Origin of the sequence: Halomonas sp. 113 (assembly GCF_904067645.1) — a bacterium.
Taxonomy (GTDB): Bacteria; Pseudomonadota; Gammaproteobacteria; order Pseudomonadales; family Halomonadaceae; genus Vreelandella; species Vreelandella titanicae.
The window spans coordinates 2,569,551-2,623,210 of sequence record NZ_LR881453.1 but is presented as its reverse complement, the minus strand read 5'-3'; the positions used below and the strand labels follow the sequence as shown (position 1 = coordinate 2,623,210).

The window sequence follows — 53,660 nt, the reverse complement described above, 5'->3', positions numbered from 1 at the left end:
AACCCCTCTTATCTATTAAAAAAAGGTCTACCCGCATGTTTGCATTGAGTGAGACTCAACACCGCCGTTGCCTAATGGTGATGGTGGCTTTCCATATCGGCATTATTGCCGCCAGTAACTATCTCGTTCAGCTGCCGTTTACGCTGTTTGGCTTTCATACCACCTGGGGCGCGTTTAGCTTCCCGTTTATTTTTCTAGCCACCGACCTAACGGTACGTCTGTTTGGCAAAGGGCCGGCGCGATCGATTATTCTGCGCGTTATGCTTCCCGCACTGCTGGTCTCCTATGTGGTATCCGTGGTATTTCCCCGCGGCAGCTTTGCCGGGATTGAGGCACTTTCGGAGTGGAACCTGTTTGTCGCCCGTATCGCCCTCGCCAGCTTCCTGGCCTATGTGATTGGCCAGTTGCTGGATGTACAAGTGTTTGACCGCTTGCGCCAGTGGGCATGGTGGGTGGCACCCGTTTGCTCAACGGTGTTGGGTAACCTGGCCGACACCTTTGCATTCTTCTCGGCGGCGTTCTATAACAGCCCAGACCCGTTTATGGCCGCCAATTGGATAGAAATTGCCGCCGTCGACTATGCCATTAAGCTCGCTATCAGCCTGCTGTTTTTCCTTCCGCTGTATGGCTTGCTGCTTGCCTGGCTAACGCGCCGCTTGGTGGTTTGGACAGGCCAGGTGGATGCCGAGCCCCGTACGGCGTAATCGCGTAAACACACAGAGTCCGCAAGGCTGAGGAGCTAGCATGACTGACGTTGCCACCGTTGATCTCCACTTTATCGATATGCCCGCCGACGAAGCCGCCGCGGATACACCTCCGCTGGTGGTGATTCATGGTTTGCTGGGGAGTGCCGATAATTGGCGTTCGCACTTAAAAGTGTGGCAGGGCAGCCGCCGGGTGATTGCGCTGGATCTGCGTAACCATGGCCGCTCACCCCATGCAGAGGGAATGCGTTACGCCACCATGGCGGATGACGTGATAGCGCTATTGGACAAGCTCTCGATCGAGCGCGCTCATGTGCTGGGCCACTCCATGGGTGGCAAAGTGGCGATCAGTTTGGCGCGCTTGGCGCCTGAGCGGGTGGCGTCGTTGATTGTGGCGGATATTGCCCCGGTGGCTTATGAGCACGGCCACGATGATGTGTTTGCCGCGCTCGATAATGTGCGGGAAGGCCAGCCCAAAAATCGTCGTGAAGCCGATGATCTGCTGGGCGAGCATGTTGAGTCGCGACCCACACGGTTGTTCTTGGCCACTAATCTGGTGCGCAATGACGATAACGTGATGGCGCTTCGGGTAGGCTTAGATCAGATCAAGCGTGGTTATAGCGACATTATCGGCGTGCCCGATGGCGAGCAGCCTTTTGAAGGCCCGGCGCTGGTGCTACGCGGCGGCGATTCCCACTATGTGGCTGACGATATGATCCCCGCGCTGCGTGAAGTGTTACCCCGCGCTCGTGTGGTAACGCTCAAAAATGCCGGTCACTGGCTACACGCCGACCAGCCGGAAGCCTTCCAGCAGGCAGTGACGGCGTTTCTAGACGCGCAGTAGATGCGTGTTCAAATACTTAAGAAGCGCTGTTTTATCACAGTGGCGTGACCGTTAAGCCGTGCTGCTCTGGGTAACGCAAGAAACGGTTCAAAATTCGGTAGCTATCCACATCAAAGCGTGCGGGCGCTGCTGTAGCGCCCGCTGACTGCCCCTCAATAGCAATGCTGCCCGGCCACGGCCAAACATTGACCTGAAGCTGGGTGAGCGCTTCCTGCGCCCCCTGGGTATGCGCTGCTATCGACTCCTGACCATTGCACGCGCCACACGGCACTTGCCCACCTGATTGGCAAAACAACGCCCCTTACCTTTTGCAAAAATTAAAGCTGTTTCGCTCATGGGCCGCCATGGTAGTGGATGGAGAGCTATTAATACTTGGCTATAAAGTGTGTGGATCTACTGCTAAACGCGATACGGGCAGCGTCTCGTCAGTAAGGCCCATTTTGTGTAGAAAGGTTTCAAAGTCAGCGTAACGGCGGCTATCTAACGCCGCGGGGCTCAGCGCCATGCGGCGCAGGATGTCCTCCCAGGCGTTGGCGTTAATGTCATTATCGAGCACAGGGTGCGCGCTAATCAGCAGCTCCCAGGCGGCGTCAGGGTTGTCGATAATCCAGTGGCTGGCTTGCTCAACGGCAAGCACGAAGCGAGACCAGGTATCAGCGCGGCGCGCAAGCGTATCGCTATTGGCCAATACCACCAGGCCGTCATTACGGGGGATATCTAACTCATCGAAGCGAATGACGTGGGTGTTAATGCCTTCAGTCGCCAACTGCTGAGGAAGGTAGTGGTAAAAGCCATCGGCGACCGCGTCAATCTGACCCTCCCGCATTGCTCGAATGGGGTCGAAGTGCAGGTTGATGGGCGGGGTGAAATCATCGGTTTGCTGTACCGAGCGGGGGAGTAAACGCGGGATGCTCAGGTCGCGACCTTCTCCGGTGGTATAACCATAGTGTAACCCTGCCAAGGTATTTTCGGTTTCCGCCTGCTCCTCGCCCGCCACAATGACTGCCGTCAGCGAGGTTTCGATCAGTGTCGCGATGCGGACGATTGGCGCGCCGTTATGAGCCTGCATATGAAGCAGCGGCTGGCGGGACAGCGCCAAATCGACTTCACCTGCGGTTAGCAGCTTGATAGCGATGGAGGGGTCGGCCGGTGACTGAATCTCCACTTCAAGTCCTTGGGCAGCGTACAGCCCTCGCTCTTTAGCAATCACCAAGGCTGCGTGCTGCGGGCTCAAGTACCAATCCAGCATTAGCGTGATGTGTTTAACCGGCGGTGGTTCGAGCGGCGGTGCCGGGGTTTGCGCCGTGGTGGGCACTTCCTCGACGCTTTCGCTGTCAATGTTTCGCCAAAATGCTTCCGGCACCTCAACATCTGTATCTAGCGTCAGCGGGGCCGTTTCTGAAGGGCTTTCTTCGCGCTCTTCATTTGCGTAAATAACTGAATTAGAAAACAATAAGGTGACGATAAGACTCAACAGGATAGGGTGCCAACAGCGTAAGAGGCAACGCAACATAGTCAGTAACTCCAGGGGTTGTAACGGCGAAGTGTAGCCGCCTGGGAAAGCTTCTGACCAGCCCCTTGAGCATAAGGGGGCGCTGAGAAGAGACAGTAAATTCAACGGTTACATGCAATAATAGCGCTGTATTGATGTAGAGACGGAGAGTCATGGACACAATTTATACGTTCTTTTTGGTAGGCGGTTCTCTTATGGCCCTCAGCATTTTGGCCAGCCGCTTATCGTCGATGATGGGTGTGCCGCTGCTGCTGATCTTCCTTGGGCTAGGCATGCTAGCAGGTGAAGAGGGCGTACTGGGCGTAGTGTTTGACGATTACTCCATGGCCTTTGCCATCGGCCACCTCGCGCTGGCCATGATTTTGTTAGACGGTGGCTTACGTACTCGCCTCAAAACCTTCCGAGTGGGTTTTAAACCCGCGCTTTCCCTCGCGACCTTCGGCGTCTTTATCACCAGCGCCATTGTTGGCGTTATCGCGATGTGGATTTTTGACCTAACGATAGTACAGGGCCTGCTGGTTGGCGCCATCGTAGGTTCAACCGATGCCGCTGCGGTTTTCTCCATGCTCAGCGGTCGCGGCGTTAATCTCAACGAACGGGTAGGGGCGACGCTGGAGATCGAGTCGGGTACCAACGACCCGATGGCAATTTTCCTGACCCTGATGCTGGTTGAGCTGCTTGTTGGTGATATTGGCGGCCCCGTTGAAACCCTGCTGTTTTTCCTTTCTCAGTTTGGTATTGGTTTGATTGTCGGCCTAGGGGGCGGTTGGCTGAGTGCCAAGCTGCTTCGCTGGCTCGATTTAGCCCCAGGCCTTTATGCCATGCTGGCGCTGGCTCTGGGGTTCAGCGTATTCGGTTTAACCAGTGTGCTGGGCGGTAGCGGATTTTTGGCCATCTACCTTGCTGGTTTGATGATTGGTAACCAGCCTGGGCGCCACCTTAACTTTATTCTGCCGGTGCACGACGGCTTGGCGTGGCTAAGCCAAATCGGCCTGTTCCTGGTGCTTGGCCTGCTGGTTACACCCAGTGAGTTATGGGACGTGGCACTGCCCGCGGGCTTGGTGGCACTGGCGCTCATATTTATTGCCCGCCCGTTGGCGGTGCTGATCACCATCAAACCGTTCTTCAAATTCCGTTGGCGGGAAACCTTCTTCATTGCCTGGGTGGGCTTGAGAGGGGCGGTGCCTATCGTGCTGGCTATTTTCCCGGTCATTGGCGGGGTAGAAAACGCCTCGCTCTACTTTAATGTGGCCTTCGCCGTGGTATTGATGTCGCTGCTGATTCAGGGTGGCTCACTGACGCTGATGGCCAAGTGGTTGAAGGTGGAAGTGCCGGTAGGCACCGTGCCTAACCGGCGCGGCCCGCTGGGCATCCTGCCGGAAAACGACTTTGAGCTGTTTGTGTACGGGGTCGAAAACCAGGATTTAGAGGACGTGCCCATTCGGCTGCTGCGTTTTCCTTCAGGTGCTTTGATTTCCGCGCTGTTCCGCGACCACGCCATGCTGCACCCCAAGGGCAGCACGCGCTTGAAGCTGGGCGATGTGATTTGTGTGATCGGCCGCTCAGAGGACTTGTACGCGCTTAACCGACTATTCAATGGCGATGCCAAGCTCAAGCAGGAGCGCGCCTTCTTCGGTACCTTTACCCTGGATGGCAGCGCGCAAATGCAGGATATCGCCCAAGCCTATGGCCTAACGCTCAGCCCCGGTGAGCAGGACATGACACTGGCGGAATTTATCGCCCTGCGCGTGGGCGGCCACCCGGTTATCGGGGACGACGTCGATTGGCATGGTATTCATTGGGTGGTCAGCGATATGGAAGGCGGAAAGATTACCCGCGTCGGGTTACGTTTGTACTAAAAGGCGTTGACTTCCAAGGAAAAGCTGTTAGTATACGCACCCATAAGCCGGAGGGATGGCAGAGCGGTTGAATGCACCGGTCTTGAAAACCGGCATAGGTTAATAGCCTATCCAGGGTTCGAATCCCTGTCCCTCCGCCACTATTTGAAGGGAATCAGCTACTTAGCTGGTTCCCTTTTCTCGTTTCTAGGCACGAAAAAAGGTGAAAGTATAACGAGGGGAACACCTACCGTTATACTGCTTCAGCCAGACCAGTGCACAATAGACTAATGTCTAATCTTCTAAGAACTCTCCGGCTCCCAGCGTGCTTACCGTCAACACTCGCTTAGCACGTAGATAAACCTCAGTCGTTCGCCGGTCGCTGTGCTGCAAATTGGTCATGGCGTCATAGCCTTGGTCATCTGCATCGGTTGCGTGCTTTGCGCGTAGGTCATGCTCGGTAAACCGTTCGATGTGGCCCTCATGCATCGCCTTACGCATCCCGTACTGCCAACGGCTGTGAAACTTATCCTTGTTGTAAGGCAGGCCGTCCCGCTTGCAGAACAGCGTTGAGCCTTGCTTGCCACGGCCTAGGTTGTCGGCCTTTATCTCCTGCACTAAACGCCTCAGCTCATCATCCCAGGGGATCACAGCTTGTTTGCCTGCTTTGCTGCTGCGTAAAACGATGCCGTACGGGGTGAGCTGAATAAGGTGAAAAGCGTATGGGATCAAGTCGTTGATGAAAGAAAACGCAACGGTAGGGGGAAGTGATGCGATATATCTCAGCACAACAGATGATCTTTGAGGCGTATCACGAGCAGCGGGGCAGTGTCATGGCATATGCGCAGGAGATAGCGCGGATGGGCACGCAGGTCCAGGCAACTCAGCGCAACAACAATGACTGGCGAATTGTGAATGGGCTGGAAGCGGGCGCGGTTATTAGTGCCGTTGAGAACCAGCCAGCGCACTTGGCAGCGTTGGCCCGTTATTGCTTTGGGCCGTTTACCAAGGTTGAGTGGGCGGGAGACCGTCGAGATAGCGCTGTACCAGCAAATGATTCATAACGGTGTGAAGCTACCAGGGCAGGGCAAGGGCAAGCCAACTGCCCAGCAGCTTGAGACCCTTCGCTACCTATGTATGGCTGCACTTTACCATCATAGTGAGGTGACATGGCCGTACTCACGCCCTGGACTACACTCGCCAAAAATAGTTAAGAAATGGTTTAATGAATACTTGGGTGCTGAGATTAAGGTAAGGTTCTGGACAAGAGATGATCGAGTTACTTGGGGAGATGTTTGGGAAGATATATTGTCAATTTTAGATCATTGGGAATGGCTAGCACTAGCGCCATTATCTGCTATTTTAAATAAAGTTGCATAAAACGTTTAAAGATTGGGGGTAAGGCGTGGTTAATGTTGATTGGAGGGAGGAAGTATTAAAAAGCACTGGAGTTTTTGAGGACGGATGCATATCATTCTATAATTTAGCATCTTTAGTAGTTGCAAATCGTCCTGAATGCATCTATCGCTACAGGTCGGGGCATAAAGGTGATTTGATTGCATTGCAAGAAGGATATGAACACTTATCATATCCAAATGATTATAATGATCCTTTTGATGCGCGGATTTTTTTTGATAAAGATGCTGCAATAATTCCCGGTTTAAATGATTATTTAAATAAGAACATGAACTCCGGCTTCAGAGAGGCGTTGAAAGTTTTAGCTGGAAAAGATAAATTGGATGTGCACGGCGAAAGAGCAGATAAGCAGCTTTTTAGTAGGGCAAAAAGTCAGAAACCTTTTGAAAAATATTTTGACCACATCTCAAAGCAATGTGAGGCTGTGTCTTTAAGGTTAGAAGAGATATTGGAGAATAGTTTAAGGGGGCTGCTCTGATTTGCTCTTTTGCAACGAATAAAAGGAACTACCTGATGTGGGCGCATTATGCTAAATCACATCAAGGCTTTTGTCTTGAATATGAGTTCCCATATTCATCAATTGATAATGGTCTTTTTCTACCTGTTTCGTATAGGCAAGGCCCAGTTGATGTGACTCATCTGGTGAGAAAATCATGGACAGATAGTAGTCAAGTTTTATTTTCGGCAGCAATGGGCAGTGCTCTAGTTAAAGGGGATGCCTGGGAATATGAGGGTGAGTGGCGCTACGTGAGTTTTGGGAAAAGAGACAGTAGAAAGTTAAACGGTCTTAAGCTCAATAGAGTTCTCGTTGGTTGCAATGCTAGTGATCAGCTCAAAAATGAAGTTTTAAAAAAATGTTATGAAAGAGGAGTCGAAGTAGTTCAGATGAAGCGATCTTCAAATTCTTTTGACGTCGTTGAAGGTGAACGATTGCTGTAATTCTTGAATGCTGCATCAATTCGTACTACTATATTACCACTATCCAATTTTTTGCCCTGGCTTTGAGCAGGGGCGTCTTGCTATGAGTGTGCTGGTTAATTTTCATTAAGTGCTCTACGCTGATAATTCCTCTAAGAGGATTCTCACGCCATAAAACAAAGGAGCATTTATGCCAACTACCGGCGAGAAACCAGGCAAAGGCACTTACACCTGCAAGAGCTGCGGCGAAAGAGTCACGTTAGACGATCACTCGGATACGTTGCCGCCTTGCCCCCGATGCCACAACACTGAATTTAGCTAAAAGCAGTATTCACCTTATAGGCCCTGCCAGACTCTGGCGGGGCCTTTTACTTTCTACTGTCGTGAGACAGCAGGTGTCCCTATGCCCCGTATACTCCCCAAGCCGCAGACGGTAAGAACGTCTGCGCGTTTCTCGATGTGCTGGCGTTTGCCGAGATCGGCAAGCCTATGCTTAAAGACCCACGCACCGATGTAAGCGCGCCATAAAACCCATCTACCCAGGTTAACATTGGCTGATCACACTGGGGGTCTCTTTTGCTTTGGAGATCATCATGAGCCGCGAACTCAATTCCACTCAAGCGTTTTGGTTAGGCCACCTGTCTTATGCTGCCGCGTTACAGATGCCGTTAAGTGCGTATGCCAAAGCGCAAGCCGTGACGTTAGCCGACCTGATGGCGTGGGAAAAACGGTTACTCGTTCAGGGGTTTCCCGTGCCACCGCGTTGTCGTCCCGCCCGGTTTGTCGCGGTGGAGGTTGTTGCATGATTCGTCCAGGCACTGATCTAAAGGTATACCTGTGCCGAGAGCCCGTGGATATGCGTAAGCAAATCGATGGCTTGGCGCTGCTGGTACAGGAAGCCATGGCCTTGAACCCGTTTGATCAAGCGCTGTTCGTGTTCGGTAATCGTCAGCGAGATAAAGTGAAGCTGCTGTTCTGGGAACGTAACGGCTTTGTGGTGTGGTACAAGCGCTTGGAACGTGAGCGATTTAAATGGCCAATGCACCTGAAGGGTGAGACCGTGATGTTAACTGGTCAAGAGCTTAACTGGCTGCTGGATGGCGTTGACTTAAAAGCGATGAAGCCTCACAAAGCGTTGGATTTTCAGCGCGTTGGTTAGCTTTTGGACTACAGTTTGGTCAGCGTTTTGGTAAAATGGAGAGCATGAAAAACGCTGCCGCTCCCTCAAATGCCGTCTCTCAACTACAACGCCAAGTTCAGGCGCAGCAGGAAGAGATCGCGCAGCTTCACCGCTTGATGGTGAAAAAGGAGGCGCAGTGGGAGGCCACCAAGCAATCACTGTTTGAACAGTTCCGGCTTGCCCTGGAGCGTCAGTTCGGCCCCTCCACCGAGAAGTATCGTGTCGACCAGCGGGATCTTCTGATCAATGAAGCGGAAGTGGCGGTGGACGAGGAAGGCAGCGATGCATCGGAGAGCATCACCACCGCTGATGACGCGACGATCGACACCGCGACGCCTGCTAAGCGTCGCGCGCGCGGCGGGCGTGTTGCACTACCGCCAGAACTTCCGCGCGTTGAGGTCATCCATGAACTGCCCGACGATGTGCGGCACTGCCACGATGACGGCACCCCGCTAAAGGTCATCGGTGAAGAGGTCAGCGAAGAGCTGCATGTGGTGCCTGCCCGGATCGAGGTGATCCGTCATGTGCGACGTAAATATGCCTGCCCACTGTGCGAAGAGGGCGTCAAGGTCGCCCCAGCGCTGGCCAAGCTGTTGCCCAAGAGCAATGCTAGCGCCACGCTGCTGGCCTATGTCGCCACCGCCAAGTACCAAGATGCCTTGCCACTGTATCGGCAGAGCCAGATTTTGCCCGCCATGGCGCGGCGATTCCCCGCAACACCTTGGCCCGCTGGATGGTGCAAGCAGGCGAGCGTGTCGCTCCGCTGATCGATACATTACGCAGACACCTGCTCAGCGCCCCCTTGGTTCACATGGATGAAACAACGCTCCAGGTCAATCAAGAAGCCGACCGTAAAGCCAGCGCCCCCTCGTACATGTGGGTACAACGCGGCGGGCCGCCGGGCCAACAGGTGGTCTTGTTCGATTATGATGCCAGCCGCGCCGGACGAGTGCCCGTGCGCTTGCTGGGCGACTATGCGGGTTGTTTGGTCACCGATGGCTATGAAGGCTACGCCGAGGTGGTGCGCCGCAATGGGATCACCCATGTGGGCTGTTGGGCGCATGCACGGCGTAAGTTCGTCGAGGCGCAAAAAGTGCAGCCTAAAGGTAAAACCGGCAAGGCAGACTGGGCGCTGAACCAGATCCGTAAGCTGTACGGCGTGGAAAAACAGGCGAAGGGCCTTGAGCCCGAAGCGCGTCATGCACTGCGTGAGCAGAAGAGCCGACTATTAATCGATCAACTGCGCACCTGGCTCGATAAGTCACTGGCCCAGGTACTGCCCAAAAGTGCTCTGGGGAAAGCCCTGCACTACCTGAACAACCAGTGGCCACGCCTGACTCGGTTCCTGGACGATGGCGTGATACCGTTGGATAACAATCTGGCCGAGAACGCCATCCGTCCGTTCGTGGTGGGGCGTAAAAACTGGCTGTTCAGTCACACACCGAGCGGCGCTCAGGCCAGTGCGGCGATCTACAGCCTGATCGAAACCGCCAAAGCCAATGGCCTCTCGCCCTACGACTACTTACAGCACGTCTTTGAGACGCTACCCTCTCTCAACGACGATGACCTCAACACGCTACTGCCCTGGCAGTGGAAAGAGACCTTACCGGTCTAGGCAATGACTGCCTAGATGGGGTTATTGGAGCGCTTACCTTTCTGGTAAGCCATCCGTCACCAGCTTGGCGAACTCGGCGGCGACCTCTTCTTTGGCTGCGTCCAACGCGATAGCGCGTAAGCCAAATGATGGCCCGCCTTTGATCTTGCTCGATACACGCATTGCCAGCGTACGCTCTGTTAAGCCCTCGTAGGGAGTTAGCTTCCAATAGATAACTGCAGGCAAGCGTTCAGCGTTCTTCACGGTGACGCTGTTCATGACGCCAACGCGGCTGGAATGCTCCTGCTTTTCGCTCTCAATGTTGGTGAGATCTTCTAGACTGACTTTCCGGAAAGCGTGAATCACCTTGCTACGCTCAAGCGCTTCGCCTTAGCTGTTTTCAAACGCCAGCAGGTGGCTCCAATCTTCTACCAGCCCGACCATTTCCTCCTGGTCGAAGGTGCTGCCGTCGGCATTTAGGTAGGCAGTGAACTCTGGTGTTTTGGGCAGGTTCAGGGTGGCGGAATGATCGCAGTGGCCAGGGCGTTCAGTAATGCCGATATCCAGATAAGAGCATGCCGCCATGGCGTCGCGGTCGATGAATACAGGGGCTTCACTCTGGTGACCCGCCACATAGGCAATAAAGTCTTTCAGCCCCTTGGTTCTGAATTGCCCACGAAAGCGGCGGCGCTGGTCTTGGTACTTCTCCATATCCACCAGCTTGAAGTTATCGCCAACGATCAGCGCATGACCTTCGGCGGCTTCGGTACCGGTTTTGTGACTGGCTTCAATGTGCTGCAGGGCTTCTTTGGTAAAAGACATTAGTGCTTCTCCTGGTGCGGGTCTTTATCGCGGTGGGGGTGGCCGATCATGTCGAACTGGTTCTTAGGCTCTAGCGTCATTTCACCACCAGTGTTGACGCACATGACCGTTTCGGTGGTGTGTTCTTCCGACTGCGTGCCGTGTTCGGTCGGAATCTTGAAAGCCAGATTGTGGGTAACGCCGACCCGGGCACCTGAGCCAATGTTCTCGACTGTTAGATCAATCGACACTTTGGCTTTCTTTTTCGGGTTGTCCGTTGCCGACGCTACTGCATGGCTAAGGACTTTACCCAGGCGTTCAGCCAATACGCCGCCGTCCAAGTCCTCTAGGAACTTGGTCACATCTGTTGGGTGTGACATGGGAGTACTCTTAGAGTGGATGGGTGTGAATGGCAGGCATTAAAAAGGCCACCTCAATGGATGGCCTTTCTTCAGCGCGAATTAAACGATAATGCTGCGTTAGCAGTCTTCTGAAATCCAATGGTTTTCTTGGGTCGTTGTAATTGTTTCGCTACTAATCAGCTCGGTCTTGGAGGTAGTGTGTTCTTCGCTATGCTGCGTAATGGTGATATTAATCTCAACATCTTGATCACCGTATGAATTAGACGCAGAAGCATGAACTGTGTTGCCGCTCTGCGTGAACTCAACATCAGTAAATCCAGCCTCACTGAAGTCACTGCGAAATGCCGCTTCAGGGTCTTTAGCTTCCTCTTCTGTAATACATTGCTGATCGGTCATTTCCTGCGGCGTCTCACCACCAAGAGCATTGCTTTCAATGGTCTGTTCCCATAGACCTGGCTTCAATTCAAAAGCCCAAGCAGGCAGCGAAGCTGTTACCAGCAGTGTGGCAATTAGGCTCTTCCGTAGCATATTTCTCTCCAGTTATAAAAGGGGGAGGGCTAAGAATAGCTTAATTTAGTGCTTGCATGCGAATTGCCTCAATAAAGCAGTATTAAACAAGGAAACACTTAAGCGGCCAATTGCTCCATGGCATCGCTATAGCCAGACCAGTTATCGACGCCCATGGCTTCTAGGGCGCGCAGCTTGGCTTGATCGGCTAGCAGCTGGTCGTATTCAGCGCGGCTTATGGTGACCGTTTCCGGCTCTTGAGCTTGATCCGCGCCTATTCACTCGGGCTCATTTAGCTCGGCAGCGGCTGCTAGGCGTTCTTTCTCCAACGTTTGGCCGTGCGGATGGTGTGTCAAATGGAGTTGACGACAGACCTGATGGCCAGTACGCCTGACTATTCTCTAACGTTATTTGACCATGGGGTTTATTCGCTGAGACTGCTGCATGCGTGGCAGCAAGCAAGCAGCACCACTGGCTGATCCCATTACGAAAGGGAACACAGGATGAAGAAATCTACGCGTTGGGTCGTTAAGGTCGATTTGTTCGCCTGACGACATCGCCACAAGCGCGAGCGAAATGTGCCTTTTATGCCATTGAGTCACGTTGCACCAAACGAATAAACATTAAATTATCAGTTGGTTAGATTAAGTAGCAGCATAGCCTCGGTGTGTTGAAAACCGGCATAGGTTAATAGACTATTCAGGATTCGGATCCCTGTTGGTAGGTTATATCCATAAATCATCTCCATTTTCGTGAGCAGACCTTGCGTAGTATCCTTACGGCGCTGGTGCTGCTTCGTTGGGTAGAGCAGCGAGGGGCATATCAAAACGACAAAATTCACAACAGAGTAAAGTATGGTAAGTCGCCACAAGGTTACTATCACCGACATCGCCGAACATGTGGGCATGACCAATATGACGGTGTCGCGTGCCTTGAATAATCCTGACAAGGTGAAAGTAGCGACTCGGGAGAAGATCCTAGCCGCTGCGAAGGAGTTGGGGTATGTCCCTAATGCTTTCGCTAGCCATCTTCGGAGTCGTAAGAACCGGCTGATTGGCCTAGTCACAGCAAGCGTGGATAATCCCTTTTATAGCGAGGTGATCAAGGCAGTTTCTCGTGCGGCCGAGGAGCGTGACTACACCATCATTCTGATTGATACAGATGGCTCGCCACAGCGCGAGGAAGTGGCGATCGAAACCCTGCTCAGCTATCAGGTAGCCGGCATCATCCTTTCGCCCGTCTCAGACGCTGCCGCCTATCACCCCGCTTACCTTGATCGCTTGCGTGCTACCCGCTTACCAGTGGTTATGCTGGATCGTACCTTGAACGTATCCGACTTCAGCCGTGTGGTACTGGACAACCATCTTGCCGGGAGTCTGCTTGGTGAACTGCTTGTGAAGAAGGACATCCGCCGGGTGCTTGCGTTGACGGGGCCGCGTGACTCGCGGATCACCCAAGACCGGCTGATCGGCCTGAAGACAGCCTTTGACGTGGCGGGCGTCTCCTTAGTGTTGGAGCAGCGCCCCGGGGACTACACCTTGCAACCGGCCTATCGCGATATGGCCGATTACCTACGCCAGGGCAAACTCCCCGAAGCCGTGTTTGGGTTCAATCAGCTGATTACTTTGGGCGCCATGCGTGCCCTGCATGATGCACGTGTGTCTCGGGACGATGTGATGGTATTGGGGGTCGACCGTTTGCCTTATGCTGATATCTTCGAGGTGTCAGTGCCTTGTGCTGCGCATGACACCTACCGGTTAGGGCACGAGGCATTTCGCATACTCTTTGAACAGATTGAGGATCCCATGGCCGCCGGCCGTGAGGTCGTGATCTCCGCCACACTTATATCCTCCGGCGGTAACTGATAGTCATCAGCTTTCGTCGTGCATCATACCCTCGGAGAGCACGAAGCGGTGGCGGTTGGCCCATAGCGGGTTGGCCGGACTTGGCGTAAGGATTCCCAATCGGCGGCTAGTTGCAGTTCAGGTTACGAGCTCAGAGAGTCGCCAAACGGTCGGCGATCAGTTCCTCCAGGCGTTCCTGATCATCGGCGAAGCGCCGTATCCCCTCGGCCAGTTTGTCATTGGCCATGGCATCCTTGTTGTGATCCCAACGGAAGGCGGACTCTGAGAGTGGGGTAGGACGAGGGCCACCGTTGCGTGTCATTAACACCTTGGGTTCCACCGCGCCCGTTGCGGTAGCGAGTTCCTCAAGCAGCGTAGGTGAGATGGTTAGTCGGGGACAGCCGGCGAGCGCCAGCACCTGGTCGACAGTGCGAAAGCTCGCGCCCATCACCACGGTGTCGAAGCCGCCCTGGCTGACCCGTTCGCAGACGCCGCGTACGAATTGCACCCCAGGGTCGTTCTCGGGGGGGAAATTCTGGCCAGTCTCCTTTTTGTACCAGTCAGTGACACGGCCGACGAACGGTGAGACGAGGAAAACGCCAGCATCGAAACAAGCTTTGGCCTGGGCGTCGCTGAACAGCAGCGTCAGGTTGCAGTTGATGCCCTCTTTCTCCAGCACCTCGGCGGCGCAGATGCCTTCCCAGGTTGATGCCAGCTTGATCAGCACTCGATCCTTGGACACGCCGCGTTGCTCGTAGAGCTCGATCAGCTCATGGGCCTTGCGTATGCTGGCCTGGGTGTCGAAGGACAGCTTGGCGGCTACCTCGGTGGAAACACGGCCGGGCACCAGTTTGGCGATCTCGCTACCCATGGCCACAGCAAGGCGATCTACGGCATGCGCTTCTCGCCGGCCGTTATCCTCGGACTTGACCGCCGCGAGTTCCTGATCGATCAGTGCCTGGTAGCCCGGCAGATCGAAAGCCTTGAGGATTAGCGAGGGATTGGTGGTGGCATCATGGGGTTGATAGCGTTTGATGGCGTCAAGGTCGCCGGTGTCTGCGACCACCATAGAGTGCTGACGAAGGGCGTCGAGTCGTTGGGTCATGAAGTATCTTCCTCGAATAAGTGGTCGGTTATGTAAGGCATAGGGATGGGTGTTCAGCCGTAATGGCCTGGTCATAGGCAGCGACGCGGTCGGGTTCGGGGTTCTCGTCAAGAGGCTCTGAGCACCACAGTCCACACCGATATACATGTCAGGTTCCTTTTTGGGGCTAGTGAGACGTGAAGCCTCCATCGACCGGCAGGCAGGCTCCGCTGATCATCGACGCGGCCGGGCTGAGAAGGAAGGCAACCGGAAGGGCGACTTCCCTGGGAGTGGCAAAGCGCCCTAGGGGAATGGCGGCCAGCATCGGGTTGCGCTTGGCGGGATCGGCCCAGGCACGTTCGGCCATGGGGGTCAGGGTCACCGTCGGGTTGACACTGTTGACGCGGATGCCTTTGGAACCCAGCTCGAGGCACAGCACACGAGTCATGGCATCCATGGCTGCTTTAGACGCGCAATAGCCTAGGTGGCCGGGCAGAGCGGCCATGGATGCTTGGCTTGAGACATTGACAATGCTGCCCTGACGGCCGTGCGCGATCATGTGGCGAGCCGCTTCCCGTGCCACCACGGCACTGGCAGTGACGTTCGTGTTCATAATGTTCTCGATATCTTTCGCCTTGAAATCCAAGACATCGTCGAGGATCGAGATACCGGCACAATTGACCAGGCCATCGAGGACGGGCATCTCGGCGAAGGCCACGACAACCGCGGCCTCATCGGTGATGTCTACGGCCAAGGTGCGTGCCCCCAGCTCTTTCTCGAGTGTGGCTAGCTGATCCCGGTTGCGACCAAACAGCACCAGTTCGGCACCGAGTTCAGCCAGAGACCGCGCGATATCGAGGCCGATGCCGCTGGTCGCTCCCGTAACGAGGATGCGTTGGTTGTGGAGTTCGAAGTTCATGATGTGGCGTCACTCGCTCGATTTGTGGTTGGCATTTAGCCGATGCATGATCGGCATGAGCAGGGTCTCAGGGAGTCCGCTTGCGGCTAATGTAGATCGCCAACAGGATAATCAGGCCCTTGATAACGTTTTGAAGGTAGGGCGATACCCCCATCAGGTTAAGGCCGTTGTTGAGCACGCCAAGTAGCATGGCGCCTACCAGTGTGCCTAGAATCATTCCTCGCCCACCGGTGATAGCGGCGCCGCCCAGTACTACGGCGGCGATGGCGTCGAGCTCGAAGCCGATCCCGGCGTTGGGTTGGCCGCTCATCAACCGAGAGGTCAAGATCAACCCGGCAATGGCCGCAGTCATGCCACTCAGGGTGTAGACCAGCAACTTGTAGCGGGACACTCGGATACCGGATAGCCGAGTCGCTTCCTCATTGCCGCCAATGGCATACAGGTAGCGTCCGGTCGCAGTATGGTGGAGCAGCAAAAAGCCGAGTGCGTAGACGCTGATCATGATCAGTATCGGGGTTTCGATGCCGGCCAAGCTGCCGCGACCAAAGAAGGCAAATTCCGGGGGGAGGCCGGAAATTGGGTAGCCTCCGGTGTATATCAAGCCAAGCCCGCGGGCAATCCCCATGGTGGCCAAAGTGACGATGATGGGTGGCATGCCGGCAAAAGCAACAAAAAAGCCATTGAAAGCTCCGAAACCTGCACCTACCAATACGCCTAGCAGGATGGCTAGCGACGGAGGAACCCCCGCCACCATCAGCCCAGCCATTACCGTTCCCGACAAGGCCATTACCGGGCCCACGGAAAGGTCGATGCCGCCGGTGAGAATAGCTAGGCTCATCCCCACAGCTATGATGGCGATGATCGAGGTCTGACGCACCAGATTGGCTTGGTTGCTTATGGTTAGAAAGTTGTCGTTGATGGTCGACATGGCAATGAAAACGACGATGAAACCGATCAGCGGATAGAAGATTGGAGTACGGCGCCAACTGGCCAGCCGCTCCTTGAGGGGCTGGTGGGTGTTGCCGGGTATTGAGTCGAGCTGGCTCATGAGCTGAGTCCCCCCGTGGCGTGATGCATGATGGATTGTGAATTGAGATCGTTGCCTTGCAGTTCGGCGGCGATCTGTCCCTGGTAGAAGACCGCTGCGCGATCGCATAGGCCAAGAATTTCCGGGAGTTCGGACGAAATCATGATGATCGACACGCCTCGGGCAGTGAGCTCTTTCATTAAGGCGTAGATCTCTGACTTGGCGCCGACGTCAATGCCGCGGGTGGGCTCATCGAAGATCAGCACCTTACACTGGTGGCCCAGCCAGCGGGCGATAACAACCTTCTGCTGGTTGCCGCCGCTGAGATTGCCCACTGGGGTTTCGGGGCTGGGAGCCTTGACGCGGACTGCCTTCATCAGATCGGCGGCAGTACTGGACTCTTGGCGGCGTTTGATCAGTGGCAAAGCACTTTGAAATTGTGTCAGATTGTTCAGGGTGATGTTTTCGCGACACGAGAACGGCAGGATTAATCCCTGGGTCTTTCGGCTTTCCGGTAGAAGGCCGATCCCCTGCTTCAGGGCGGTGGCGGGGTGTAGGAGTTTAGTTGGCTTGCCCTCCATAAGGATTTTGGCATGCACGGGGCGCGTCGCACCGATCAGCCCCATAGCCAGTTCTGTGCGGCCCGACCCCACTAAGCCAGCAAAGCCCAGGATCTCGCCGCGGTAGAGCTTCAATGAGTGTTCGGGGCCATTGACATCAAGGCGCAGGGATTCAATGTCTAATACCACATCGTTATAATCGGCATCGCTACGCTGTTCGGGATAAAGGTTCTCAACACGGCGGCCGACCATTTTCTCGATTAGGTCGTCGGGGGTAGTCGAGACGACGTCGCAGTCGTCGACCTTCTCACCGTCACGCATCACGGTGACACGATCACAGATGGTGAATATCTCTTCCATGTGGTGTGATATGAATACCATGCCGACCTGTTGCTCGCGCAGTTTTCGCATGATGGTGAACAGGTGATCTGCTTCGCTAGGCGTGAGGGTTGCTGTCGGCTCGTCGAGGATCAGGATGCGCGCTTTCAGTGACAGGGCCTTGGCGATCTCGATGAACTGCTGGTCGGCGACACTCAAGTCGGCGATGGGGCGGTCTAAGGGGATCGAGACCTTGAGGCGGTCTAGCAGGTGCTGCGCCTCGGCGATCATGCTGCGCCGGTCTCGCAGCCCGAATCTGTTACGCAATTCGCGCCCAAGGAAGATATTATCCACGGCGTCCAGATCGGGGATCAGGCTGAATTCCTGGAAGATGATACCGATGCCCGCGTTGAGGGCGTCTTGGTAGCCATGGAAATTGCATACCTCGCCATTGATGTTGATCTCACCTTCATCTTGTCGGTAGATGCCGCAGAGAATTTTCATCAGAGTCGACTTGCCGGCCCCGTTTTCGCCAAGCAGAGCATGCACCTCGCCAGCATGGACATCGAGCGATACATCCGTGAGGGCCCTCACCCCGGGAAATGACTTCGAGATGTGTCTCAGGGAAAGTAATGGAGTCATAGGGATACCCTCGTGTGCCGCCCGTAGGGGCAGCACACGTCATCATCGTCGGTGGGAGGGGTTACCAGCTAAAGTCAGCGGCCTTGTCGCGGTCGATCAGTTGTACGTCGATGGGAATTTCCGCGGGCGCAGTTTCTGCACCCCAGTGCTTAGCCAGCGCCAGGCCGAGCCCTACACGCACCATGTCTGCGGGATATTGCGCTGAGGTGGCGATGAACGCGGAATCAGCCTTCTGGATCTCTGCAACTGCCTCGGGATGGCCGTCGACGCTGACCAGTTTGATGTCCTGACCACTGGCCTCAATGGCTATCAGAGCGCCCAGCGCGCCGATATCGTTGACGCTGAAGAGACCATTTAGATCCGGGTTTGCCTGGATGATGTTCTCGGTGACTGTCATCGCATGGGTACGCTCCTGACGGCCATTCTGTTTGGTTACGATCTCGATGCCATCGTACTCATTAAGCGCGTCGGTGCAGCCTTCAATACGTTGCAGGATCGGCACAACCGGAATGCCATCCAGTAGGGCTACCTGACCTTCACCATCGAGTTGTTGGGCGAGGTATTCGCAGGCTAAGTAGCCTGCGTCATAGTTCTTGGAACCCACGAAGCCATCCACTGGGCCCTCTGCCTGGGCATCGATCGCGACCGTGGTGACGCCTGCTTCTCGGGCAGACAACACCGCCGTTTCAACCCCGACGGAGTCGGCAGGGTTGAGCAGCAGGATATCGATGCCACGTTGGATCATGTCCTCTACGTCGCTGACCTGCTTGGAGACATCGTGGCGTGCATCGGTGACAATCACCTCAGCCCCCAGGCTCTCTGCGGCGGTCTCGAGTGCCTCCTGCATGGTCACAAAATACTCGTTGTTGAGCTCCTGAAAGGACATGCCGATTGTCAGAGTATGCTCATCGGCTGCTGCGGTTCCTGCTACAAAGGCGGCTGCGCAGGCGGCGACAAGAGCCGTTTTGCGAAAATTTGCGGTGATCTTATTAATTTTCATTGTTAACTCCGTGATTGTTATTGTTTCTCTTAAAGGTTTTTCAATGTTGACAAAACTCTTAATGTTAACGTCAACAATTTGAAGACTATGTGCCCTTTAGAGGTTGGTCAACGGTCATACGACCAATGTCTATTCCTCTAAAATTTTACAAATGATCAAAGCGTTCATGCGAAGTGTTTATTCAAAACTGTAAGAGGTTGTAAGGCTGGTTGATCTGATTAAGCTGAAGAAACACCTTAATAGTTGCTGGATGAATGCTTCTTACATATCAAAGTTGCTAGGCAAAACAACCATATCTCGGATGGTTACATTTCGGGGGCGAGTAAGCATGAACATAATCGCATCAGATACATCCGTTGGTTCTATAATGCTGCCGGATTCTTTTGCCTTGCGCAGATTTTCTTCTGGCCAATCGGCGAGCAATGCACTATTTACAGGCCCAGGAGAGACTGACGCCATGCGAATACCGTGCTTATTGATCTGACGACGAGTAGTCTGAACGAAACTGTTGATGGCCCACTTGGAGGAAGCATAGACTGGCTCCCAGGGAACCGGGAAGTGCCCCGCAACGGAGCTTGTCACCATAATATCGCCCGTGCGACGTTCGATCATGTGGGGTAAGACGTTATGGACATTTTTAATCACCACATTAACATTGAGGTTCAGCATTCTGTCGATGGCGGCAGGGGAGGTGTCGATCAAATCGCCGCCGATATAACTACCGGCATTAGCATGAAAGATATCTAACTGTCCTGCCTTCTTTAAGATTTGTGAGAGGAGAGTGTCGCAGTCCTGTGGGTCAAGTAGGTCAATAACTAGGGGAAATGCAGCTTCGCCAAGTTCTTCACAGATGGTTTTCAGCGCAGCCTCATCTCTATCAATCATGACCACTTTGGCACCAGCGTCAATCATGGCCTTGGTAGTGGCAAGCCCGATGCCTGATGCTGCGCCAGTAACGGCAGCAACTTTTCCAGTGAGTTCATTGGTCATCTTATAATCTCCTATATTCAGGTTCCTCGATTGACGAGGCCGTTTGGTTTCTGGAGTGGCTTGTGAATGATCCCGAGGTGTCTCTGATGAGCAGGATCAACTTTTGTGCTTACTCGTCCCTGATTCATCTCCAAGGCACATGCCTAGTGGACTGAAACTCTTTATGTTGACGTCAACATTTCTAAAACTATTCTCTATTTGAAAACGAATCAATGGGATTAAGACCAATGTCTAGGCTTTGGTATTTTGAAGAGGTGGAGCTAATCAATGACCCGAGAGTTGCCGTTGATCAGCATATGTCGATGTTTTTCTATGGGTGGGTGGTGCTGCAATTACCACTGTAACGGGCACTGGCGTGGCTTTCTATTCCCGAGCAAGCGTCCGAGGGGCTGATGCAGATCAGCTGTCATTCATGCGGTTGAATGAGTGCTTGGTAATCTGCCTTGGGCAGTGCCTGCAGGTTCATATACGACACGTGAACGGCCATTTCTGTCAGTGTGAACGTCGCCAACTCATCAATGAGAGAAAGGGCAAGGTCGTAGCTGGAGAGGCTGGTGGCAATCCCCGGTGTCCAGTGGTGAGCTTTGATGGCGCGGGCTATCAGTACATCTCGATCAGCGTCGAGGGGGAACGCAGCGCCCTGGTAGGCGTCACGCCAGTGGTCGCAATAACAAGCAACGACAAACTCTCGGAAAGTGTTAACCAGCATTTTGTGCAGTGCTTCGAGGTTTTCGACGCCCGACTCTGGCAGGTTGCTGTATTCCCGCTGCATCTGCTCGAGCTGATCCCAGCGCTTGTGGTAGGCGGCCTTGTCCAACGCTTTCCCCTTATCCCTAGTTTAGAAGCCACCAATATAGCGATATTGGGTGACTTTGCTCAATTCTTCTTTGGCCTGAGGCTGGGCTTTCTATTTCTGGGAATTGCTATGATAAAGGCTCCGCCTATTCACCAATATCACATGGGAAGTAATGCAATGCTCCCCAAGCGATGGAGGGTAATGTTCGTTTTAAATCAAGCTCTAAGTGATCAGCTTCAAGAAGCGTTCCCACTTGTTGAGAACAACCACTCCTTTTGTGCGCCCGAGCTGCACACAGGTATCGTTAAAAGCAGGCCTACGAAGGCCTTCTATATCGGGGAAGTCGATCAAAGCGATCCTGCACGTTTCACATTCGTATTCTTCAAAGCTGTAAGCAGCTTTCTTCATGTACAGCCTCTGAAAGCGTCGCCTTGCCTTGCGACATTGAGCTGCGTGCTTTTTGGGATCTATTACAAAATCCAGCATGGTACTTACTGCAACAATGACACCACTGGTAGCGGTCAAAACCGTGTGCTCAGTGATGACTCCTGCAAAAGCAGCACTACCGCCAAAAAGACTGGTGAACGTGAACACGTTGGCCATCCTGCTAAAAAGTCTTTGCTGCAGTTGCATGTACCTAACCATGTAACAGGTGCCATCAATAGCCTCCTCGAACGACATTGGGTCGTGCCTTTCAGGAATACTGGGAAGGCTTACATCTTTCATGTCATTAAATCCCTACTAGGAGCGTATGCAGACTTCGTCTTCAGGAAAGTCTGGATCATCAGGAAAACGAGGTTCTGGTCTGGGAATCCTGATCGGTGGAACACATGGGATTTGGCCCGGTGGATCCCATTCTCCTGCTGGGCATCTTTTTTGAAATTTCATCGTGTCTCTCCGTTACAGAATGTTAAGGAGGGAGTGATCATTTCTAGTTTAGGACTGGTTTTAAAAAACCGCCTAATGTTTGTGGCCGGAGGTGCTCTATGACCGAGAAAGGTGGGCAGCAAGCGCGCCGTGCCGCGTTATTGTGCCAAAACGTGCGATTCGGTTTGTACCTTGATTGCCGTCGCCGCCAGGCAAAGGCGCTTGAATATCGGCAGCTGCCCGATGGTACCCACAGCCCGGAGGATTGCGCCGATTTCATCCGTCATTCGTGTGGCATCCAAAGCCGCGCCGAGCTGGATCATAACGACACGGCGCGGGCCATGCTGGAACGGGTCGTCGCTGACTACCAGCGTTGGGAGCGCCAGCAACGAATGCTCGATCAGATCGCTGGGGGCGTGAAGAGTTCAAAGGCGGAAGGGCTTGGGAGGTGATTTATCATCGTTATATGGATTGGAAACTCAATCAGGAGCTAAGGCTATGAGCTTGATTCAAAAGCACGGCCAGAACATGAATGGAAGAGATTTTATCGTTGGTGACATTCATGGGCAGTACGACCTGCTGCTTGAGTCCATGGCGCGCGTTGACTTCGATAAGTCAAAGGATCGGTTGTTTTGTATAGGTGACTTGATCGACCGGGGGATGGATTCTTTCGAGTGCTTGTCGCTAGCCTTTGAGCCTTGGTTTTTTGGCGTGCGTGGCAATCACGAGATGTTGGCCATAGATGCGCTTGAGCATGGTGGAGAGGCGGAAGACCTTTGGATGATCAACGGAGGCACCTGGGCGATAACTGAGAATATGATCGAAGTCCGGCAAATTCTTCGTGAGGCGCTGAAGTATCTGCCTTACGCCCGCCAGATAGATGTTTTGGGGCAGCAGATTGGCATCGTTCATGCCGAGCCGCCTGCGGACTGGTCGCAGGTTGAGATGGCGGATGATGTAGGAAAAGTGGAAATGATATGGGGCCGGACTCGTATAAAGAGAAGGGACACGACGCCAGTGGTCGGCATCGATGCTGTAGTGGTCGGGCACACCATTGTTGAGCAACGTACTTGGCTGGGCAATGTGTTCTATATCGACACGGGTGCTTTTCATACGGGCCGGTTGATGTTGATCAATGCCCGGGAGGTGTTGGCATGAGCTGGCGCTAGCAAACCACTTCCAAAAAGCTACGCCGTCCTCGAGCGCTGACCAAAAGCGGCGCGCCCCGGGCAAAGCCTGTTGATTGGGAAGGGCAGGAGCAAACCGTTCTGATCCGTTGACTGTATGGCGAGAAGATGCGCGGTCATCCGGTAGGTGAGTTGTTTGATGCCACCTTCCATGTGCCCAACGGCGGCCACCGCAATAAGAAAACCGCGAGCGACCTCAAACGCCAGGGCGTGAAGGCAGGTGTTAGCGATCTCCCCGTTCGTCAGGCTCGCGGCGGTTGGTTTGGCCTGTACCTGGAGTTCAAGGCCCCCCGCCCAAGGATGCGCCGTTAGCCGATAGCCAATTTAAGTGGCTGGAAGATAGCGAGTACGAAGGTTATTGCGCTGTGCTGGCGCTGGGGCTCGAGGAGGCCAAGGCAGTGCTTAGGGAATACGCCAGTTGGCCCCGCACGCAAATAGTCGGCGAACGGCTGGCGCTGGACAGTGGTACCGAGTGGAGGAAGGGGTGAAGGCCATGGCAGTTAAGAAAAAGGGAAGCACGATGCGCGATATGTTTGAGCGAATGCCAATGGCTAGGCTGCGTGAGATCGCAAGAGAATCACATGAAGGCCACGATCCGGAGGCGGCACGGATATTTGTTAACCGTGTGCTCGATATGGAAGTAGAGCGGCGCACCTGGTACGCCCATGAAAATCCTGGGTATCAACCTTTTAGCTCTGCGGCCAAACTGGTGGAGGAACAGCCGCGGCCGACCCTCTGGCGATTACCTATGATCGCGGTATACGTATTCATTCTGGTCACGAATTTGCCAAAGCGTGGCTTGAGGCAGCTCGCTTGCGCCCACGCACTCGCTTAGTGGTGCTGATTCGTGCTGCCAAGCTTTACCCGATGTCCTCGCAGCAGGGCACTATGGGCAAAAAGCTATGATTTCATTGCCCAGCATCTGCCGATCTATTCGCGGATGCTGCAAATGGGGTCGCTATCCACAATGGCAGAGATCAAGCAGGTTGAGGTGGCGCAGGTCACTGAGAAAGGGACGTACAGGCGTTCGCGCAATGAGCATAAGAGCGTGCCGATCTATAAGAACGGTCAGGCGGTGAAGGATGCTGCTAAGCAGACTAGGGTCGAGCTTCTTTTGCTAGCACAGCTATAAATTGCGTAACTATTAGAGCCGTTGGGGCGGTCGGTCAGGCGAAAAGGTTAAGTAAATAGCAAACTCCCTCCATCTTAGTTAATCTTAACCCTGCATAATGATATAAAAACAGGGGAACAATTGATGAACGTTGGATTAATAATTGCTATTACGCTGCTTCTTCTGGCTCTTTTAGGTTGGCCACTTTTTGGGGTGGCCTCACTGAAAAATAAGAAAAAAAATAAAGCTATTGCCAGTTTGGAGAAAACGCTAGCCACTAAGGATGAGGAAATATCCAGCCTGAGGGAGAAGGCTGAAAGCCTACAAAAATACCAAGCTATTGAAGATGCTGAAGCGGAAGCCATAAGACTGATTCTTGATGCCAAAAAAGAAGCAGGTCGATTGTGGCAGGTATCAGACGACGAGTGTAAACGGCTCCTGAGTGAATCACGAAGTGCTCGTGAGAAAGCAGATTTTGATGCTGTAAGTACGCGAAGAAGAGCGGGCGAACAGTCAGACAAGATAATCGCTGAGGCACGGGAAGAAGCAAAAGCGATACGTGAGCGGGCTAAGAGTGCTGACGGTAAGGCTCAGGAAGTGCTTTCAGGAGCGCATGATCGTGCTGACGAAATTATTGCAAATGCTCGTAAGCAGGCTGAGGAAACCGCCGGTAATGCACTTAAAGCAGTAGAGAACGCGAAGCTTTATGAACGCACGGCTCAGGCCATGAAGAATATCATCGAGGGCTATCACGACGACTATATAGTGCCTAATGCCAGCCTGCTTGATGATCTGGCAGAAGATTTTTCTCACAAAGAGGCTGGGCAGCGGCTGAAGCAGGTTCGCAAACAAAGTGCAGACATGGCGAAAAATGGCCGCGCTGGGGACTGTGACTATGTTGAGCGTATCCGCCGCGAGTACGCCATTCATTTTGCTGTCGATGCCTTTAATGGGAAAGTAGATTCAATACTTTCCAAGGTGAAGCATGACAATTACGGAAAGCTTCGGCAGGGGATAATGGATGCTTTTGCATTAGTGAATCACAACGGAAAACCTTTTAAAGACGCTCGTATAACCGATCTCTACCTACAAGCTAGACTTGAGGAGTTGAAATGGGCTGTCGCTGTTATGGAACTACGGCGGATTGAACTAGAAGAGCAGCGTGCCATTCGAGAGCAAATGCGTGAAGAAGAAAAAGCGCGTAGGGATTTTGAAAAAGCCATTAAGGAGGCTGAAAAAGAAGAGCGCATGCTGGCTAAGGCAATGGCCGAGGCGCGTAAACAACTTGAAAATGCTTCTGATGCTGAGCGTTCACAGTATGAAGCCCGCCTTGCAGAACTTGAAATGCAGCTAGAAGCTGCTGAATCTAAAGAGCAGCGTGCTATCTCGATGGCTCAACAGACGAGGCGCGGCCATGTGTACATTATCTCTAATGTAGGCTCTTTCGGAGAAAGCGTTTTCAAAATAGGTATGACTCGGCGCTTAGAGCCGCTTGACCGTGTGCGTGAACTGGGTGATGCAAGCGTTCCTTTCTCTTTTGATGTGCATGCTATGATCTTCTCTGAGGATGCACCTACGCTTGAGCGGGAGCTTCATAAGCACTTTGCGGCCCACCAGGTGAATCGCCTTAACGCGCGTAAAGAGTTCTTCAATGTTCCGCTTACCCAGGTGCGCGAAGTTGTGGATAGCCAGCAAGCCGAAGTTCATTGGACGATGAAGGCCGATGCTTGGGAGTATCGAGAGTCTCTTGCTGTTATCGAAAGCGAGAATAAAGAGCAAGCCGCTATTGCCCAACTTAGAGCTAGTACGGCATAGGAATCGAGGGGCTCTGCACGCTCAACAATCGAGTAATCAGTTTGGAGGCGTGCAACAAGGTGCGTTATTTAATTAAATACCGCATGTTGTATTAACTCCACGACTGTTCTACTGTGTTTCTAGGCTGGGGCTAAAAGACGCTAGTCGCCACACACCGTAAAGCCCTGCCGGTCGTCCGGCGGGACTTTTGCGTTAAATATCTTTTTCACTGTATGCTTTAAGCATCCCCTCGCCGCTCTTCGCTTTACAGTAAGTATTCTGTAACTAGCTTGAAGTTTAATAAAGGAAGTTTTTTATTCCAAGAAAGACGGCTCGCTAGGATAATTGTCTTTCAGAATCGTATTGATAAGATCGAACTTAAAGTCTCGTACAGCGTGGCCTTTATTACGAAATGCTTGGAGCATAGCTGGAAGAGAGTTTTTTCCATGCTGAATGACAGTATTAACTGCCTTTACTTCGCCAGGATAGGGAGCGTTGTGGCCATATTTCTCGACTTTTTCTTTTACGGAAGTTAGAGGAATGCCGGGTGGTGAATCCCAACATACAATTACAAACTTAATAGCGTCCAGCAGCTGGCGTGAAGCAGGGTGCAGTGGTTTCTTGTTGCTAACATCACCGTCAGTTTCTCCTCGGTCTTCTGGAGAGGTAGAGCTTTGGATTGCTTTGAGAGGATTGAAATGTGGTGGGCGCTTGGTACGGGTTAGTTCTAGAAAATGCTCTGCTGCAACTTTTCCACAGTAAAATGTGTCACTAAAAGTGCCTCCTATTTCTTTATATGAGAACAGAAAGTACCTGTCAGTTAGAGGGTCACTAGTACAGCTAAGTTTTTCCTGGCCAGGGATAATGCTGCTATAAAAAACCGGTTTAATGTCATACTTCTTAACCAATTCGACTCTTCGCTCAGGAGTCCTGCATTTAAATTTTTTAAACTGCATTGCTTCCTCTATTCTCGATTTTAGTAAGGGTGATTTTATATCATAGGTTCCTTATGGGCGCTAATTTCAACATCTAGTAAGTAGCATATCCGCATACTTTTAGATTGGTACTTACTAGTCGGCGGTTTTTCTTGCTTTCTCCTTGCGTTGCCACCTGGTGCACTTTATCCCACATGCTGGGACTTCTCTTTTCCTGAGGTCATCATGCCTGCTCTCTCGTCTGCCCATTGGTATGACTAGGCGGAACTGCTGCGCGTGGAGCCAGCACCGCCAAAGGATACACGCGCCGGCAACGTGGCCGCTTTCCTCGATACGTTGGCATTTGCCGAAGGTACGCCGCGTTTTGGTAATCAGGACGGCTTCAATGTGATTGTCGGCGGCAAGACGTTCAACAGCTACGACGATCACCCGCGCCAGCTTGTTTGGCTTCCTGCTTATGAGATCCACTCCAGCGCAGCGGGTCGGTACCAGTTCTTGATGCGCACTTGGGATGATTTAGCCGAGTGTTTCGGCTTGCCTGACTTCACACCTGCTAGTCAGGATCTCGGTGCTATCCACCTGATTCGACAATGCAAAGCGCTTGCATTGATCCATGAAGGCCGTATCCGTGACCCCTTCCACGCTTGCCGCAAAAATGTGCACACTTTTGGCAACTCAATCCTTAAGTTGTGGCCCTATCGATGTCGAAGCTGTTAGCTAGTTAATGCTGTCTTTGAATATGCAGTAAATCCATGACCGCTTCTGGCTGTTACAGAGCAGCCAGGCAGGAATGCTGCCTGACTGCCATGCACAACCTTCGTCAATAAATCTGTGGGATTACTTTCATAGCGTTGTTAATTCTGACGCCCTTTTTTTAGTATTTTCCAGGCCTGGGTGGATAACACCATCAACAGTAGTGCGATGATTCCCTGCGAAATAGGGCGAGTAAATAGAGATCCCCAGTTATCCTGGGAAATCAGCATTGCCAAACGTAAGTTTTGTTCCGCCATTGGACCTAACAGTACTCCCAGCACTACTGGTGCAAGCGGGAAGGCTAGTCGATGGAGTAAATAACCGAGCAACCCAAAGGCTAGCATTACATAGAGGTCTGTCATGTTCCCTTTGACGGTATAAACACCCACGGCCATGAGCACCAACGTCGTTGGTACCAAGAGTGCGGTGGGCATGCGCAAGACCTGAGCGAATAGGCGGGTGGCCACCATGCCTCCTAGTAACAGGAGTAGCATCGCAGTAAACAGCATTTGCCACATGAAACCGAAGACCACATCAGGCGACTTCGTAAACAGTTGTGGGCCGGGCTGAAGTCCATGAATCATAAGCGCGCCGAGCACTAAGGCAGCAACCAAATTGCCAGGAATCCCTAACGTTAGGGATGGAATCATTGCAGAAGCATTGTCGGCACTGTTACCTGATTCAGCTGCTGCAACCCCCACAGGATTGCCCGTGCCGAAAGATTCGGGGTTCGTGGACTTGCGCTTTGCTTCGTTATAACTCAGCAATGCTGCCAAATTGCCACCGGCACCTGGCAAGATACCTACACTAACGCCGATCAGCGACGAGCGAGTCCAAGTGCGCCAGTGCTGACGTATCAGACCGAATGCGTTGCCGCTAGCATCAACCTTGAAGCTTCCTGCATCATAGTAAGTCGCGTTGCTTTTCTCCGCCATCTCCAGTATTGGCGGTATCGCGTAGAGGCCGATGAGTACAATGATCAGGTCGAACCCCCCACTTAAATAAAGCGAATCGAACGTATAGCGTTCCGCTCCACTGATTGTGTCAACGCCTACAAGGCCGATGATAACGCCCAACAGGGCGCTGAGCATGCCTTTGCTGATATCACTGCCCACCAATACGGCGATGCTTACAAGTCCGAAAACGGCCACCCAGAAATACTCAGTCGGCCCAAAGGCAAGCGTGACCTGTGCCAAAAGGGGGGCTAGCGTCATCAACGCTATGGCGCTAATAATTCCGCCGATGGCGGACGACCAGCACGCGGTCTTGAGAGCCAGCCCGCCCTGGCCGTTACGTGTCATAGGGTAACCGTCGAATGTTGTCGCGATTGCAGCTGGCGTTCCTGGGATTTTTAGTAAGATGGCGGGAATAGCTCCACCGTACATTGAGCCGTTGTAGATACCTGCTACCAACCCTAGAGCAATTACTGGATCAAACCCATACGTCAGCGGGAGCATGAGAGCGATTGCCATGACCGGGTTGAGCCCGGGTAGGGCTCCGATCAAGATACCCACCAAGGTGCCGACGAAGAGGCTGACTACGGAGCCAAGTTGCAAGGCCACAGGTAGTGCGTTGAACAGGGAATCAAACATATCGTGTAACCCTATTTAGGAAACCAGGAAAAATTCGACGGGCAAGGGTCGTTTTAGCACCATCGCAAAAAGCCCGTATAAGAGGATGATGAAGCCCACCGTAATACCTAAAACCACGATGGGGCGCCTTTCACCTAGTACCAGAGCCAGCAGAATGATGAAAAGGGTGCTAGTGGAGTAGAACCCCACGGTTGGCATAGCTAGGTAATAGATCAGGCAACAGGCGACTGTCGCCATAAACCTTCCCGGATGATCGATTAAGGCGGCGGCGCTGCTCAAACCGTCATTTTGCTGCGTTTGCACCACGCCCTTAACGATCAGAGGAAGTGAGAAAAGACACATCAGAATGCCAACTCCCATGGGCACGTAAGCGGCGCCGGCATCAAAGCCACTCCCCACCCAGACCACCGTGCAGCCAAAGATGAGGAAGGCGATGCCAGAGATAATATCTCTGAAGTTCATGAGCAAGTTACCGTCCATTCAGTCATTAATTAGTTTTTCTTAAGCCCAAGCTTTTCGAGTGTCTCACCAATCGCTACGGTTTCCTGATGCAGACGCTCACGGAGCTCTTCACCTCGTACGAGATTCAGCGTCTCGCCTTGAGATGTCAGGAACGCTTGGAACTCAGGATGCTCGACGGCGCTAGCTACGGCATCGGCGATGACGTTAACGCGCTGCTCATCCATACCCTCTGGTGCCAGCATCATGCGCCATAGCACTGTTTCCAGTTCGGGATGACCGAGTGCTGCTAGGCTTGATGCCTGGGGGAGTGCTTCGTTATCGTCGGCTGAGGTCACGAGTAGGCACTTCGCCTTTCCATCCTCTACATAGGGAAGTGCAGGTGTGATGGAGCCACCGTAGATATCCACGTGTCCACCCAGGAAGTTTTGGAGGGTCTCACCAGCGCCGCCAAAAGGAATAGGGCGGGCCTCAATGTCATAGGCTTCAAAGATACGCTCTGCTGCCAAGCGCATGGTTCCACCGACCCCGTCATTGCCATAGGTATATTGACCGGGGTTATTCTGTAGCTCGGCAAGGAATTCCTCACCTGTTTCAGCTGGAAAGTCGGGGGCTACACACATGGTGTAGGCACTCTGCGAAGTGCTGGTGATCGGGGTCAATGTCTCGTAAGAGTACTGAACACGCTGCATGTGCGGTACGGTAGTGATAGGACTATTCCAGGTAGAAAGCAGCGTGTAGCCATCGGGCTTGGCACGGGCAATCTGGTTGACCCCAATAGCACCACCTCCACCAGCGACATTAAGCACAGCAAGTGACTCTCCTAGTTCTTCCTGCAGGTACTGATTGAGCATGCGCGCAACGTTGTCAGTGCCGCCGCCGGCTGGTGCCGGTACGATTATTTCGATGGGACGATTCGGATAGTCGTCAGCCATGACAGGCATAGCGGTAAACGCTGATAGCGCAACTAAAGACGTAAGCTGTAATGTTTTCATTGTTAGTTACCTTTCTTTGAAATGCAGGGTGATGAGGTGTGCATTTAATGCGATCTCAAGCAGGTTGATCACCGAGCGTGACACGGTAGCGGAACCGCTCTGGCCTTCCGTGTACTCGTCGAAACTCGATGACTCTGCCTGCAGGATTACGGGCAATGCGTTGGATGGCGGCGACCGGTGCCCCAGTGGCTAGTTCTAGATGCTTTGCACTGACCTTAGTGGCGGTGCCGAACGACAGCTCGTCGGTTGCCGACGAGATCAAAATCCCGAATTCCTCCAGAAATACGGGATACAACAAAGGACCCATCGCTTTTGGATTCAGCGACATGAGCCCGTTGAAATCGGGTAAGCGTAGATAAATTTCTTCAAACAGCAGTGGGTCGCCTGACCAAAGGCGTACACGTTCCAGCTTTATACAGTGGCTGACTGATTCTTCGCCGAAGGCCTGCTTTACGTCGGCGGGAAGGGCGACTTCCTGATGACTGAGAATTCGACTTTCCGGAATAACGGGTACATCGGGATCTTCCACATCATGTACATGGAAAAAACGAAACAGATCGGCTCGGAAGGCGGGTTGCTTAACGAAAGTGCCGGTACCTCGCCGCCGATCCAGCAGCCCCTCATCAACCAGCTGCTTCAGGGCCATCCGCATAGTTGCTAAAGCAACGCCATACTCTTCGGCTAAACGGTTCTCCGAGGGAATCATGTCGCCTGGTTTCCACTCACCATTGGCGATCCTTGAGCCTAATTGATCACGGAGTTTGGCGTACAGGGGTAATCTTCCGTCCGTATTAGCAGAGAACTTGGCTTGCATAGGGTCACCCAGTGGTTATCTTGATTTCTTGAGGTCATTGAAGACCCGTGTATACTTCCAGTCAACCAGTTCTCTAGAGAACTAGACTTATGTATAACAACTTAGGGATACGAAATCCCCAGTCAGAACGTAATGAGGTGCCAAAAGTGAAATTAGGTTTTGATTGTCATGCTCATGTCTACGGGGCTGTTAAGGAGGCCAACGGGTCTAACTACAGTCCATCCCGTCCTGCACCACTTTTGAATTGGCAAGAAAACCTAGAAAGCTGCAAATTAAGAGGCGGGGTACTGGTGCAACCGAGCTTTTTGGGAAACGACAACCGGCAGCTGCTCGAAATTCTCTCCAGGCTTAATCATGCGTATCGCGGGGTCGTTCAGCTAGCCAAGGAGACGACGTTAGAGGAGATAGCCGCCCTTGATGCTGCAGGTATTGTAGGGGTGCGATGGAATCTCATTGAGGGGCGCAGCGCATTGCCAAACCTCAAGGATCCGCAATGGATAGACTTTCTAGATAATCTTAAAGCTATGGACTGGCATCTTGAGCTGCATCTGGAAGGGAACCGGTTACCTGAAATTTTTCCAGCATTACATGAGCATGGCGTGAAGTTAGTCATTGATCATATTGGGCTGCCAGTCGACGACGTTCCTATGCAAGACCCAGGCTGTCGTCTTCTGCTTGAGTCAGGACAGGCAGAACGAACCTGGGTGAAGCTCTCAGCCCCCTATCGTTCGCCTGTGTTTGACCTCAGACCGCATGTCCAGGCATTGTTGCATCATCTTGGACGTGATCGGTTAGTGTGGGGCAGTGACTGGCCATGGACGCGCCATGAGAATAAACACACTTACCACGATACTTACGGATGGCTCAATGACTGGGTTAGAGATGCTGATGATCGCCAGCACATTCTTGATGCGAGTCCTAGAGCCCTGTTTCGCCTGAGTGATTCATAGCGAGGGTATACCAACTGCTAAGAGGGCTGACATATGACTCGGATTGGAAACAGGGGGATATCCGCTTCGAACTGGAGCCCGTTACTGAAGGGGAGATATCACAATGAGACAGCGTGACGAATTCGTTGAAGAAATGAAAGCCAGGCTCGACGAGTGGAATGCTGATATCGATAAGCTGACTGCCAAGGCTCGCCAGGCGAGCGACGAGGCGAGGGTGAAGTACCAAGAGGACATCGATCGACTCAAGAAGCGCCAGGCGGAGACTCAACAAAGACTTGATGAGCTTCAGCATGCCAGCGAAGCGGCCTGGGAGACTGTCCGCCAAGGTATGGAAGACTCTTGGGAGTTGATGCGTAAAGCCTTCCGGGATGCCTCTTCTCGTTTCAAATAGCTTATTCAACTAACCTTGTTCAAACCATGCGTTTCACTTAAAAAAGCCTGAACAGTTAGCTGGAGTCGCGGCCCTCTTGTGGTTGCGATTCGCTGCCTTCTTGAAGACGCGCGATGGACGCATTTCCCTGCTTTGCCAGGGTTGCCAGGCGGTCGATCTGCTCATCCAGGCGGGGTAGGGCCTCTTGCCTATAGCTTGATAGATCGTCGATGGCGCCCATCACCTCGCTGAAAGCCTCCTCAAGCACTTGCATGTCGAGCATTGCGGAGGAGGCACGCTTCTGGATGTCCACGCCTTGCTGTCGCAGGGCCTTGGCAGTGCCGCCAATCATCTGCGATGTGGTTGTATTGAGGGCTTCGATGCGATCCAGCACCAGGCGCTGATTAGCCATTGCCATGGCCACCGTGACCGCAACGGTGAGCGCCGAGACGGTGACGTTAATGGCCCTGTCCACACCGCGCATTAATTCCCGGTTGTTGCGGATGATCACCTCTAGCGCCAGTATACCTTGCTGACTTACCGCCAGTTGCTGCTGTAGGTCGACAATGCGCTGGCGAAGAGGAAAGAGCAGCTCTTCCTCAAGAAATTGACGCCGCGGATCATCGCCATCGCGAGCGGCTATTTCATCTTGTAGGCGGTGATCAATCATCCGGCCCAGCGCAATTTGGCGGTTCAGCTCGCCAAGGATTTTAGTTAACGCCTGCTGGTCATCGTTCAGGGTGAGGTTGTCACGATGCAGCATGTCGCGACCACTTTCCAGATCCTCAATGATCGCATCCAGCGCCTGCTGGGTATTCTCGAACTTGCGAAAGTAGCGCTGCAAGCGGCTATCCAGACCCGGAATGACTGCCAGAACGCGATCCAATGTAGTCGGCGCCAAGCGATGGCGAGCGGGGTCGAGCCCTTCCATGCGCCCGCGCAGATCGGTCAGTGCCTTGGCGACCGGCCCACCTTCGTCGCCCTGGTGGGCCAACTTACGCAGCGGTGTTTGCAGCATGGCGCTGCGATGGGCAGCCTGCTGCTGCAGTTCAAGGCCCATCTCATCCACGGCACGGCGCTGGCGAACTACTGACTCCTCATCACCTTCGGCGAGGATATCCTCGACAAAGCGGTCGGCCATCGCCTCAAGCTCAGGGTCGATATCAAGCTCATCGGGGGTTACCGATTCAGCCTGACTTGCACCCAATCGACTAGCTCCCAACTGGTCAGCGATCTCGTCCACCGGCGGCAGGGAGAGGCGACGTTTGTCATCGGATTGCTGAGCCATAGAGATCTCCTGGGCTATTAAAGCTATTAAAAATGCGATGAAATAAAACGGTTTAAATACAACAGAGTGAAAACTGCACGTTAGCACTACCGGCTAGCTTAATCCTTGCGGGCATAACGATCGGCCCCGTCGACGAAGCGGCGCAGATCTTCCAGCGCTTTTTCGGTGGTGACCGACGCCTGGGGGCGAGCCGTCTCGATGCGCGCCATGGAAACGGCGGTATCGTCAAGCACGGTCAAGGCGGATTCGATGCGGGCAGAGAGCTTGTTCAGCCGGTGCTCGGTCTCCACTAGCAAATCGAGGCGGCGCACCAGGGCAGCACGCTCTTCATCGCTTAATCGTTTGCCCTCCCGCTCCAATCGGCCTCGTACGTAATTACCGTCCACGCTAACCACACCACGTGCCTGGGAAGCCATGGTCGTCAACGTATCCACCGCGCCGAAACAGACTTGAGTGACCAAGCCTTGCGAGCGCTCGAAGGCCAGCTCGCCAGTATGGAATCGGTCACTCAGGACGTCCATCACATGGCGGTAGCGGCTGTAGAGGCGGTCTGTCAGGATTGCCAAGTCGGGACGGTGCACATCGAGCAAGTTCTGCTTGGCCCGGCACATGGCCAAGACTAGATCGTCGGCTCCCACGGGTGGCCTTGTGGGATCGAGCACCGACACACCCGTTTCATAGGCGTTGCGCTCCTCTTGGGCACGGCGCTGCTGTGCTGCGGCCTCTCGTTGAGCCTCATGGCGACGCACGCGGCGGCGGGCCAGCCAGCCGCGTAGCGTTCGCTCGATAGGAAGTGCTACAGGAATGGCGACGATGCCTGCCAACCAGCCAAACAGGCTGGGGCTGAAACCACCCCACAGGGAGGTCAGCCATAGCAGCATGCTGATGAAGGGAACCACTAGGCAATAGCGGGCGATTACCTGGAGGCGACTGGTAGTCGACACTGGAAGCGCCAAGCCAGGATTGAAGAGGCCGACCAGTAGCCAGGGCAGGCAGGTCATAAACAGGCCATAGGAAAATCCCTGCAGGAATCCCAACATAGATACGGCTATCCTTCAGTCATGGAACGCAAATATTGTGTTTAGAATAACTGAGATAGGTCGCTAAGCACCAGCTGGGTAACTACAGGCTATTGGCTGGCTGTGAACTGCTATTTAACCTTTCTCTTAGAAATTATCCCCATCTTTTTAGCAAGATAACTTCTACAGAAATTTAACAGAAGTTTTACAGTTTAATTGCCATTTGTAACCGTATCGACTAGCTTAGTTACGACGGGTGCGCTAAAAAAACCCTAATGCTGGCTTACTCAATCGTTTCTGAACACCACTGACTGCGGCTTGGCTCACTTGGTGCGCTCCAGTTTCAGCCCAGTCAATTTGGGTTAACCAGCAAGGAGGACATCAAATGTCGATAACATCAGAAAAGCAATTACCCGAAGCAGTAGCGGCCTGGCGTGATCCGGAAATGGACTCGGTGAAAGGTACCGAGACACCCAAAGATCCGAACAAAGGTTACATTGCCTTACTTGGATGGAGTATTAACGCGATTAAGGCGGCGCAAAAGTTTGACCGTCGCTATATCGTCGTTGCTCCTGAATGGGCTGAGGATTTCTGTGCCGCGAACAATATACCGTTCATCTCCTGGGATTTTATTCGCTTGAATGATCGTTCCATGGAGATTGCCGAAAAGTTGAAGGCTGAAGGCGTAGACGTCGCCATCCCACTGTTTGAAGAAACCGTTGAGTGGTCAGGTGCCATCAACTCCGTGCTTCTCGACAGCCCACGCATGTTTGGTCAGTCAATTCTATTTCGTGATAAGGCCTTGATGAAGCGCCGTGCCCAGCTTGGCGGTATCCGCGTTGGGATATTTGAAGAGGCGCACGAAAAAGAAGACATCGTCCGCTTTATGAAGCGCGTCAATCAAACGCTGCTTAAGCTTGATGGTGATCCGGATGACCCGATACACGTCAAAGCATTCGATAAAGCCGGTTGTCTTGGCCACCGGATGATCCGCACGTTAGAAGAAATTGATAACATTCCGGATGAAGAGTATCCGCTGCTGATGGAGAGTCACTTGAGCGGCTGGGAGTTTGCCGTTGAAGCCTGGATACACGATGGCAAAATTCAGTTCCTGAATATTTCAGAATACGTGACGTTAGGCTACTCGGTGTTCGTGCCTGCTACCCAGGAGCTTGAGAGCTGGCGCAATGCGATCACCAAACAGATCGAGCTGTTGATCAAAACCTTCGACATCCAGTTCGGCTTGATTCACCCCGAGTACTTCGTGACAGCTGACGGTGAGATGTACTTTGGCGAAGTTGCCTACCGCCCACCCGGCTTCAAAGCTTTCGAGCTGATCGAAAAAGCCTACGGTTTTAACGCCTATCAAGCGTCAATGTTGGTGTTCGACCCGAAAAGTACGAAAGAAGAAGTAGCGGCGTTCTTCCCCCGCGAAGTAGTCGATGCGAAGGGTTACGCAGGTTGTTTTGGTGTATACCCACGCCGTCGTGTTGTCAGCAAGCTGGAAATGCCTGAAGAGACGATTAATCACCCGTACTTCGAGTCACACGAACTGGTCGCACCGGCAGAAGAGACAGTGCCTGACCGGTCTGCTTTCGGGACTCATTGGGGGCTCATCTTCTTCTTTGGCGACGATCCCATCAAGATGCGCGATCTGCTAAAAGCCCAAGAGGATCTGGACTTTTACGTCTAACGTTCGATAGCGCAATACGCTGAGTTATGGGCGCGTATATAAGTGTCAGGAGTACTCCATAATCCCGATACTGATATAGGCGCCCTTTATTTTGCCAACGTTGCGGGAGTGGCTCCACCAAAAGGCCAAGGTAATTATCCCAGGCACGATTTAATAGGCAGCAGACAGCAAAATAATGACGCCTACACCAACAAGCAGGAACCCGCTGATTTGGCTAATCCGTTCTGCTTGGGGGAGTAGCTTCTCTGCTAGAAAATAAAGGGCTAGCCCCGCCATCCAAACTAGGCTCATAACGCCGCCGACAAACATCAGCAGCATCAAGGCCCAGCAGCAGCCGGTGCAGTAGGCGCCATGGCGGAGCCCCATGATCAGCGCTCCGCCGTTGCCTTCGCGCCATTCGGTCATCAGAAAGCTTAAGGGCGAACGACACTTGTTCAGGCAGGCCTGTTTAAGATCACTGAACTGGAAAGCACCTGCGGTTACCAGCAGGGCGCCTCCCAACAGTGGGGTGACGTGGCCCATGGATGAGCTTAACAGCGCACTCTGCTGCAATGCCCATTGCATGATGGCGGCTGCCACCGCAAACGCCAGCCACACGGCAAGGTAACCTGCTATGAAAACCCAGGTGGCTGCGCTGGCACCTGCCTCGCGTTCGCGCTGCTGGTGGATGCGCAGAAAAGTAAGCAGCATGGGGCTAGCGCTGGGTAGCATCATGGCCACCATCATCACGCTCCACATCAGCGTGACCGTGACCAGTAAACTCATGCCGTTGTCGCTTGCGCTGGCCATTCCCCCGTCCATTGGCATTTGCGCGTGCATGCCATGCATAATCAGGTAACCCCACGCCAGTATTGACAGGGTTATCAGCGCTAACCAGGTCAGTAAGCGTTCCCGGGCATGGAGAGTGCTCATCGTCAGTTCCATCGCCAATGCCCCCTCAAGACCCGCTGTAAGCGAAGGTTGAATAAGATGCACTGCGTTCGCTGAGATCAAAGTTGATACCGTAAGCGCGGTGCAGCAACGATTGCGACTTGGCCACCACTAGAGACTCGCCCGGCGCCACCGCAAATGGGTGATGATGAATGGTCACCTCAGCGCCGTTCTGGCCTTCCAGAGCGGTAATTTCCGTGTTGGCGGATTGGCCAAGTTTCAAATGTCGACGCCCCTTTTCCACTTCAAACTGGATGGGAAGGTGCTCTACCGCGAGTACCTCGCCAATAAAGGTGGCCAACAGCGCCGGGTGGCCACCGGCCTGGCCGCCGAATATGCTACTTAGTGCTTCCTGTTGGGCCTCGTCTGCTCGCTGGTCGATATACAGCACGACTTTCCAGTTGCCCTCGGCCATGGGGCCGGGGGAATGCAGGGCGATAGCCACATTCCTATCGCCGAGATCCACCGCCTCGAACTGGCCTTGAGTAATGTGCCAGCCCACCAGGGCGGTACATTCACCCTCGGTAGGGCTGCCGAGGAAGATACACGGGCAGGCACCTTTGCAATTGCAGCTTTCGAGGTAGTCGCCTTTCAGGCTCCATTGGGGATTCATGTCGTCTCCTCCTAACGTCGTTGGATAGCTTTTGTGATATTTGTTTTGGGTATCTCTTGTTATAGCGCTGAATCGCTCGCGGGATGTGAGGAACTGATGAGAATTACGTGAGAATTGCATCTGAGTGTCATCGTTCGGTGCGCAACTACTGTGTCGGGTGGTATTTGTAGCTATGCTGAACTCAGGTATCAGCTAAGCCTGACATGTAGAGAAACCAGCCATGTGGCAATGGACGTCGGATTTGACGACCAACCGGGCCTATCAGGGTTTCGTTGGCCGCACTAATGAGCTTGATACTCTTCGCGGTGTGCTTGCGACGGCAGGGCCTCGGGTGGCGCATGTCTACGGTATTACCGGCATTGGTAAGACGGCGCTGCTGGACATATTGGCGGCCGAGGCGGAGGACGCAGGTGCTAGCGTCATCCGACTGGACTGTCGCCACATAGAGCCCACCGAACCTGGATTTTTACATGCGCTAGGTGTCGCCATTGGGGATGGCGGATCGGGGGTGGATACGCTGGTGGAGCGATTGGGCCTGCTGAGCCCCACAGTTCTTCTTGCGCTGGATACCTACGAAGTGTTCAGGCTGCTCGATACCTGGCTGCGTCAGGTATTTGTCCCGTTGTTGCCGGATAACGTACGCATCGTCTTTTTCAGTCGCCAACGCCCTCTGGATGTCTGGTTTGCGGCGCCGGACTGGGGGCGCCTGGTTCAGAGTGTGCCGGTACAGCCGTTGAGCCCGACGGAGGCTCAAGTGCTCCTTAACTTGCATGGCATACAAGAGGAAGACGCGGTCTCCCTGATCCGGGCCGCCCATGGTCATCCGCTGGCGCTGAAACTGGCGGCCACCGCCAGCCGGGAAAACCACGCCCGTTCGTGGCCGCAAGAGACGGTGCTACAGCACGCGGTTGATGAGCTGAGTCGGATGTTTCTTGCCGATGTGGAAGATTCGGCGAGCCGACATGTGCTGGAGGGCGCCGTGGTGCTACGCCGGGTGACGGTCTCTCTGTTACAGGCATTGTTTCCGGAACTAGATCCCCAGGATGCCTACGAGCGGCTGCGCAGGTTGCCTTTTGTGGATGGCATGCATGACGGGCTGATTATTCATGAGGCCGTGCGTGATCCGCTTGCCCGCTCCCTGCATGCCAGCGACCCTAGCCGCTACCTGGACTATCGTCGGTCGGCCTGGCGACAACTGGTTAGCGAGTCGCAATTCGCGGCCAGCGACGATCTCTGGCGCTATACGGCGGACATGCTCTACCTGATTGAAAACCCCGTGGTGCGTGAGGCATTTTTCCCCACCGTGACGACGCTTCACAGCGTGGAAGCGGCACAGCCTCAAGACGATGAAGCCCTTACCGGGATTGTCCGCGCCCGTGATGGCCGTCAGGCCAGCGAGCTTCTGCTGCAATGGTGGCGGCGCATGCCCCAGGCGTTTTCCATCGTGCGCGGCGTGACCGGGGAAGTAGAAGGACTGTATTGCAAACTGCGCTCCGACCAGGTTGAACCCAGTTGGTTGCTCAATGACCCGGTGACCGCCCAGTGGTATTCCCATCTTGAACAGTCGCCTATGCGGTCGGGCGAGGTGGCGTTATTTTGTCGCCGCTGGCTAAGTCTCAAGGAAGGCGATTCACCCAGTGAAATACAGGCGGCTATCTGGCTGGATCTCAAGCGTAGTTACATGGAGCTGCGCCCTGGGCTGCGGCGGGTCTATCTTACGGCGACCGATCTTGGCGCTTACCGGCAAGTGGCGCAGCGGCTGGGGTTTGAAGCCCTTGGCGGATGGGAGGTGGAACTGGATGGCGTTTGCTATCCGAGTGCGGTGCTCGATTTCGGGCCGGCGTCTGTGGATGGCTGGCTGGCGGAGCTTGCCGCGGCCGAGCTGGGCATAAAGCGTGATCCTGCCTTGTTAGATGTCGAAGCCCGGCAACTGATGTTGGCGGAAGGCTTCGTTGCGCTGACGCCCCTTGAGTTCGGTGTCATGCGCTATTTGGTCGAACACCAGGGTAAGGCAGTGTCCCGTCGTGAGCTGTTGCAGCATGTCTGGGGTACCCGATATCAAGGAGGCAGCAATGTGGTTGATGCCATTGTACGCACCTTGCGCCGCAAACTTGGCAGCCAGTCTGCGCGGATAGAGACGTTGACTGGAGTGGGTTATCGGCTGAGATAATCGATTATCGTCTATCAGGTAAGTGGTTACTCATACGTAGTTTCTCCTGGGAAAATATCACGGTTTGCTGGCCCCTTGGCGTTATCGGTCAATGACTCCTATGTTGGTGGAAAGACACGGGAGGAATAATAATGGATGCACTAGCGAGAAAACTGGGTCTCAAGACGGATCCCATCATTTTTTTCACGTCCGCAGGGATCATGATCCTTTTTCTTGTGGTGCTACTGATTGCGCCGGGCCCCATCGGGGCAGCCTTTGGTGCCGGGCGGGAGTGGATTGTTACCAATCTTGGCTGGTTTTTTATTTTAGGGGTGACGAGTTGGGTAGCGTTTCTGCTGTGGGTGGCGCTTAGCCGGTTCGGGGCGATCCGCTTGGGGGGCAATGATGCAAAACCTGCCTACAATAATATCTCCTGGTTCACCATGCTGTTCGCAGGCGGCATCGGAACGGTGCTGATGTTCTGGGGCGTGGCCGAACCCATTTCCCACTTTTCTAATCCACCCAGGCCGGATGTTGTGCCTTTCTCTGTGGAAGCCGCCGACGATGCCATGAGTTTTTCGATCTACCATCTGGGGCTACATACCTGGGCGATTTTCGCTATGCCCGGACTGGCTTTTGCTTACTTTATTTATCGCTATAATCTGCCGATGCGTTTTAGTTCAGTATTCTATCCGCTGTTAGGCGAGCGCATTTATGGCCCTCTCGGCAAATCTCTGGATGTCTTCGCCATACTTGGCACCCTGTTTGGCGTAGCGGTCTCTATTGGCCTGGGCACCCAACAGATCAATGCGGGGCTAACGGAGTTGTTTGGTATTCCAGATGCCGTTATCACCAAGGTGTTCATCATTGCCATGCTGACGGCTGTCGCTGTGGGATCGATTGTGGCGGGGCTGGATTCAGGCGTGAAACGGCTTTCTAATATCAATATCGCCATGGCCGTCGGCCTGTTGCTGTTTGTGCTCTTTACCGGGTCGACCGTTTTCCTTTTGCGCGCTGTGGTCGAAACCTTTGGTCTCTACATAACGAACCTGCTGCCCATGGCTTTCTGGAATGACACGCTGGCAAGCTATTCCAGGGATGGCGGCGCCTGGGGGTGGCAGGGTAGCTGGACGGTATTCTATTGGGCCTGGACAGTGACGTGGTCGCCTTTCATCGGGATCTTTGTGGCGCGAATTTCACGCGGGCGCACAATCCGCGAATTCGTCCTTGGTGTGCTTTTTGCCCCCTCTATCTTCACACTGGTTTGGTTTGCAATTTTTGGTTGGTCGGCAATGGAGATCGACGGGATTGGGCCCGATGCTCGAGAAGCACTGGGAGAGCAAGCAGGTATCTTGTCTGCCGCCGTAGGTGAAAGCATCCCCCTCGCTATGTTCGCATTCTTCGAGAGCTTCCCGGCCGCTACGTTAATCCAGGGCTTGGCTGTTGTGATCGTTGCGATCTTCTTTGCCACGTCATCAGACTCTGCGTCCCTGGTTGTCGATATGCTGTGTACCGGCAGTGCGGATCCCGGACCATGGCATCAGCGTGTTTTCTGGGGTGTTTCGGAGGGTATGCTGGCAGCGATGCTGATTGTGCTTGCTGGCGAGGCCGGGCTTACTGCTTTGCAGGAGGTGATTACCGTTGTTGGCCTACCGATGTTCATTTTGGTGTTTGCAATGATGTTTGCGTTATACCGCGGCCTGTCCCAAGAAGATCTTAGCGAAGTGCAGGTGGGGCGCCCGCCCAGACGTGAGGAGTTAGCGCCGGATGAGTAGGTAAGCGGTGGATCAGAACTATCATAAGCAAATTTCCACGCTGAGGAGCTCGCTCAGTTGCTGCTGAGAAAGGCGTCTATCAGCCATGTAGTAGAGTATGTCACCATCTTTGAGTGGGCGGTCGTTGGCGGGATTGAGCATATTACCTTCGCCGTCGCCACTGCTATTGGCTAGCCCCAGTACGGTGGCGTTATAAACCTTTTTTGCTTGCATAAATAGATCGCCAAAGGTGGCGCCGGCAGGCGGTTGGCTTAACCTGGTTTGGTACTGGGTAGCGCCACGATCAACCGCGAGTAGTTCGTTAACGACTCGCGAAATTCCCGCATCAGAGGCTGAGCGTACCAGCATTTCCAACGCTAAGGCCTGGGTGCATTCGATGCCGGGCAAAGTGCGCCGTAACATCGCTGCGGTGTCGGGATTGGCGCAGTGGGCAACGATATGAGCGTTTTTTGCTTTAAGGCTGTAGGCACTTAGCGCTACGGTGGCCACCCGGTCATCGCTGGTGTCGTAAATGATGATGCGGCTGGCGCTTTCGACACCCGCTCGCTTGAGAAGCTCGGCATTGGAGAAACTTTCCCCTTTAATAAACTTTAAATCCGCAGGGCGTGGGTTACTCATCTCTTTGGTAACACAGAGCACGACTTCATCCGGCAGGCCCTTATCGGCTTTAAGAATGTCCAAAATGCGCTCGGTAGTTTCGCCGTGCCAGCCAATGACAAGGGTGTGATCGGATAAGTGGCTGAAATCGCCTTTACCTTGCATCTGTAATCTCCAAAAATTTGAAAGTGTGACGGTGGCTTTCCCGATCAAGGCAGCGAACAGTGAAATGCCGCCTGGAATGAGATAGATCGTAGCGATCCACTTCCCGGCCACGGTTGTCGGGCTGAAATCACCGAAACCTACGGTGCTAGAAACAACGACATAAAAATAAACCCAGTTGGTAGCGGAGTCGGCCACCGATTCGCCGACCAGTGAGAAAAGCATCCAGGTGGTGCCCATATGGGCGAGCACAATAAGAAGCAAAAATGTCCACGAAATTTGTAGCGTAGAGGCTTTAAGAACGCGGAGCAGTCGCTGAATAACAGGCATGGTGGTCTCTTACGGTGATGGTGTGTCAGCCCAGTTTTCGGCATGAGAATTGAGTGATGATAAAAGAGTGGCCCGGTTCCTTCGCTGTCGCTGGCCCTATCATCACCTTTAAAATAAAAATGAGCTGTTGAAGCGAAACAATACGCGCCTGCTAGCGTACTCGTAATAAACAAAAGGGCCGCTATTCGCGACCCTTTCATATTTGCTAACTGGATTTATTAAGCAAAGTGTTTGGCAATCCAGGAAAATGCGCTATCGGTTAGCGATTTTTTACCGTGGTGTTCTCGGTGCTGGCTCCATACCATGCCACCTGACACGACCGCTAGGCTCATCAACATGCCAGCAAGGATAAGTTCATTCATGGCTTATCATCCTCATCTGAGGTTTTATCACGCTCAACGTAACCATAGCCGAAAGACCCTACAAAGATCAAGATTATACCTAGCCCCACACCGAGCCAAACGTTATCGGTATTCAGGTTGGGGTTAGTGACTACCCAGCCAGCAGTGAAGCAAGTAGCGACCACAATGACCCCAACGTTGCGAGTCGCCTCTAAAAACTGTTGACGAGTCGCTCGGGCGCCGATTCTACGGCGATGGGCCGAGGCCCTGCGTTCTTGTAAGCTTTTCGTTAGCCTGGCACGCAGGGCCTCTTGTGGGTCTTTACCGCCATGAGGTTCTTTCAAGCCATCACCTGACATTAATCCAGCAAAATCAACGTGAAAATAATGTGGTATTAAAATCCTGCCTTATTCACTTGGGTGCCGCGTATGCCGTCACCGTAGACCATGGTGGCGCCAGCCTTCTCTGCCAGTTGGCGACAGTCTGCGGTTCTTGATGAAGTGGGGCCTGAACTGCAGCCTGCAAGTATAAAGGTAACCTGGCAAAGGGCGATGAGTGCTTTCATTGATGACTCCTTGTCAGCAAATAATCCATTCGACATTTAACCTTATAGGCGTTGCATGTGTCGATGTAATGCGAGGGAACATCGTGCTTAACCTGAATGTCATAGCTGAAGTTTTATTTTTTAGGATAAGCATATGGATCGTGTATTTGCATGGGATCACCACCATAGTCAGATCGTTTACCGCATTCCCGGTCATCAGTATGAAGATGGCCGGGAAGATAGCGCTCTCTCTCCCGTATGGCTGCCCGCGGAGGAATCAGATTTACCCGAGGGGGTAATGGTTGAGGATCTGCGCAAAGTATCCGTTAAGGAGTAGCCGCGGCGTGTTCTGAACAGCTGCTTTGCGCGCTATTCAACGCTTTCAAACAGAGGATTTTCAGGCGTACAAAATAGATTGTGTTTGGCTAGTGATCGGCTAATATGCGGATGTTAGTCCCACCATCTCTGGATATGCCGCCATGTTAAAAGGTTTGATCGTCTGTTTTGCGGTATTGTTTGCGCAATTGGCGGTACTGCACGTGATTGATGCTCGTATCTATAATTCTCCTCAAGATGCGCGTCAAACGGCGGTAACCTCCGTTACACCACATAAAGATGAAAAAGAAGACGAAGAAGAGGTGCAAAGCTAAGCTGTGGTTACCCTCGATCCGGTTTTTGAAGCCGGTGAAGCTATAACCTAGCCTTGCTAGCAACCCTTTGGCGGCGCTGGGCGTCGCCAAAGGGGCGGTTTAAACGATCAGTAAGTAGAATTTTTTCATCATTTTGGTGTCCAAACGAAGTGCTTAACCAGCATAGACAACGTTTACAAAGCGGTTTCAACGTTGAATCACCATTGGTGAAGGGGTGTTCTCGAGACAGACAAAGGCTTGCGTCTGGAACTCGGTAACGGCATGCTTGTCAGTTGTTGGAAATACCATTAGGGAGCATGAACACATGGCTTACAACGATTTACGTACGGCACGTCCTCAGTCGAGTGGCGTTGCCAATAGTGTTAGCACTAACAAGGTATTGCGTAACACCTACGCGCTACTGGCAATGACGCTGCTGTTCTCAGCAGTCACCGCGGGTGCTGCTGTAGCCCTCGGCATCCAACAGATGAACATCTTCGTGTTCTTCATTGGTGCCTACGGCTTAATGTTCCTGGTACATAAAACCGCAAATTCTGCGGCCGGCTTATTGGCAACGTTCGCCTTTACCGGCTTTATGGGGTTCACGCTTGGGCCGATTCTTTCTGCCTATCTGACTCTGCCTAATGGCGGTGCGTTGATTATGAACGCGTTGGCCATGACCGGTCTGACGTTTGTTGGTCTTTCCGCGGTAGCGCTAACCACCAAGAAAGACTTTAGCTTTTTGAGCAACTTCTTGATGGCGGGCGCCATCGTGTTGATTCTGGCCATGGTGGCTGGGTTCTTCTTTAACATCCCGGCGCTTTCATTGATGGTGTCAGCTGGCTTTGTGCTGTTTGCTTCAGCAGCCATTCTGTATCAAACCAGTGAGATCATTCATCGCGCTGGTGAAACGAACTACATTCTCGCTACGGTGACGCTCTACGTATCCATCTACAACCTGTTTGTTAGCCTGTTGTCGATTTTGGGTATTATGAGCAGCGATTGATCTAAGCAAACGATAGACGATATGACAGGCCCTATTGCTAGGGCCTGTCTTTTTTTAGGGTAACCGTTACCAGGTATTATCATGATGCAGTACGGCTTATTGGTGATGGGGGCGCCGTATAGCAGCCCAGCACCGCACTCTGCATTGCGTTTTGCCCATGCCGTTCTAGCGCGAGGGCATCAGATTGCCGGTGTTTTTTTCTATCACGACGGCGTTCAGAATGCATCATCGCTGATGGCTCCTCCCCAGGATGAACTCAACCTCAGAGAAGCCTGGATTGAGCTGCATCAGCAGCATGCGATTCAGTTAGATGTCTGTATTGCCGCTGCGTTGCGGCGAGGATTGATGAGTGAATCGGAAGCACAGCGACATGGCAAGCAGGCCTTTAATGTAGCACCTCCTTTCGAGTTGACAGGGCTAGGGCAACTGCTTGAGCTACAGCAACGCGCTGATCGCCTGATTACCTTTGCTTGAAGGAGAGCCAATGGCGACACCTGATGCGCTATTAGTGATAATTCGCCACGCGCCCCACAGCTCAAACTGGTTACGTGAAGGGTTAGATGCCGCACTGGTGGCGGCGGCCTTTGGACAACCCGTGCATTTGCTGTTTATGGGGCAGGGTATAATGGCACTGCTGAAAGAACAGGGCAGTGGTGCGCCGGGGCAAAAAGCCACGCTGCCCACCATTGATATGTTGGAAATGTATGATATTGACAAGCTTTGGGTGACCGAAGAAGCGCTGCAAGGGATGCATCTATCCGCCGATTCACTGGTAGAGGGCATCACCCTGATAGCGGATCAGGAAATACCAGGGCTGTTACAGCAGCACACCCAGATACTTAACTTTTAGGCCTAGTGAGAGAATTATGATCTTACACATCCTCACCAAAGCGCCTGATAGCATTGTCGCTACTCAAATGCAGCAAGCGATAGGGGGGCAGGATGCCGTGCTGCTGATCGAAGAAGCGGTAACAGCTGCCCTTGATCCCTCCTGGCAGGCATGGCAGCAGTGTCAGTCGCGCATATTCCTTCTATCGGAAGACCTTATAAGCCGCGGGCTTGCCAGCATTGCCACGGATAATGAGCTGCCCACACTAGAGATGGATGGCTTTGTGGCGCTCACCGAGCAGTATGAAAAGACAGTTACCTGGTACTAAGATGTCTGACACGAAAATATACCGTTATCTTGATTCGCAAAAAAAATATCCGCTAGACCCAGAAGGATATCTCGTTAACCAGTCAGAGTGGGACGAATCTGTCGCTCATTTAATGGCTGAAGAAGAGGGTTTAACACTTACCGCTGAACACTGGGAAGTTATCAAAGTCGTGCGAGCATTTTATCAGCGTTACGAAATGGCTCCGGCGATGCGACCGCTTGTGAAAGCAACCAAAAACGCACTGGGTGAAGAGAAAGGGCGTTCTATTTACCTGATGCAGCTTTTCCCCGGCAGCCCGGCAAAGCGAATTGCCCGCCTGGCCGGTTTGCCGAAGCCTACCAACTGCCTATAACCCGTGTGAATGGCTCGCTGGTTTTCGAACAGCTTAAGCCACATCACCGCGCGTACAGACCGACAAAACAACGGCATCGTCTGGACTGGTGGATACCAGTGCATGGCCCATATCACTATCAAAATAGATGCTGTCGCCCTCAGCTAGCACTAATGGGGCGTAAAATTCGGTGTAGAGCATAATATCGCCATGCAGCACCATCAAAAACTCTTCGCCATCATGGCGTACCCACTGGTGATACTCGTCAAAGCTGCGTGCACGTACGATGGTTTTGAAGGGAATCATACGTTTTTGGGCGAGTTGATGGCCCAATAATTCGTGCTCGTACGTGGGCGTGGGGTGCAGTTGCCCTTTGCCTTTACGAGTTAGATCGCGCCGCCCCATGGTATAACGTTCCCGCTTGGGGGGCGTGAGCAATTGAGGCAAGTCGATGTTGAGCCCGGTAGTGAGTTTTTGCACCACGCTAAAGGTGGGGGAGACTTGATCGTTCTCAATTTTAGACAGCGTTGAGCGGGCCAGCCCAGTGCGCTGGCTAACCTCTTCCAACGTCCACTGATTAGCGAGACGAATTTGTTTGAGCCGCTCGCCTAAACGCAACGGCTCAACAAAGGGTTTGCTTCCCGATGCAATACGCAGCGCGGCATGCTCTTCAGTCGTAGCGGTCATAGGTCGTCACATTGGCTGCGTTGTCTAACGGTGCGTGTCTATAGGCGCGCGTAAACGAACATCATATCACAGCAAAGAAGCGGCTAAGAACGGCTGGCAGAAGCAAGAGCGCTGACGCTTGCTTAGGGCACTTCAGCAAACGGCAGCCCCAACAGCGCTTTTAGATGTGCCTCAACGCCACTTGCCAGCGACTTCGGGTTATAGCCGCCTTCAAGCACCGATACAATGCGATTATCGGCATACAGGGTGGCGATCTCCATGGCTAGATGGGTAATCCAGTAGAAGTCTTCATCCTCTAAACAGATATCCCCCATGGGGTCATCACGGTGAGCGTCGAAACCCGCGGAGAGCATCACCAAGTCAGGTTTAAAGGCGTGCAGGGCAGGTAGCCAGTGGTTTTCGATGATGCGCCGGAACTCTGGGCCATCGGTGCCCACTTCAAGCGGGGTATTCACAACGTTTTGCCACTCGCTGCGCAAATAACGCCAGGGGTAAAACGGATACTGGAAGCTGGTGCAGATCAGTATCTCAGGATCATTTTTAAAGATATCGATGGTGCCATTGCACTGGTGAACATCAAAATCCAGTATAGCGATACGCTTGGCACCATATTTGGCTCGCGCATGGGCCGCCCCCACGGCGATATTATTGTAAAAACAGAATCCCATCGCATCGCTGGCTTCCGCATGGTGGCCTGGTGGTCTAACCGCACAAAAAACGTTATCCGCCTGACGCTTAAATACCTGATCTACCCCACGAATAACCGCTCCCGCTGCAACCCGTGCGGCTTGTAAGCTATCAGGATTCATCATGGTATCGCTATCTAGCGTAACGATGCCTTCGGTGGGCAAGCACTTCTCTAGGGAGCGCAAATGGCGCAAGGGGTGTACTCTGGCAAGAGACTCCTCGCAGGCTGCCTTGGCATCGGCCTGCATGGTTTGCTGTAATAACCCAACAAGCGATAGGCGAGCGCGAATAGCCTCCAGACGCTGAGGGCTTTCAGGATGCTCCGGCCCCATGTGGTGCAATGAGCAGTCTGGGTGGGTAAGGTAGGCGGTAATCATTCCAACGCTCCATTATCATTGATGCCACCTTAATCGCCTTCAGGGTCTGGGCGACAGTGTCAATAAGTCGTACAGCCGCGATTCATGTCAGGGGAGACGCATTTTGAGTACGCGCTTTTTACACCATTTTTTCGAACCTCGCACACTAGCGGTGTTTGGCGCCTCTGAAAAACCCGCGTCGTTGGGCGGTCTAGTGCTGAGAAATATTCAGGAGGGTGGCTTCAAAGGGCCGCTCTGGGCAGTCAATCTAAAAGGCTACTCTCAAGTCTTCGGTGTGCCGTGCGTCAGCCGCGTAAGCGAGCTACCCGAAGTGCCCGACTTAGCCGTGGTCTGCTCGCCGATTGAAGGTGTGCCTAGCCTGATTAAAAAGCTTGGGCAATACGGTGTCAAAGCGGCCCTGGTGCTCTCTGGCGGGGCTTACCTGGATCGAGATAAAGGCAATCAGGGTTCCATTCGCGAACGAATGTTGAGTGCGGCACGCGTCTCGGGTATTCGTGTACTCGGCCCCGAGTGCATGGGGCTAATTGTACCGGGCAAAAAGCTTAACGCCTCTTACGCCAGTCAGCCGGTGAAAGCGGGCCGCGTCGCTTACCTGGGCCAGTCCGGCATGCTGGCCAATGCGATGATTGATTGGGCCGCCGGGCGTGATGTGGGCTTTTCGCACTTGATAACCGTTGGCGACAGTGTCGATGTGCTATTGCCAGACCTGATCGATTACGTTAATCAATTCTCGCCCGCTCAGGCCATTATGCTGCACCTTGAGCGAATCAGCGACGCCCAGCACTTTATGACCGCCGTGCGTGATGCATCACGTAATCGTCTGGTACTGGCAATAAAAAGCGGCCGCACCCCAGAATCGGATATATCCGGCATGTCACCCACGCCTGGGATTGCTAACCGTGACGTGGTGTTTGATGCCGCTTTTGCTCGGGCAGGGGTGGTGCGGGTAAATGATTCCGATGAGCTGCTTGATGCGCTGGAAACCCTGTCGCGCATGAAACCCCTGAAGGGCGATCGTCTGGCCATTGTCTCTAACGGTTTAGGGCCCGCCATGCTGGCGATCGATAAGCTGATTAGCGCGGGCGGTAAATTGGCTGAATTTAGCGACGAAACCCAGGCAGCGCTGCACCGTAGCGAGGTCGATATGAGCAAGCCGGGCGAGAACCCGGTGGATCTGGGCGGCAACGCCTCGCCCGAGCGGTTTGTCCAAGCGCTGGAGATTGTCGCTGCTGACGCCAACGTGGATGCTGTACTGGTGGTGCACGCACCCACCCGGATGGCGCCATCGCTGGTGACTGCCCAGGCGCTGATCGATAACCGCAAGAAATTTCGCCGCAACCTGCTCACCAGCTGGATGGGCTTAAAAGAGGCGCTTAATGCGCGCTATATCTGTAATTTAGCCGGGATTCCAACCTATATTTCACCCGAAAAGGCCGTTAAGGCGTTTATGCATATGGTGATTTATCAGCGCGTTCAAGCGCTGCTGCAAGAGATCCCCCCCAGCCTGCCATTTTCCACCAGTCCAGAAATACGCGCCCAGTGCCGTACACTGATTAAGCAGGCAAAAGAGCAGGGCAGGCAAACCTTGACCCACTCTGAAACCGCCCAAGTGCTCGAGGCCTATGGTATCCCCACGGCACCCAGCGTGTATTTGGCCAACCCCGATGAGGCGCTTGCTCGCGCTGCAGAGATACCTGGCACCAAGGCGCTGAAAGTGGTTCATGAAGGCAACTGTCGTCCTTATCGCTACCGCAAGCACCCGCATAAAATTTCAGCAGGCTTGCTACAGGATTTGGATACGCCCGAACAGGTAGCGGAAGGCGTTCGCCAGCTAGGTGAAAAAGTCGCTGAAAAATTTCCCGAGTATGCGATCCGCGAGTACTGTTTACAGCCCATGCAGCGTGGCAAGCACTCGATGCAGATTTGCGCGGGCATTACCCGTGATCCGGTGTTCGGCCCACTTATCGTCTTTGGCATCGGTGGTTATAAGGTCAACGTGCTGGCTGACCGCCAGGTCGCGCTGCCGCCGCTCAATATGAGCCTGGCTGCCGATGTGGTAGGGAGAACCCACGCCGCCTCATTAATTCGTGAACACTCCGCCGACCCAGAGCGTGACATTCAGCATTTATGCCAAATGCTGGTCAAACTATCGCAAATGGCCTCCGATCTAAGCGATCTACGGGGTCTGGAAGTAAATCCTCTGCTGCTGAATCGTGACGGTATGGTCGCCGTCGATTTCGCCTTGGATCTTGGTTCGCCATCGCGCTTTGCGATCATGCCGTACCCTGAAGAGCTGCGTGAATGGGTGACGCTGAAAAACGGCTGGCAGGTCGAGGTAAGGCCTATTCGTGCCGAAGATGCCCATTTGATTACCACCTTCCATCGCCAGCTCTCAGAAGAGAGCATCCGTTTCCGCTATTTCCATAATAAGTCCAATTTAACCCAGCGCGACCTGTCGATCCTGTCGCATATCAATTACGACCGTCAGATGGCGTTTATCGCGGAATATTTAGGCGATGAGGGCAGCAAAGAGATGCTTGGGGTGGTGCGGGTATGGAATGACCCGGACAATATTCGTACCGAGTTCTCGGTCATTATTCGTGATGACCTTCAAGGGCTGGGCATTGGCAGCCTGCTAATGAAGAAGATGATCGATTACTGCACGAACATCGGCACTCTGGAAATGGTCGGCAAAATTATGGTCGATAACCATCCAATGCGGGCGCTAATGAAACACTTAGGCTTTAAATGCCGCTACAACATGGAGGAGCAAGTGATTGATGCCGTGCTGCGTCTCAACGAGCCCGAAAGTGAATGGCAGCGGCACCGCCTTGAGAGCCTACCGGATTAGGCATTTGAAAAGCTTTAAAAACGATAAGGCCTGCGTATAAAACACAGGCCTAAATTGTGAACTTGTTGCTGACGTTATGGCGCCATGCGGAAACGGCCCCATTCACCGCCGTCACGACGCTCAAAGCGTAGGCGGTCATGTAGGCGACTAGGCTGACCCTGCCAAAACTCGATCATTTCCGGCGTGACACGATAGCCCCCCCAGTGGATCGGGCGGGGAATATCCTGGCCATCATAGGCTTGCTCAAAGCGCTTTTGGCGCTCTTCGATCCAGTTACGGTCGGGAATCACTACACTTTGAGTCGCAATCCATGCGCCCAATTGGCTACCCCGAGGTCGGCTGGCAAAGTACTCATCAGACTCATCGGCTGAAACCTGCTCAACGGGGCCTTCTATGCGTACCTGCCGTGAAAGCGAAGGCCACCAGAAAGTCATGGCCGCGAAGGGCACATTGCTCAGCTCGCTCCCCTTATGGCTATGGTAATTGGTGTAAAAAACCATGCCGCGCTCATCAAATCCCTTTAACAGCACCACCCGCGCGTGAGGGCGGCCTTGGCTATCTACGGTGGCTAGTGTCATGGCGTTGCCATCTTTGCCCTCTTTTTCCAGGGCGAGGCTAAACCACTCATCGAATAGCACGAATGGATCGTCGGGTGTCTGGGACTCATCAAGCCTGCCGCCTTCATAATCACGCCTGATATCGGCTATGTTACGTGTCATCGAATACTTCTCCCTGGAGTTTCATCCATGTTCGCCGGTCTGTCTTTAAAGCTCAAGTGACCGACATCAATGGATGTTTAATGCGTTGACTCACTGCTTATATTTTCGGCGGTGTTGCGACTAACCGTTACGACTGACGATTGCGGCTAACTGTCTCGCATTCTATGAGAAAGGCTCAATTAATGCGAAGCTATCTCACCACTGGGGGCTCATCACTGCTGAGAGAGGACATGTTATGCGCGACAAGGTAGCGATTGAGGTATGGGATGGCTGGCTTCGCCTGTTTCACTGGGGGTTAGTGGCGGCGGTGTTGATTTCATTTTATACCACCAAGACTAGCGGAGCGCCTTTCCTATTTCCAATTGAAGTGCATGCCCAAGCGGGCTACCTCATAATCGGATTACTCGTTTTCCGATGGCTGTGGGGCCTACTGGGGAGCGTGTATGCGAGATTTAAAACGTTTTTATATCCACCCGTTGAAACAGTTGCTTATTCCCAATTGCTGCTAAAGCGTCGGCCCGGCGCTTATGCCAGCCATAATCCGCTAGGCGGGTGGATGGTACTGCTGATGCTGCTTTCGCTTAGTTTCCAAGCCGTGAGTGGCCTGTTTTTAAGTGACGATATCTTTTTTCAGGCGCCGCTCTATGGCGTATTTGGCGATGGGGTAGGTGGCCAGCTTAGAACCCTGCATCAACTCAATAGTGATCTACTCATCATTCTAATCGGTCTGCACCTGGCTGGCTTGATCGCACATCGGCTGCTAGGTGAACCGCTAGTAGCAGCAATGCTGGTAGGTACCAAGCGCTTTCGCCAGCAGCCAGTCGATGCGCGTAACGAACCGTATAATGTTGCCACGCTGCGTTTACGTGCCATCGGCAGTTTATTTATTGCTGCTGGCGTCGTCCTATGGCTGTGGTTTTAAAGCACTTGTTTTTATTGCCTCGTTTTCTGTTGACGCAACTGTCGACTGCGAAAGCGCGCATAGCCCATGCAGCCAGCAAAAAGCACCAGCGCGACAACCGCCTCTAGAATTCCGCGCAGACCTTGCCCAGGCAGGGTTATTAACATCACACCTTGGGTGAAGTAGAGCA

At 53.3% G+C, this 53,660-nt stretch carries 61 protein-coding genes, 1 tRNA gene and 3 pseudogenes (1 of these 65 only partly in view); 33 read left to right on the top strand and 32 right to left on the bottom strand.

Annotation, left to right across the window (positions count from 1 at the left end):
- Positions 1-35 precede the first annotated feature (35 nt).
- Both YERSI8AC_RS12340 and YERSI8AC_RS12335 read left to right on the top strand, forming a co-directional pair.
- Entirely contained in the window at positions 36-704 is a 669-nt protein-coding gene (locus YERSI8AC_RS12340; protein ID WP_009287831.1) for a 7-cyano-7-deazaguanine/7-aminomethyl-7-deazaguanine transporter, read from the top strand.
- A gap of 40 nt (positions 705-744) precedes the next feature.
- On the top strand, positions 745-1,548 hold the full coding sequence (locus tag YERSI8AC_RS12335) for an alpha/beta fold hydrolase (protein ID WP_138801559.1): 804 nt from the start codon (positions 745-747) through the stop codon (positions 1,546-1,548).
- Positions 1,549-1,582: 34 nt separating this feature from the next.
- Here YERSI8AC_RS12335 and YERSI8AC_RS12330 read toward each other — a convergent pair whose 3' ends face one another.
- Both YERSI8AC_RS12330 and YERSI8AC_RS12325 read right to left on the bottom strand, forming a co-directional pair.
- Positions 1,583-1,819: a hypothetical protein gene (locus YERSI8AC_RS12330; RefSeq protein WP_321169480.1), complete on the bottom strand. Its 237-nt coding sequence runs from the start codon at positions 1,817-1,819 to the stop codon at positions 1,583-1,585.
- A 105-nt stretch (positions 1,820-1,924) separates the two neighbouring features.
- Positions 1,925-3,061: an ABC transporter substrate-binding protein gene (locus YERSI8AC_RS12325; protein ID WP_159176819.1), complete on the bottom strand. Its 1,137-nt coding sequence runs from the start codon at positions 3,059-3,061 to the stop codon at positions 1,925-1,927.
- Positions 3,062-3,213: 152 nt separating this feature from the next.
- Between YERSI8AC_RS12325 and YERSI8AC_RS12320 the strand changes: the two genes are divergently transcribed.
- Both YERSI8AC_RS12320 and YERSI8AC_RS12315 read left to right on the top strand, forming a co-directional pair.
- Positions 3,214-4,920: a potassium/proton antiporter gene (locus YERSI8AC_RS12320; protein WP_009287833.1), complete on the top strand. Its 1,707-nt coding sequence runs from the start codon at positions 3,214-3,216 to the stop codon at positions 4,918-4,920.
- Positions 4,921-4,969: 49 nt separating this feature from the next.
- A tRNA-Ser gene (locus YERSI8AC_RS12315) sits at positions 4,970-5,060 on the top strand.
- Between the two features lie 133 nt (positions 5,061-5,193).
- Here YERSI8AC_RS12315 and YERSI8AC_RS12310 read toward each other — a convergent pair.
- The gene (locus tag YERSI8AC_RS12310) at positions 5,194-5,688 is read right to left on the bottom strand and encodes a tyrosine-type recombinase/integrase (RefSeq protein ID WP_236557300.1); all 495 of its coding nucleotides are present in this window, start codon (positions 5,686-5,688) and stop codon (positions 5,194-5,196) included.
- A 71-nt stretch (positions 5,689-5,759) separates the two neighbouring features.
- Between YERSI8AC_RS12310 and YERSI8AC_RS12305 the strand changes: the two genes are divergently transcribed.
- The 7 genes and pseudogenes from YERSI8AC_RS12305 to tnpC all read left to right on the top strand — a co-directional run bounded on the left by YERSI8AC_RS12305 (position 5,760) and on the right by tnpC (position 10,028).
- Complete coding sequence (locus tag YERSI8AC_RS12305; protein WP_236557299.1) at positions 5,760-5,963, top strand: hypothetical protein; 204 nt, start codon at positions 5,760-5,762, stop codon at positions 5,961-5,963.
- Between the two features lie 341 nt (positions 5,964-6,304).
- Positions 6,305-6,793, top strand: coding sequence for a hypothetical protein (locus tag YERSI8AC_RS12300; RefSeq protein WP_159176818.1), 489 nt, complete (start codon positions 6,305-6,307; stop codon positions 6,791-6,793).
- A gap of 35 nt (positions 6,794-6,828) precedes the next feature.
- On the top strand, positions 6,829-7,254 hold the full coding sequence (locus YERSI8AC_RS12295; RefSeq protein WP_159176817.1) for a DUF2971 domain-containing protein: 426 nt from the start codon (positions 6,829-6,831) through the stop codon (positions 7,252-7,254).
- A gap of 169 nt (positions 7,255-7,423) precedes the next feature.
- The gene (locus tag YERSI8AC_RS12290) at positions 7,424-7,555 is read left to right on the top strand and encodes a zinc ribbon-containing protein (protein WP_138801521.1); all 132 of its coding nucleotides are present in this window, start codon (positions 7,424-7,426) and stop codon (positions 7,553-7,555) included.
- 271 nt (positions 7,556-7,826) lie between these two features.
- Entirely contained in the window at positions 7,827-8,039 is a 213-nt protein-coding gene (locus YERSI8AC_RS12285; RefSeq protein WP_138801520.1) for a hypothetical protein, read from the top strand.
- Positions 8,036-8,392 carry an IS66 family insertion sequence element accessory protein TnpB gene (gene tnpB / locus YERSI8AC_RS12280; protein ID WP_138801519.1) on the top strand — a complete coding sequence of 119 codons (357 nt, stop codon included), beginning with the start codon at positions 8,036-8,038 and terminating at the stop codon, positions 8,390-8,392. The genes YERSI8AC_RS12285 and tnpB overlap by 4 nt, the downstream gene beginning before the upstream one ends.
- 44 nt (positions 8,393-8,436) lie before the next feature.
- Positions 8,437-10,028, top strand: a pseudogene (tnpC, locus tag YERSI8AC_RS12275) (IS66 family transposase).
- 33 nt (positions 10,029-10,061) lie between these two features.
- Here the strand turns inward: tnpC and YERSI8AC_RS12270 are convergent.
- The 4 genes and pseudogenes from YERSI8AC_RS12270 to YERSI8AC_RS12255 all read right to left on the bottom strand — a co-directional run bounded on the left by YERSI8AC_RS12270 (position 10,062) and on the right by YERSI8AC_RS12255 (position 11,916).
- Positions 10,062-10,829: pseudogene (locus YERSI8AC_RS12270) on the bottom strand (DUF2303 family protein).
- Positions 10,829-11,188, bottom strand: coding sequence for a hypothetical protein (locus tag YERSI8AC_RS12265; RefSeq protein ID WP_138801680.1), 360 nt, complete (start codon positions 11,186-11,188; stop codon positions 10,829-10,831). The pseudogene YERSI8AC_RS12270 and the gene YERSI8AC_RS12265 overlap by 1 nt, the downstream one beginning before the upstream one ends.
- A gap of 99 nt (positions 11,189-11,287) precedes the next feature.
- Positions 11,288-11,698 carry a DUF3617 domain-containing protein gene (locus YERSI8AC_RS12260; RefSeq protein WP_138801681.1) on the bottom strand — a complete coding sequence of 137 codons (411 nt, stop codon included), beginning with the start codon at positions 11,696-11,698 and terminating at the stop codon, positions 11,288-11,290.
- 98 nt (positions 11,699-11,796) lie between these two features.
- The gene (locus YERSI8AC_RS12255; protein ID WP_442907300.1) at positions 11,797-11,916 is read right to left on the bottom strand and encodes a hypothetical protein; all 120 of its coding nucleotides are present in this window, start codon (positions 11,914-11,916) and stop codon (positions 11,797-11,799) included.
- 114 nt (positions 11,917-12,030) lie between these two features.
- Here YERSI8AC_RS12255 and YERSI8AC_RS12250 point away from each other — a divergent pair.
- Positions 12,031-12,206 (top strand): annotated as a pseudogene (locus YERSI8AC_RS12250) (IS4 family transposase); the annotation flags it as partial.
- 325 nt (positions 12,207-12,531) lie between these two features.
- The gene (locus YERSI8AC_RS12245) at positions 12,532-13,542 is read left to right on the top strand and encodes a LacI family DNA-binding transcriptional regulator (RefSeq protein WP_138801682.1); all 1,011 of its coding nucleotides are present in this window, start codon (positions 12,532-12,534) and stop codon (positions 13,540-13,542) included.
- A gap of 130 nt (positions 13,543-13,672) precedes the next feature.
- Here YERSI8AC_RS12245 and tal read toward each other — a convergent pair whose 3' ends face one another.
- The 8 genes from tal to YERSI8AC_RS12205 form a co-directional block, all read right to left on the bottom strand.
- The gene (tal, locus tag YERSI8AC_RS12240; protein WP_027959479.1) at positions 13,673-14,626 is read right to left on the bottom strand and encodes a transaldolase; all 954 of its coding nucleotides are present in this window, start codon (positions 14,624-14,626) and stop codon (positions 13,673-13,675) included.
- Between the two features lie 166 nt (positions 14,627-14,792).
- Positions 14,793-15,524: an SDR family oxidoreductase gene (locus YERSI8AC_RS12235; protein ID WP_138801683.1), complete on the bottom strand. Its 732-nt coding sequence runs from the start codon at positions 15,522-15,524 to the stop codon at positions 14,793-14,795.
- Between the two features lie 67 nt (positions 15,525-15,591).
- Positions 15,592-16,572, bottom strand: a complete 981-nt coding sequence (locus YERSI8AC_RS12230; RefSeq protein ID WP_159176816.1) for an ABC transporter permease — start codon at positions 16,570-16,572, stop codon at positions 15,592-15,594.
- Positions 16,569-18,071 (bottom strand): sugar ABC transporter ATP-binding protein, encoded by a 1,503-nt coding sequence (locus tag YERSI8AC_RS12225; RefSeq protein ID WP_159176815.1) that lies wholly within the window; start codon positions 18,069-18,071, stop codon positions 16,569-16,571. Before YERSI8AC_RS12225 ends, YERSI8AC_RS12230 begins: the two co-directional genes overlap by 4 nt.
- Positions 18,072-18,132: 61 nt before the next feature.
- Entirely contained in the window at positions 18,133-19,071 is a 939-nt protein-coding gene (locus YERSI8AC_RS12220; protein ID WP_009287843.1) for an ABC transporter substrate-binding protein, read from the bottom strand.
- Between the two features lie 261 nt (positions 19,072-19,332).
- Positions 19,333-20,061: an SDR family oxidoreductase gene (locus tag YERSI8AC_RS12215; protein WP_041159501.1), complete on the bottom strand. Its 729-nt coding sequence runs from the start codon at positions 20,059-20,061 to the stop codon at positions 19,333-19,335.
- A gap of 406 nt (positions 20,062-20,467) precedes the next feature.
- Positions 20,468-20,878 carry a hypothetical protein gene (locus tag YERSI8AC_RS12210; RefSeq protein ID WP_022523416.1) on the bottom strand — a complete coding sequence of 137 codons (411 nt, stop codon included), beginning with the start codon at positions 20,876-20,878 and terminating at the stop codon, positions 20,468-20,470.
- A gap of 201 nt (positions 20,879-21,079) precedes the next feature.
- The gene (locus tag YERSI8AC_RS12205; protein ID WP_022523417.1) at positions 21,080-21,583 is read right to left on the bottom strand and encodes a hypothetical protein; all 504 of its coding nucleotides are present in this window, start codon (positions 21,581-21,583) and stop codon (positions 21,080-21,082) included.
- 260 nt (positions 21,584-21,843) lie between these two features.
- Here YERSI8AC_RS12205 and YERSI8AC_RS12200 point away from each other — a divergent pair, with 260 nt between their 5' ends.
- The 5 genes from YERSI8AC_RS12200 (at position 21,844) to YERSI8AC_RS12180 (ending at position 25,837) form a co-directional block, all read left to right on the top strand.
- Positions 21,844-22,176 (top strand): hypothetical protein, encoded by a 333-nt coding sequence (locus tag YERSI8AC_RS12200; protein ID WP_159176814.1) that lies wholly within the window; start codon positions 21,844-21,846, stop codon positions 22,174-22,176.
- Positions 22,177-22,222: 46 nt separating this feature from the next.
- Complete coding sequence (locus YERSI8AC_RS12195; protein ID WP_236557295.1) at positions 22,223-22,882, top strand: metallophosphoesterase; 660 nt, start codon at positions 22,223-22,225, stop codon at positions 22,880-22,882.
- A gap of 137 nt (positions 22,883-23,019) precedes the next feature.
- Complete coding sequence (locus YERSI8AC_RS12190; RefSeq protein WP_236557294.1) at positions 23,020-23,223, top strand: hypothetical protein; 204 nt, start codon at positions 23,020-23,022, stop codon at positions 23,221-23,223.
- A 181-nt stretch (positions 23,224-23,404) separates the two neighbouring features.
- Positions 23,405-23,746: a hypothetical protein gene (locus tag YERSI8AC_RS12185; RefSeq protein WP_159176812.1), complete on the top strand. Its 342-nt coding sequence runs from the start codon at positions 23,405-23,407 to the stop codon at positions 23,744-23,746.
- Positions 23,747-24,166: 420 nt separating this feature from the next.
- Entirely contained in the window at positions 24,167-25,837 is a 1,671-nt protein-coding gene (locus YERSI8AC_RS12180) for a DUF4041 domain-containing protein (protein WP_159176811.1), read from the top strand.
- 293 nt (positions 25,838-26,130) lie between these two features.
- Here YERSI8AC_RS12180 and YERSI8AC_RS12175 read toward each other — a convergent pair whose 3' ends face one another.
- Positions 26,131-26,772 carry a hypothetical protein gene (locus YERSI8AC_RS12175; RefSeq protein WP_159176810.1) on the bottom strand — a complete coding sequence of 214 codons (642 nt, stop codon included), beginning with the start codon at positions 26,770-26,772 and terminating at the stop codon, positions 26,131-26,133.
- 255 nt (positions 26,773-27,027) lie between these two features.
- On the opposite strand from YERSI8AC_RS12175, the gene YERSI8AC_RS12170 reads away from it, so the two are divergent.
- Entirely contained in the window at positions 27,028-27,468 is a 441-nt protein-coding gene (locus YERSI8AC_RS12170; protein ID WP_159176809.1) for a glycoside hydrolase family 24 protein, read from the top strand.
- A 137-nt stretch (positions 27,469-27,605) separates the two neighbouring features.
- Here the strand turns inward: YERSI8AC_RS12170 and YERSI8AC_RS12165 are convergent, their stop codons facing one another.
- The 4 genes from YERSI8AC_RS12165 to YERSI8AC_RS12150 are packed head-to-tail and all read right to left on the bottom strand — an operon-like array spanning position 27,606 to position 31,364.
- The gene (locus YERSI8AC_RS12165) at positions 27,606-29,096 is read right to left on the bottom strand and encodes a tripartite tricarboxylate transporter permease (RefSeq protein WP_159176808.1); all 1,491 of its coding nucleotides are present in this window, start codon (positions 29,094-29,096) and stop codon (positions 27,606-27,608) included.
- A 15-nt stretch (positions 29,097-29,111) separates the two neighbouring features.
- Positions 29,112-29,558, bottom strand: coding sequence for a tripartite tricarboxylate transporter TctB family protein (locus YERSI8AC_RS12160; RefSeq protein ID WP_236557293.1), 447 nt, complete (start codon positions 29,556-29,558; stop codon positions 29,112-29,114).
- Between the two features lie 29 nt (positions 29,559-29,587).
- Complete coding sequence (locus YERSI8AC_RS12155) at positions 29,588-30,550, bottom strand: Bug family tripartite tricarboxylate transporter substrate binding protein (RefSeq protein WP_159176807.1); 963 nt, start codon at positions 30,548-30,550, stop codon at positions 29,588-29,590.
- A gap of 55 nt (positions 30,551-30,605) precedes the next feature.
- Positions 30,606-31,364 carry a GntR family transcriptional regulator gene (locus YERSI8AC_RS12150; RefSeq protein WP_159176806.1) on the bottom strand — a complete coding sequence of 253 codons (759 nt, stop codon included), beginning with the start codon at positions 31,362-31,364 and terminating at the stop codon, positions 30,606-30,608.
- An 89-nt stretch (positions 31,365-31,453) separates the two neighbouring features.
- Between YERSI8AC_RS12150 and YERSI8AC_RS12145 the strand changes: the two genes are divergently transcribed.
- The gene (locus YERSI8AC_RS12145) at positions 31,454-32,314 is read left to right on the top strand and encodes an amidohydrolase family protein (protein ID WP_159176805.1); all 861 of its coding nucleotides are present in this window, start codon (positions 31,454-31,456) and stop codon (positions 32,312-32,314) included.
- Positions 32,315-32,417: 103 nt separating this feature from the next.
- A complete protein-coding gene (locus YERSI8AC_RS12140) occupies positions 32,418-32,705 on the top strand; it encodes a hypothetical protein (protein WP_022523436.1) in 288 nt (95 codons plus the stop codon).
- 55 nt (positions 32,706-32,760) lie between these two features.
- Here YERSI8AC_RS12140 and YERSI8AC_RS12135 read toward each other — a convergent pair whose 3' ends face one another.
- A complete protein-coding gene (locus tag YERSI8AC_RS12135) occupies positions 32,761-33,972 on the bottom strand; it encodes a toxic anion resistance protein (RefSeq protein ID WP_138801611.1) in 1,212 nt (403 codons plus the stop codon).
- Positions 33,973-34,070: 98 nt separating this feature from the next.
- Positions 34,071-35,012 carry a cobyrinic acid a,c-diamide synthase gene (locus tag YERSI8AC_RS12130; RefSeq protein ID WP_159176804.1) on the bottom strand — a complete coding sequence of 314 codons (942 nt, stop codon included), beginning with the start codon at positions 35,010-35,012 and terminating at the stop codon, positions 34,071-34,073.
- A gap of 364 nt (positions 35,013-35,376) precedes the next feature.
- On the opposite strand from YERSI8AC_RS12130, the gene YERSI8AC_RS12125 reads away from it, so the two are divergent.
- Entirely contained in the window at positions 35,377-36,684 is a 1,308-nt protein-coding gene (locus YERSI8AC_RS12125) for an ATP-grasp domain-containing protein (protein ID WP_009287860.1), read from the top strand.
- Positions 36,685-36,834: 150 nt separating this feature from the next.
- Here the strand turns inward: YERSI8AC_RS12125 and YERSI8AC_RS12120 are convergent, their stop codons facing one another.
- Both YERSI8AC_RS12120 and YERSI8AC_RS12115 read right to left on the bottom strand, forming a co-directional pair.
- A complete protein-coding gene (locus YERSI8AC_RS12120) occupies positions 36,835-37,596 on the bottom strand; it encodes a DUF2182 domain-containing protein (RefSeq protein WP_157831344.1) in 762 nt (253 codons plus the stop codon).
- 25 nt (positions 37,597-37,621) lie between these two features.
- Positions 37,622-38,227: a DUF1326 domain-containing protein gene (locus YERSI8AC_RS12115; RefSeq protein ID WP_159176803.1), complete on the bottom strand. Its 606-nt coding sequence runs from the start codon at positions 38,225-38,227 to the stop codon at positions 37,622-37,624.
- A gap of 220 nt (positions 38,228-38,447) precedes the next feature.
- On the opposite strand from YERSI8AC_RS12115, the gene YERSI8AC_RS12110 reads away from it, so the two are divergent.
- Positions 38,448-40,397 carry a winged helix-turn-helix domain-containing protein gene (locus YERSI8AC_RS12110; protein WP_159176802.1) on the top strand — a complete coding sequence of 650 codons (1,950 nt, stop codon included), beginning with the start codon at positions 38,448-38,450 and terminating at the stop codon, positions 40,395-40,397.
- 131 nt (positions 40,398-40,528) lie between these two features.
- The gene (locus YERSI8AC_RS12105; protein WP_041159481.1) at positions 40,529-42,151 is read left to right on the top strand and encodes a BCCT family transporter; all 1,623 of its coding nucleotides are present in this window, start codon (positions 40,529-40,531) and stop codon (positions 42,149-42,151) included.
- Positions 42,152-42,172: 21 nt separating this feature from the next.
- Here YERSI8AC_RS12105 and YERSI8AC_RS12100 read toward each other — a convergent pair whose 3' ends face one another.
- The 4 genes from YERSI8AC_RS12100 to YERSI8AC_RS12085 form a co-directional block, all read right to left on the bottom strand.
- On the bottom strand, positions 42,173-43,240 hold the full coding sequence (locus YERSI8AC_RS12100; protein ID WP_159176801.1) for an ion channel: 1,068 nt from the start codon (positions 43,238-43,240) through the stop codon (positions 42,173-42,175).
- Positions 43,241-43,458: 218 nt separating this feature from the next.
- The gene (locus tag YERSI8AC_RS12095; protein ID WP_159176800.1) at positions 43,459-43,602 is read right to left on the bottom strand and encodes a hypothetical protein; all 144 of its coding nucleotides are present in this window, start codon (positions 43,600-43,602) and stop codon (positions 43,459-43,461) included.
- Positions 43,599-43,925: a hypothetical protein gene (locus tag YERSI8AC_RS12090; protein ID WP_159176799.1), complete on the bottom strand. Its 327-nt coding sequence runs from the start codon at positions 43,923-43,925 to the stop codon at positions 43,599-43,601. The genes YERSI8AC_RS12095 and YERSI8AC_RS12090 overlap by 4 nt, the downstream gene beginning before the upstream one ends.
- Positions 43,926-43,975: 50 nt before the next feature.
- Positions 43,976-44,146, bottom strand: a complete 171-nt coding sequence (locus tag YERSI8AC_RS12085) for a hypothetical protein (protein ID WP_159176798.1) — start codon at positions 44,144-44,146, stop codon at positions 43,976-43,978.
- A gap of 133 nt (positions 44,147-44,279) precedes the next feature.
- Between YERSI8AC_RS12085 and YERSI8AC_RS12080 the strand changes: the two genes are divergently transcribed.
- From YERSI8AC_RS12080 to YERSI8AC_RS12050, 7 genes are all read left to right on the top strand, one after another.
- Positions 44,280-44,462, top strand: coding sequence for a hypothetical protein (locus tag YERSI8AC_RS12080; RefSeq protein ID WP_027959445.1), 183 nt, complete (start codon positions 44,280-44,282; stop codon positions 44,460-44,462).
- A gap of 142 nt (positions 44,463-44,604) precedes the next feature.
- Positions 44,605-44,775, top strand: coding sequence for a hypothetical protein (locus YERSI8AC_RS12075; protein ID WP_022523446.1), 171 nt, complete (start codon positions 44,605-44,607; stop codon positions 44,773-44,775).
- A gap of 304 nt (positions 44,776-45,079) precedes the next feature.
- Positions 45,080-45,760, top strand: a complete 681-nt coding sequence (locus YERSI8AC_RS12070; RefSeq protein WP_027959444.1) for a Bax inhibitor-1/YccA family protein — start codon at positions 45,080-45,082, stop codon at positions 45,758-45,760.
- 84 nt (positions 45,761-45,844) lie between these two features.
- On the top strand, positions 45,845-46,234 hold the full coding sequence (gene tusD, locus YERSI8AC_RS12065) for a sulfurtransferase complex subunit TusD (protein WP_159177930.1): 390 nt from the start codon (positions 45,845-45,847) through the stop codon (positions 46,232-46,234).
- Positions 46,235-46,244: 10 nt separating this feature from the next.
- Positions 46,245-46,610 (top strand): sulfurtransferase complex subunit TusC, encoded by a 366-nt coding sequence (gene tusC / locus YERSI8AC_RS12060; RefSeq protein WP_041159477.1) that lies wholly within the window; start codon positions 46,245-46,247, stop codon positions 46,608-46,610.
- 16 nt (positions 46,611-46,626) lie between these two features.
- On the top strand, positions 46,627-46,917 hold the full coding sequence (gene tusB, locus YERSI8AC_RS12055) for a sulfurtransferase complex subunit TusB (RefSeq protein WP_041159476.1): 291 nt from the start codon (positions 46,627-46,629) through the stop codon (positions 46,915-46,917).
- Between the two features lies 1 nt (position 46,918).
- Positions 46,919-47,269 (top strand): TusE/DsrC/DsvC family sulfur relay protein, encoded by a 351-nt coding sequence (locus YERSI8AC_RS12050; RefSeq protein ID WP_022523451.1) that lies wholly within the window; start codon positions 46,919-46,921, stop codon positions 47,267-47,269.
- 33 nt (positions 47,270-47,302) lie between these two features.
- On the opposite strand, the gene YERSI8AC_RS12045 is transcribed toward YERSI8AC_RS12050, so the two are convergent.
- Together YERSI8AC_RS12045 and YERSI8AC_RS12040 are read right to left on the bottom strand one after the other, a co-directional pair.
- The gene (locus tag YERSI8AC_RS12045) at positions 47,303-47,935 is read right to left on the bottom strand and encodes a helix-turn-helix domain-containing protein (RefSeq protein ID WP_009287864.1); all 633 of its coding nucleotides are present in this window, start codon (positions 47,933-47,935) and stop codon (positions 47,303-47,305) included.
- Positions 47,936-48,057: 122 nt separating this feature from the next.
- A complete protein-coding gene (locus YERSI8AC_RS12040; RefSeq protein WP_009287865.1) occupies positions 48,058-48,999 on the bottom strand; it encodes a histone deacetylase family protein in 942 nt (313 codons plus the stop codon).
- A gap of 103 nt (positions 49,000-49,102) precedes the next feature.
- On the opposite strand from YERSI8AC_RS12040, the gene YERSI8AC_RS12035 reads away from it, so the two are divergent.
- Entirely contained in the window at positions 49,103-51,850 is a 2,748-nt protein-coding gene (locus tag YERSI8AC_RS12035; RefSeq protein WP_159176797.1) for a bifunctional acetate--CoA ligase family protein/GNAT family N-acetyltransferase, read from the top strand.
- A 74-nt stretch (positions 51,851-51,924) separates the two neighbouring features.
- Here YERSI8AC_RS12035 and pdxH read toward each other — a convergent pair whose 3' ends face one another.
- Complete coding sequence (gene pdxH, locus YERSI8AC_RS12030) at positions 51,925-52,569, bottom strand: pyridoxamine 5'-phosphate oxidase (protein ID WP_009287866.1); 645 nt, start codon at positions 52,567-52,569, stop codon at positions 51,925-51,927.
- A gap of 235 nt (positions 52,570-52,804) precedes the next feature.
- Here pdxH and YERSI8AC_RS12025 point away from each other — a divergent pair, with 235 nt between their 5' ends.
- Complete coding sequence (locus YERSI8AC_RS12025; RefSeq protein WP_159176796.1) at positions 52,805-53,491, top strand: cytochrome b/b6 domain-containing protein; 687 nt, start codon at positions 52,805-52,807, stop codon at positions 53,489-53,491.
- 11 nt (positions 53,492-53,502) lie between these two features.
- On the opposite strand, the gene YERSI8AC_RS12020 is transcribed toward YERSI8AC_RS12025, so the two are convergent.
- Positions 53,503-53,660: the final stretch of a DUF2069 domain-containing protein gene (locus tag YERSI8AC_RS12020; RefSeq protein ID WP_027959438.1), read on the bottom strand. 247 nt of this gene lie beyond the right edge of the window; only the last 158 of its 405 coding nucleotides appear in the window; its start codon lies off the right edge, out of view — the gene reads right to left on this strand; the stop codon is at positions 53,503-53,505.

What these genes read in the sequence shown, in the direction of transcription:
- YERSI8AC_RS12180 (WP_159176811.1), top strand. Translation starts at nt 24,167, where the DNA reads ATGAACGTTGGATTAATAATTGCTATTACGCTGCTTCTTCTGGCTCTT.
- YERSI8AC_RS12050 (WP_022523451.1), top strand. Translation starts at nt 46,919, where the DNA reads ATGTCTGACACGAAAATATACCGTTATCTTGATTCGCAAAAAAAATAT.
- YERSI8AC_RS12140 (WP_022523436.1), top strand. Translation starts at nt 32,418, where the DNA reads ATGAGACAGCGTGACGAATTCGTTGAAGAAATGAAAGCCAGGCTCGAC.
- YERSI8AC_RS12190 (WP_236557294.1), top strand. Translation starts at nt 23,020, where the DNA reads ATGCGCGGTCATCCGGTAGGTGAGTTGTTTGATGCCACCTTCCATGTG.
- YERSI8AC_RS12230 (WP_159176816.1), bottom strand. Translation starts at nt 16,572, where the DNA reads ATGAGCCAGCTCGACTCAATACCCGGCAACACCCACCAGCCCCTCAAG.
- pdxH (WP_009287866.1), bottom strand. Translation starts at nt 52,569, where the DNA reads ATGACACGTAACATAGCCGATATCAGGCGTGATTATGAAGGCGGCAGG.
- YERSI8AC_RS12185 (WP_159176812.1), top strand. Translation starts at nt 23,405, where the DNA reads ATGGCAGTTAAGAAAAAGGGAAGCACGATGCGCGATATGTTTGAGCGA.
- YERSI8AC_RS12335 (WP_138801559.1), top strand. Translation starts at nt 745, where the DNA reads ATGACTGACGTTGCCACCGTTGATCTCCACTTTATCGATATGCCCGCC.
- YERSI8AC_RS12040 (WP_009287865.1), bottom strand. Translation starts at nt 48,999, where the DNA reads ATGATTACCGCCTACCTTACCCACCCAGACTGCTCATTGCACCACATG.
- YERSI8AC_RS12215 (WP_041159501.1), bottom strand. Translation starts at nt 20,061, where the DNA reads ATGACCAATGAACTCACTGGAAAAGTTGCTGCCGTTACTGGCGCAGCA.
- YERSI8AC_RS12085 (WP_159176798.1), bottom strand. Translation starts at nt 44,146, where the DNA reads ATGAAAGCACTCATCGCCCTTTGCCAGGTTACCTTTATACTTGCAGGC.
- YERSI8AC_RS12290 (WP_138801521.1), top strand. Translation starts at nt 7,424, where the DNA reads ATGCCAACTACCGGCGAGAAACCAGGCAAAGGCACTTACACCTGCAAG.
- YERSI8AC_RS12145 (WP_159176805.1), top strand. Translation starts at nt 31,454, where the DNA reads ATGTATAACAACTTAGGGATACGAAATCCCCAGTCAGAACGTAATGAG.
- YERSI8AC_RS12340 (WP_009287831.1), top strand. Translation starts at nt 36, where the DNA reads ATGTTTGCATTGAGTGAGACTCAACACCGCCGTTGCCTAATGGTGATG.
- YERSI8AC_RS12220 (WP_009287843.1), bottom strand. Translation starts at nt 19,071, where the DNA reads ATGAAAATTAATAAGATCACCGCAAATTTTCGCAAAACGGCTCTTGTC.
- YERSI8AC_RS12325 (WP_159176819.1), bottom strand. Translation starts at nt 3,061, where the DNA reads ATGTTGCGTTGCCTCTTACGCTGTTGGCACCCTATCCTGTTGAGTCTT.
- YERSI8AC_RS12095 (WP_159176800.1), bottom strand. Translation starts at nt 43,602, where the DNA reads ATGAATGAACTTATCCTTGCTGGCATGTTGATGAGCCTAGCGGTCGTG.
- tnpB (WP_138801519.1), top strand. Translation starts at nt 8,036, where the DNA reads ATGATTCGTCCAGGCACTGATCTAAAGGTATACCTGTGCCGAGAGCCC.
- YERSI8AC_RS12150 (WP_159176806.1), bottom strand. Translation starts at nt 31,364, where the DNA reads ATGCAAGCCAAGTTCTCTGCTAATACGGACGGAAGATTACCCCTGTAC.
- tal (WP_027959479.1), bottom strand. Translation starts at nt 14,626, where the DNA reads ATGACCCAACGACTCGACGCCCTTCGTCAGCACTCTATGGTGGTCGCA.
- tusD (WP_159177930.1), top strand. Translation starts at nt 45,845, where the DNA reads ATGCAGTACGGCTTATTGGTGATGGGGGCGCCGTATAGCAGCCCAGCA.
- YERSI8AC_RS12100 (WP_159176801.1), bottom strand. Translation starts at nt 43,240, where the DNA reads ATGCCTGTTATTCAGCGACTGCTCCGCGTTCTTAAAGCCTCTACGCTA.
- YERSI8AC_RS12165 (WP_159176808.1), bottom strand. Translation starts at nt 29,096, where the DNA reads ATGTTTGATTCCCTGTTCAACGCACTACCTGTGGCCTTGCAACTTGGC.
- YERSI8AC_RS12295 (WP_159176817.1), top strand. Translation starts at nt 6,829, where the DNA reads ATGTGGGCGCATTATGCTAAATCACATCAAGGCTTTTGTCTTGAATAT.
- YERSI8AC_RS12285 (WP_138801520.1), top strand. Translation starts at nt 7,827, where the DNA reads ATGAGCCGCGAACTCAATTCCACTCAAGCGTTTTGGTTAGGCCACCTG.
- YERSI8AC_RS12080 (WP_027959445.1), top strand. Translation starts at nt 44,280, where the DNA reads ATGGATCGTGTATTTGCATGGGATCACCACCATAGTCAGATCGTTTAC.
- YERSI8AC_RS12175 (WP_159176810.1), bottom strand. Translation starts at nt 26,772, where the DNA reads ATGCAGTTTAAAAAATTTAAATGCAGGACTCCTGAGCGAAGAGTCGAA.
- YERSI8AC_RS12110 (WP_159176802.1), top strand. Translation starts at nt 38,448, where the DNA reads ATGTGGCAATGGACGTCGGATTTGACGACCAACCGGGCCTATCAGGGT.
- YERSI8AC_RS12305 (WP_236557299.1), top strand. Translation starts at nt 5,760, where the DNA reads ATGGGCACGCAGGTCCAGGCAACTCAGCGCAACAACAATGACTGGCGA.
- YERSI8AC_RS12070 (WP_027959444.1), top strand. Translation starts at nt 45,080, where the DNA reads ATGGCTTACAACGATTTACGTACGGCACGTCCTCAGTCGAGTGGCGTT.
- YERSI8AC_RS12205 (WP_022523417.1), bottom strand. Translation starts at nt 21,583, where the DNA reads ATGAAAGATGTAAGCCTTCCCAGTATTCCTGAAAGGCACGACCCAATG.
- YERSI8AC_RS12120 (WP_157831344.1), bottom strand. Translation starts at nt 37,596, where the DNA reads ATGAGCACTCTCCATGCCCGGGAACGCTTACTGACCTGGTTAGCGCTG.
- tusC (WP_041159477.1), top strand. Translation starts at nt 46,245, where the DNA reads ATGGCGACACCTGATGCGCTATTAGTGATAATTCGCCACGCGCCCCAC.
- YERSI8AC_RS12135 (WP_138801611.1), bottom strand. Translation starts at nt 33,972, where the DNA reads ATGGCTCAGCAATCCGATGACAAACGTCGCCTCTCCCTGCCGCCGGTG.
- tusB (WP_041159476.1), top strand. Translation starts at nt 46,627, where the DNA reads ATGATCTTACACATCCTCACCAAAGCGCCTGATAGCATTGTCGCTACT.
- YERSI8AC_RS12075 (WP_022523446.1), top strand. Translation starts at nt 44,605, where the DNA reads ATGTTAAAAGGTTTGATCGTCTGTTTTGCGGTATTGTTTGCGCAATTG.
- YERSI8AC_RS12130 (WP_159176804.1), bottom strand. Translation starts at nt 35,012, where the DNA reads ATGTTGGGATTCCTGCAGGGATTTTCCTATGGCCTGTTTATGACCTGC.
- YERSI8AC_RS12045 (WP_009287864.1), bottom strand. Translation starts at nt 47,935, where the DNA reads ATGACCGCTACGACTGAAGAGCATGCCGCGCTGCGTATTGCATCGGGA.
- YERSI8AC_RS12195 (WP_236557295.1), top strand. Translation starts at nt 22,223, where the DNA reads ATGAGCTTGATTCAAAAGCACGGCCAGAACATGAATGGAAGAGATTTT.
- YERSI8AC_RS12200 (WP_159176814.1), top strand. Translation starts at nt 21,844, where the DNA reads ATGACCGAGAAAGGTGGGCAGCAAGCGCGCCGTGCCGCGTTATTGTGC.
- YERSI8AC_RS12115 (WP_159176803.1), bottom strand. Translation starts at nt 38,227, where the DNA reads ATGAATCCCCAATGGAGCCTGAAAGGCGACTACCTCGAAAGCTGCAAT.
- YERSI8AC_RS12320 (WP_009287833.1), top strand. Translation starts at nt 3,214, where the DNA reads ATGGACACAATTTATACGTTCTTTTTGGTAGGCGGTTCTCTTATGGCC.
- YERSI8AC_RS12125 (WP_009287860.1), top strand. Translation starts at nt 35,377, where the DNA reads ATGTCGATAACATCAGAAAAGCAATTACCCGAAGCAGTAGCGGCCTGG.
- YERSI8AC_RS12265 (WP_138801680.1), bottom strand. Translation starts at nt 11,188, where the DNA reads ATGTCACACCCAACAGATGTGACCAAGTTCCTAGAGGACTTGGACGGC.
- YERSI8AC_RS12225 (WP_159176815.1), bottom strand. Translation starts at nt 18,071, where the DNA reads ATGACTCCATTACTTTCCCTGAGACACATCTCGAAGTCATTTCCCGGG.
- YERSI8AC_RS12105 (WP_041159481.1), top strand. Translation starts at nt 40,529, where the DNA reads ATGGATGCACTAGCGAGAAAACTGGGTCTCAAGACGGATCCCATCATT.
- YERSI8AC_RS12235 (WP_138801683.1), bottom strand. Translation starts at nt 15,524, where the DNA reads ATGAACTTCGAACTCCACAACCAACGCATCCTCGTTACGGGAGCGACC.
- YERSI8AC_RS12245 (WP_138801682.1), top strand. Translation starts at nt 12,532, where the DNA reads ATGGTAAGTCGCCACAAGGTTACTATCACCGACATCGCCGAACATGTG.
- YERSI8AC_RS12155 (WP_159176807.1), bottom strand. Translation starts at nt 30,550, where the DNA reads ATGAAAACATTACAGCTTACGTCTTTAGTTGCGCTATCAGCGTTTACC.
- YERSI8AC_RS12260 (WP_138801681.1), bottom strand. Translation starts at nt 11,698, where the DNA reads ATGCTACGGAAGAGCCTAATTGCCACACTGCTGGTAACAGCTTCGCTG.
- YERSI8AC_RS12025 (WP_159176796.1), top strand. Translation starts at nt 52,805, where the DNA reads ATGCGCGACAAGGTAGCGATTGAGGTATGGGATGGCTGGCTTCGCCTG.
- YERSI8AC_RS12160 (WP_236557293.1), bottom strand. Translation starts at nt 29,558, where the DNA reads ATGAACTTCAGAGATATTATCTCTGGCATCGCCTTCCTCATCTTTGGC.